General features: G+C 41.1%; 42 protein-coding genes (1 of these 42 running past the window's edge). 21 read left to right on the top strand and 21 right to left on the bottom strand.

From position 1 onward, the window contains the following. The 3 genes from JWR61_RS18120 to JWR61_RS18130 all read left to right on the top strand — a co-directional run. Positions 1-741, top strand: a 741-nt coding sequence (locus tag JWR61_RS18120; protein ID WP_301929153.1) for a HEPN domain-containing protein, incomplete at its 5' end; no start/stop codon positions are given. A 460-nt stretch (positions 742-1,201) separates the two neighbouring features. Next, on the top strand, positions 1,202-1,567 hold the full coding sequence (locus JWR61_RS18125; RefSeq protein ID WP_301929154.1) for a hypothetical protein: 366 nt from the start codon (positions 1,202-1,204) through the stop codon (positions 1,565-1,567). Positions 1,568-1,598: 31 nt separating this feature from the next. Further along, positions 1,599-2,210: a hypothetical protein gene (locus JWR61_RS18130; RefSeq protein ID WP_301929155.1), complete on the top strand. Its 612-nt coding sequence runs from the start codon at positions 1,599-1,601 to the stop codon at positions 2,208-2,210. Between the two features lie 50 nt (positions 2,211-2,260). On the opposite strand, the gene JWR61_RS18135 is transcribed toward JWR61_RS18130, so the two are convergent. After that, the gene (locus JWR61_RS18135; protein ID WP_301929156.1) at positions 2,261-2,470 is read right to left on the bottom strand and encodes a helix-turn-helix domain-containing protein; all 210 of its coding nucleotides are present in this window, start codon (positions 2,468-2,470) and stop codon (positions 2,261-2,263) included. Beyond that, complete coding sequence (locus tag JWR61_RS18140; protein ID WP_301929157.1) at positions 2,467-3,390, bottom strand: IS1595 family transposase; 924 nt, start codon at positions 3,388-3,390, stop codon at positions 2,467-2,469. Before JWR61_RS18140 ends, JWR61_RS18135 begins: the two co-directional genes overlap by 4 nt. Before the next feature lie 88 nt (positions 3,391-3,478). Between JWR61_RS18140 and JWR61_RS18145 the strand changes: the two genes are divergently transcribed. From JWR61_RS18145 to JWR61_RS18155, 3 genes are all read left to right on the top strand, one after another. Continuing rightward, positions 3,479-3,883, top strand: a complete 405-nt coding sequence (locus JWR61_RS18145; protein WP_301929158.1) for an IS1595 family transposase — start codon at positions 3,479-3,481, stop codon at positions 3,881-3,883. Then, complete coding sequence (locus JWR61_RS18150) at positions 3,876-4,874, top strand: P63C domain-containing protein (protein WP_301929159.1); 999 nt, start codon at positions 3,876-3,878, stop codon at positions 4,872-4,874. The genes JWR61_RS18145 and JWR61_RS18150 overlap by 8 nt, the downstream gene beginning before the upstream one ends. A gap of 126 nt (positions 4,875-5,000) precedes the next feature. Further along, complete coding sequence (locus JWR61_RS18155) at positions 5,001-5,144, top strand: hypothetical protein (RefSeq protein WP_301929160.1); 144 nt, start codon at positions 5,001-5,003, stop codon at positions 5,142-5,144. Positions 5,145-5,697: 553 nt separating this feature from the next. Here the strand turns inward: JWR61_RS18155 and JWR61_RS18160 are convergent. The 6 genes from JWR61_RS18160 to JWR61_RS18185 form a co-directional block, all read right to left on the bottom strand. Next, positions 5,698-7,983, bottom strand: a complete 2,286-nt coding sequence (locus tag JWR61_RS18160; RefSeq protein WP_301929161.1) for a hypothetical protein — start codon at positions 7,981-7,983, stop codon at positions 5,698-5,700. Positions 7,984-9,050: 1,067 nt separating this feature from the next. Then, a complete protein-coding gene (locus JWR61_RS18165) occupies positions 9,051-9,785 on the bottom strand; it encodes a hypothetical protein (RefSeq protein ID WP_301929162.1) in 735 nt (244 codons plus the stop codon). Between the two features lie 402 nt (positions 9,786-10,187). Continuing rightward, a complete protein-coding gene (locus JWR61_RS18170) occupies positions 10,188-13,625 on the bottom strand; it encodes a hypothetical protein (RefSeq protein WP_301929163.1) in 3,438 nt (1,145 codons plus the stop codon). A gap of 302 nt (positions 13,626-13,927) precedes the next feature. After that, on the bottom strand, positions 13,928-17,620 hold the full coding sequence (locus JWR61_RS18175; RefSeq protein WP_301929164.1) for a glycosyltransferase: 3,693 nt from the start codon (positions 17,618-17,620) through the stop codon (positions 13,928-13,930). After that, positions 17,617-18,981 (bottom strand): hypothetical protein, encoded by a 1,365-nt coding sequence (locus JWR61_RS18180; protein ID WP_301929165.1) that lies wholly within the window; start codon positions 18,979-18,981, stop codon positions 17,617-17,619. Before JWR61_RS18180 ends, JWR61_RS18175 begins: the two co-directional genes overlap by 4 nt. 338 nt (positions 18,982-19,319) lie before the next feature. Further along, on the bottom strand, positions 19,320-19,820 hold the full coding sequence (locus tag JWR61_RS18185) for a DUF6702 family protein (RefSeq protein WP_301929166.1): 501 nt from the start codon (positions 19,818-19,820) through the stop codon (positions 19,320-19,322). A gap of 174 nt (positions 19,821-19,994) precedes the next feature. Between JWR61_RS18185 and JWR61_RS18190 the strand changes: the two genes are divergently transcribed. Both JWR61_RS18190 and JWR61_RS18195 read left to right on the top strand, forming a co-directional pair. Next, positions 19,995-20,573, top strand: a complete 579-nt coding sequence (locus JWR61_RS18190) for a HupE/UreJ family protein (protein WP_301929167.1) — start codon at positions 19,995-19,997, stop codon at positions 20,571-20,573. 52 nt (positions 20,574-20,625) lie between these two features. Continuing rightward, a complete protein-coding gene (locus JWR61_RS18195) occupies positions 20,626-23,001 on the top strand; it encodes a M1 family metallopeptidase (RefSeq protein WP_301929168.1) in 2,376 nt (791 codons plus the stop codon). A 331-nt stretch (positions 23,002-23,332) separates the two neighbouring features. Here JWR61_RS18195 and JWR61_RS18200 read toward each other — a convergent pair whose 3' ends face one another. The 4 genes from JWR61_RS18200 to JWR61_RS18215 all read right to left on the bottom strand — a co-directional run bounded on the left by JWR61_RS18200 (position 23,333) and on the right by JWR61_RS18215 (position 29,881). Then, a complete protein-coding gene (locus JWR61_RS18200) occupies positions 23,333-25,219 on the bottom strand; it encodes a T9SS type A sorting domain-containing protein (protein ID WP_301929169.1) in 1,887 nt (628 codons plus the stop codon). A gap of 169 nt (positions 25,220-25,388) precedes the next feature. Further along, a complete protein-coding gene (locus JWR61_RS18205; RefSeq protein ID WP_301929170.1) occupies positions 25,389-25,847 on the bottom strand; it encodes a hypothetical protein in 459 nt (152 codons plus the stop codon). 254 nt (positions 25,848-26,101) lie between these two features. Then, entirely contained in the window at positions 26,102-28,966 is a 2,865-nt protein-coding gene (locus JWR61_RS18210; RefSeq protein WP_301929171.1) for a DEAD/DEAH box helicase, read from the bottom strand. 228 nt (positions 28,967-29,194) lie between these two features. After that, on the bottom strand, positions 29,195-29,881 hold the full coding sequence (locus JWR61_RS18215; protein WP_301929172.1) for a hypothetical protein: 687 nt from the start codon (positions 29,879-29,881) through the stop codon (positions 29,195-29,197). A 159-nt stretch (positions 29,882-30,040) separates the two neighbouring features. Here JWR61_RS18215 and JWR61_RS18220 point away from each other — a divergent pair, with 159 nt between their 5' ends. The 10 genes from JWR61_RS18220 (at position 30,041) to JWR61_RS18265 (ending at position 43,954) form a co-directional block, all read left to right on the top strand. Further along, positions 30,041-31,381: a sigma-54 dependent transcriptional regulator gene (locus tag JWR61_RS18220; protein WP_301929173.1), complete on the top strand. Its 1,341-nt coding sequence runs from the start codon at positions 30,041-30,043 to the stop codon at positions 31,379-31,381. A gap of 252 nt (positions 31,382-31,633) precedes the next feature. Continuing rightward, positions 31,634-33,601, top strand: a complete 1,968-nt coding sequence (locus tag JWR61_RS18225; protein ID WP_301929174.1) for a KUP/HAK/KT family potassium transporter — start codon at positions 31,634-31,636, stop codon at positions 33,599-33,601. 805 nt (positions 33,602-34,406) lie between these two features. Then, positions 34,407-36,107, top strand: a complete 1,701-nt coding sequence (gene kdpA, locus JWR61_RS18230; RefSeq protein WP_301929175.1) for a potassium-transporting ATPase subunit KdpA — start codon at positions 34,407-34,409, stop codon at positions 36,105-36,107. A gap of 185 nt (positions 36,108-36,292) precedes the next feature. Beyond that, on the top strand, positions 36,293-38,338 hold the full coding sequence (kdpB, locus tag JWR61_RS18235) for a potassium-transporting ATPase subunit KdpB (protein ID WP_301929176.1): 2,046 nt from the start codon (positions 36,293-36,295) through the stop codon (positions 38,336-38,338). A gap of 21 nt (positions 38,339-38,359) precedes the next feature. Beyond that, complete coding sequence (locus JWR61_RS18240) at positions 38,360-38,923, top strand: K(+)-transporting ATPase subunit C (RefSeq protein WP_301929177.1); 564 nt, start codon at positions 38,360-38,362, stop codon at positions 38,921-38,923. A 2-nt stretch (positions 38,924-38,925) separates the two neighbouring features. Then, complete coding sequence (locus tag JWR61_RS18245) at positions 38,926-40,050, top strand: sensor protein KdpD (protein ID WP_301929178.1); 1,125 nt, start codon at positions 38,926-38,928, stop codon at positions 40,048-40,050. Between the two features lies 1 nt (position 40,051). After that, complete coding sequence (locus JWR61_RS18250; protein ID WP_301929179.1) at positions 40,052-41,773, top strand: ATP-binding protein; 1,722 nt, start codon at positions 40,052-40,054, stop codon at positions 41,771-41,773. A 212-nt stretch (positions 41,774-41,985) separates the two neighbouring features. Next, the gene (locus tag JWR61_RS18255) at positions 41,986-42,921 is read left to right on the top strand and encodes a hydrogen peroxide-inducible genes activator (protein WP_290335750.1); all 936 of its coding nucleotides are present in this window, start codon (positions 41,986-41,988) and stop codon (positions 42,919-42,921) included. Positions 42,922-43,010: 89 nt separating this feature from the next. After that, complete coding sequence (locus JWR61_RS18260) at positions 43,011-43,481, top strand: redoxin domain-containing protein (RefSeq protein WP_301929180.1); 471 nt, start codon at positions 43,011-43,013, stop codon at positions 43,479-43,481. Positions 43,482-43,714: 233 nt separating this feature from the next. Then, positions 43,715-43,954, top strand: coding sequence for a T9SS type A sorting domain-containing protein (locus JWR61_RS18265; protein WP_290336009.1), 240 nt, complete (start codon positions 43,715-43,717; stop codon positions 43,952-43,954). A gap of 150 nt (positions 43,955-44,104) precedes the next feature. On the opposite strand, the gene JWR61_RS18270 is transcribed toward JWR61_RS18265, so the two are convergent. Beyond that, positions 44,105-45,286: a class I SAM-dependent rRNA methyltransferase gene (locus JWR61_RS18270; protein ID WP_301929181.1), complete on the bottom strand. Its 1,182-nt coding sequence runs from the start codon at positions 45,284-45,286 to the stop codon at positions 44,105-44,107. Positions 45,287-45,457: 171 nt separating this feature from the next. On the opposite strand from JWR61_RS18270, the gene JWR61_RS18275 reads away from it, so the two are divergent. Both JWR61_RS18275 and dnaJ read left to right on the top strand, forming a co-directional pair. Beyond that, the gene (locus JWR61_RS18275; protein WP_290335747.1) at positions 45,458-46,033 is read left to right on the top strand and encodes a nucleotide exchange factor GrpE; all 576 of its coding nucleotides are present in this window, start codon (positions 45,458-45,460) and stop codon (positions 46,031-46,033) included. Positions 46,034-46,256: 223 nt separating this feature from the next. Further along, positions 46,257-47,435 carry a molecular chaperone DnaJ gene (dnaJ, locus tag JWR61_RS18280; protein ID WP_301929182.1) on the top strand — a complete coding sequence of 393 codons (1,179 nt, stop codon included), beginning with the start codon at positions 46,257-46,259 and terminating at the stop codon, positions 47,433-47,435. Here the strand turns inward: dnaJ and JWR61_RS18285 are convergent. The 5 genes from JWR61_RS18285 to JWR61_RS18305 form a co-directional block, all read right to left on the bottom strand. Then, positions 47,432-49,186 carry a VWA domain-containing protein gene (locus tag JWR61_RS18285; protein ID WP_301929183.1) on the bottom strand — a complete coding sequence of 585 codons (1,755 nt, stop codon included), beginning with the start codon at positions 49,184-49,186 and terminating at the stop codon, positions 47,432-47,434. The two genes, dnaJ and JWR61_RS18285, sit on opposite strands and share 4 nt — an antisense overlap. A 67-nt stretch (positions 49,187-49,253) precedes the next feature. After that, positions 49,254-49,793, bottom strand: a complete 540-nt coding sequence (gene hpt, locus JWR61_RS18290) for a hypoxanthine phosphoribosyltransferase (protein ID WP_301929184.1) — start codon at positions 49,791-49,793, stop codon at positions 49,254-49,256. Between the two features lie 47 nt (positions 49,794-49,840). Continuing rightward, positions 49,841-50,944, bottom strand: coding sequence for a glucosaminidase domain-containing protein (locus tag JWR61_RS18295; protein WP_301929185.1), 1,104 nt, complete (start codon positions 50,942-50,944; stop codon positions 49,841-49,843). A 96-nt stretch (positions 50,945-51,040) separates the two neighbouring features. Further along, entirely contained in the window at positions 51,041-51,679 is a 639-nt protein-coding gene (locus tag JWR61_RS18300; RefSeq protein WP_301929186.1) for an O-methyltransferase, read from the bottom strand. A 94-nt stretch (positions 51,680-51,773) separates the two neighbouring features. Further along, positions 51,774-53,309, bottom strand: coding sequence for a sodium:solute symporter (locus JWR61_RS18305; RefSeq protein ID WP_301929187.1), 1,536 nt, complete (start codon positions 53,307-53,309; stop codon positions 51,774-51,776). An 81-nt stretch (positions 53,310-53,390) separates the two neighbouring features. Here JWR61_RS18305 and JWR61_RS18310 point away from each other — a divergent pair, with 81 nt between their 5' ends. Further along, positions 53,391-53,930, top strand: coding sequence for a TIGR00730 family Rossman fold protein (locus JWR61_RS18310; RefSeq protein WP_301929188.1), 540 nt, complete (start codon positions 53,391-53,393; stop codon positions 53,928-53,930). On the opposite strand, the gene JWR61_RS18315 is transcribed toward JWR61_RS18310, so the two are convergent. From JWR61_RS18315 to JWR61_RS18325, 3 genes are all read right to left on the bottom strand, one after another. Next, positions 53,924-54,535: a hypothetical protein gene (locus JWR61_RS18315; protein ID WP_301929189.1), complete on the bottom strand. Its 612-nt coding sequence runs from the start codon at positions 54,533-54,535 to the stop codon at positions 53,924-53,926. The genes JWR61_RS18310 and JWR61_RS18315 overlap by 7 nt on opposite strands. 187 nt (positions 54,536-54,722) lie before the next feature. Then, positions 54,723-55,754, bottom strand: coding sequence for a PorP/SprF family type IX secretion system membrane protein (locus JWR61_RS18320; RefSeq protein ID WP_301929190.1), 1,032 nt, complete (start codon positions 55,752-55,754; stop codon positions 54,723-54,725). A gap of 24 nt (positions 55,755-55,778) precedes the next feature. Continuing rightward, a protein-coding gene (locus tag JWR61_RS18325) for a PKD domain-containing protein (RefSeq protein WP_301929191.1) crosses the window boundary here: on the bottom strand, positions 55,779-57,671 show its 3' portion. It continues 1,788 nt past the right edge of the window; only the last 1,893 of its 3,681 coding nucleotides appear in the window; its start codon lies beyond the right edge, outside the window; its stop codon occupies positions 55,779-55,781.

Below are 57,671 nucleotides of genomic sequence, written 5' to 3' on the forward strand. Positions count from 1 at the left end.
GTAGCTAAAATTTACCTGCTGGGCAGTACCCTGCAACAGCAGCGCACAGAAAGTGTTTTTATGACCGATGCGCCGGGCTGCCGCCATGCCAGTCATTACTGGTTGCTGGTACTGGTTGATAAGGAATGCGGCGGTAACAATAATGCTGTGCAGGATAAAATAGAAAATACCTGCCGCCCTGTTGTACCCGTTACGGTTATTATACTTGACAGAGCACAGTTTTACAACTGGTTGAATGAAGGACACCCGTTTGCCTGCAGGGTGGCAAATATAGCCGTAGTACTGCATGACGTTACCAACACACCTGCTGTGGTAGCGGCCAGCACAAACGAAGACCGTACAAATGCCAGCCGGGCTTATTGTATGCTGGGCATTAACAGGGTAAGCGAATTTATAGCAGGAGCAGACTTGTACCGGCTAAGGCAACAACATAAAATGGCAGCCTTTATGCTGCACCAGGCTGCAGAGCAGGCATTGCTGACCATCTTTAAAAAAGGCACCGGCCTGCATCTTAGCAGTCACAATATACACAAGCTGCTCCGTTATTGCGCCCTGGTCAATTATAAAATACCGGCCATCTTTCCGGCAGGCAATGAAACCAGTGAAAGGCTGCTGCGCCTGCTGCAGAAAGCCTATATAGATGCCCGGTATAAAGAAGATTTTACCATCAGCGGTACTGACTTAATTTCAATTACAGAAAAAGTAAAAATGTTGCAGGAGATACTGCTACAAACAAAATAGTATGTTGTTTTTACAAAGTTTCCGCCTTAAGAAAACAGAGTGGCTGGCTACATTGCGCAACAGAAAGTAGTTTCATTAATACGTAGGCTGTAACAAACCTGACAGTAGCATTACTAAAGCTGAACCTACTATTTGCAACAGCTCAATAAAGCTGCCTGTCAGCAACGGGCTGTATTCGTTGCTGACTTGACTTTTTTTTGTTATCTTTCTTTGTGTCAAGAGGTAACTACATACCTGTTAGACCACGGGGGTAAATTTCGTTATTTTTGAGCGGATATCGATTGTTCCTCCGAAAAAGTAAAACTTAAGGGCCTGCCAAGTTGGATATAGTCTAAAAAAAAATGTTTAAACTTATTGTATATATTAAAATTTTAGCATTACTTTGAAGCGCATACAATATCTACTGCAAGCCATTAACATTTTATTTGCAACTAAAACCAGCAACTTGCGCTCTTAATTAATGGCTAAATCCAGCTCAGCTACTCCTGCAAAAAAAGAGAAAAATAATCCGTATAGACCTAATGTTTGGGGAATGATTCGAGACATTATGGTTCATGCCATAAATAAGGGACAATTACCTGTGACGGGTTTAATTTTACTGCTGGGTTTAGTAGTTTTTAAAATGCCTGCAGAGGATGTATCTAAGCTGATGTATGCAACAATTCGCCAGTTTAAAACGTTATATTATCTGGGTTGGACTTTAGATGGTGTGATTATTGTTACCTGGGTAATTGTACAGCGAAAATTAACGCGGGGTTACAGAAGAGAATTGGATAGAATTAACAACGAAAACCAAGAATTGCAAAAAAAGTTATTAGATTCATAACAATCGTGAATTAACTTAAACTATACATAAAATGGCTACTCTATTTTTTATTGTAATACTGCTTTCAGTTTACCATTTTGTTATGGAAACTTTGGTATTGCCAGCATTGAAAGAAGAGCTGCGCTTTAAATTATTGAAGTTGAGAAGTAAGCTATGTAATTTAAAATTACAAGCTAAAGATAAGTTAGATGGAAAAACGTTTAGCGACTTAGACGCCGCTATTGTATTTAATCATAATCATATGGATTCGCTAAATCTTGTAGATTTTATGACCACTATGAAAAGTATAAAAAATGATAGAAAGCTAATTGCTCAAGCTGATAGCGATATTAAACGAATCGAAAATATGAATCTTCCTGAAGCGAAGGCGATATTTGAAAAATTCAACAAATATTTTATTCTTACACTGGCAGTTAACTGTGGGGCTTGGGGGCTTTATTTTCTTCCTATTATCCCCTTTATCTTACTTACCAGATTGATGAAAAGATTTTGGAGGAAGAGTGATCGTCGCGCAAAAAATCTTGCTTTTGTTATTTCAGAAAAGCGTCATTTCCCTGCTGAGGAGCCACATGCTATAAGGGTAAATGTTACTAATGGCTTTGATAAGATTAGGAGTAAATGGCATGGAGAAATTGCCCTTTAAGAATGAATCAAAGAAATATTTGCAACCCAAGTATTGCTGCCTTAAATTTTTTATAAAAAGTCTTTTACATTCATTTTAAATAAATCGGCGATGCCCTTTAAAGTTAGTAAGTGCATATTGCTTTTACCATTCTCCAAAAATGAGATACTGCTATAGTGTATGCCGATATCCTTACCTACCTGCTGTAAGGTCATTTTTCTTTTTCGTCGGGCTGCTTTTACTTTTGCGCCTACCAGTTTCAGATACTCTCCGTTACTCATATTTTAGCTGTTAATTCTTTATATTTTAAAGAGCCATTACAATTGGTTAAGGCTGCAGCAAAACGTTCATCCTGCAATAACTCTCTGTTATTATGTCTGAAAGCTGATTCATTGCAATAGCGTTGTAAATGCTTTGGGCTTACTGAATGATGAATGCCGTCGATTTGTTTTTTCAAAATATTCCAGTACCCTTCAATTGTGTTAGTATGTACCAAAATATCTTCTTTACGAACATATTCTTTATTCCGGTGGTTAACCTTCTTATGGTTGTATTTTTGTCCAACCTTGTTATAAGCATGATGGTCGTCTGATACCATAGTACTATCAGGTGTTATAAACCCTTCAATTGCTTCACTGATGTTTTCAATGTTGGTTTGAGGTATAACCTTAGTCTTTACCTTTCCCTGCCGTTGTACGGCCCCGAATACCATAGTCTTATTACCAACCCCTCCCTTTACTTTTCTTTTGCTCTCATGCTTGTTAGATTCGCTGCCACCGATGTACGTTTCATCAACCTCAACAATACCGTCCAACAATTCAGGTGCGTTATCAGTCAGCATAACCCTTATACGATGGTTTAAATGCCATGCAGTTTTTTGTGTTACACCTAACCAGTTGGCAAGCTGTAAACTGCTAATACCTTTGCTATGTACTGATAAAATATAGGTAGCTAAGAACCATTTCTGTAATGGAATTTTTGTGTTTTCATAAATAGTGCCAACAGTAACACTAAACTTACTGCGGCACTGTTTTTCCCGGCATTTAAATATCCGGCCATTGCTGAACCGGCAAACATTAAGAGAGCCACAAAACGGGCATGCTGGTGTACCATTCCATCTTTGCGCTTCTAAATACTCCCTGCATTTTTCTTCGCTGCTAAATTCTTTTTGAAAGTCTAATATTGATTTGAATGTTTTCATCTTCTTAATTGTCTTAGATAAAGGTAGGGAGTTTATTTTGAATTACAAAATTTATTTTTGTATATTTGCCCTACCAATATATAAGACAATGACACTATGTCAAATTTATAAGAAATTACCAACTGAAGCAGACTGTATAGATTTGTTGGAGACTGTTATATGGGGGAATATCCCTAAATGCCCCTACTGTGGATCAACCAACTCTGTTGCATTGACGTCCGGGAATAGGTATCATTGCAATAAATGCAATACAAGTTATAGTGTTACTGTAAAAACTATTTTTCATAAAACCAAAATTCCTCTTCAAAAATGGTTTTATGTTATCCATTTAAAAGAAAAAAATGATTTATCTATTTCGGTTAGAAATTTAGGAGAGCAAATCGAAACAACAAAAGATACTGCTAATAGAATAGTTAATAAAGTGAATAATTTTTACTTACTAAACTTAGGGCTGTTTAAATCAATTAATTCAAAAATTACAAAAAATGAGTAATTTATTAAAAGCAACTCACCAGGGCGAGTTACCTATTGGTGACATTATTTTACCCTGCGCAGTATTAGAAAACGGCACAAGGCTAATAACATATAGCGCTATTTTTAAAGCTTTTGGCAGGACTAAAAGAGGTGCCCATAAAGACAGAAAAAGCGGGGTGCGCAACATGCCCGCTTTTCTTAATGCAAATAACCTACAACCCTTTGTGGGAGAGGATTTGATGGGGGTGCTCAAATTGATAGAATATACAGACATTTCGGGCAATCAAAGTACAGGCTATAACGCAACTATTTTACCCATGTTGTGTAAAGTTTATTTAGATGCAAGATCAACTATAAATTCAGATACGGGGAAGCGGTATTTGACAAAAAGTCAAGAGCCGCTGGCAAGAGCAAGTGAAATACTTTTATTAAGCCTTTCAAAGGTTGGTATCATTGCTTTAATTGATGAAGTAACCGGATACCAAGAATCTAGGGATAAAGATGCATTAACCAAATTCTTAGCTAAGTTTATTAAAGAAGAAAGAGGTGTTTATATAAAAACTTATCCAGATGAGTTTTTTGAAGCCTTATTTAAAATGAAGGGTTTAACTTGGAGCCTTGCTAATAAAGGTAAAAAGCCGCAGTATATAGGGCATTACATCAATAATTACGTATACTCACGCATTGCTCCTAACATATTAACTGAACTTAGGAGAGTAAATCCTAAAGATGAAGATGGTAAAAGAAAAGGCAAGCATACGCAACATATTGACATTGATTATGGTCATCCTAAATTAAAAGAGCATATAACTGTCTTGACAATGTTTGCTAAAGCCGCTGGATTTAATTGGGCTAATTGGGAAAGGATGGTAGAAAGAGCACTACCAAGATACTCACAGGACGGTAGCCTTGTACAAGAATTACCTTTTACGGAAGTCATAGAAGAAAACGAAAATAAAAAAGGGCAATTAAGCCCTGTTAAAAAAGTCGTTCGCGGCGACGGGAAATAACGGTAAAATAAAATCTACTGTGAACCTTGTACATTAGCCATCTCATTAGTGGTTTCCCATTAGACGTAAGTGATATACAAGGATTTCCCTTTTTCAAAGGTAACAAAAATCTATAACTTTATATCTATGGCAAAAGTTAAAAAGGCTGCACCAAAGAAAGCGGCAACTAAAACAGCAAAGGAAGCATCTAACGTATTTCATAACATCATGGCAGCATCAGTAAAAGACAATCCAAAGCCTGTCAAAAAGAAAGTAGATAAAAATAAATGATCTCTCTAAATGTTATCATTGGGATTGTAGCACTAACTGTATTAGGTTATGTTCTTTTAAATAATGGGCTACATGAAGAAACGGCGCAAGAAAAAATGATAAACCCAACCAAGCAATCTCCATTAAGAAATTTCCGTAAATGGCATATTGTGATATTAGGTATAGTGTGTTGGGGATTTGCTTTATATCTTGCCTTTATTTTTTTAACCTCCGTGGTCTAACAGGTATGTAGTTACCTGTCAAGACAAAAAAAGTAAGGCGTAAGCGACGATTAACTAAACAACCTGCGACTTAAATAACTCCCGCAGATCCAGCAGATAAACGCACATAAGAATGCGACTTTTATTAATACCTGGGCTGTAACAAGCCTGACAGCAGCATTACAAAAGCTGAAACACAACGTACAACAGCCCAACAAAGCTATATACAAGCAACAGACTTAATCGTTGACTACCCGACTTTTTTTTGTTATTTATTTTGCGTTCAGGGCAAAAAAAGTACATAAAAAAAAGCCCTCCTATTTGGAGAGCTTAAAGGGGTTGCTAACTCTTACTTAAAATAAAATTATCTTTTTAACTACCCTGTCGTTGCCCATAAAAACCTGCACCAATACAGTTTGATTGTGTAACCCGGTGCTGTAGTTTTCAATGTGGACGGTATTATTTCCCGGGCTGGATTTTTGCGTGGACGAAGCCAGCATCCTTCCATACATATCTTCCATTCTTATTGCAACATCAGTGGCTTTTTTAGTATAAAAATTTACCCGCACTTTTTCGGACGATGACTGATATATACCGGTTACATAATTGTTGTTCTCCTGTTCTTTTGATGCAACTTTTGCAATATAAGAATATTGACTTTTACCTGTAGTGAGTACTATTTTAACACGGTAATATAAAGTAGCGGACAAACCATTGCGAACATCATCACTATAATAATACGCACTATTGTTTTGTGTGTTTGCACCAACCTTATACACCTGAGTAAAATTAATGCCGTCATTACTTCTTTCAATCTCGTAATGATCAGTTCCTTCTTCGGTTTGCATAGTCCACTGAACATTTACCTGCAGGTTAGCTGCAAAAGTGGCTTTTAATGTGCCGAAAATTATTGCCAATGTTTTTTGAGCGCTGTACAGTACATACGTTTTAGCAGTATCCTTACAGCCATTGCGTTTTTCTGTAACTACCAGCTGGTGCCAGCCACTGTCGGTAGTAACAGGATTTTGTATTAATGAACTAAACCCTTTGGCATTCGTCCAGCTCCATAATAAACCCTGTGAGCCTCCAAAAGGTGTTGCGTAATTGCTCCTGGCTGTATCGCCCCCTAATAGCAGTACCGTAGTGGTAAATGACTGATCAATAATTCCAATTGAAGAAGCTGATGCAACCGGTTTGTAGTTGTCCAATCCTACCGTTACTGAGTCAGTGTTTTGCGGACAACCGGGAGCGGCTGCAGTACTAAGATAATACTTGCCGGCTTTGTTAACTGTAATACTACTGGTATCTGCTTTTCCGACAATATTGCCGGTGCTGGTGCTCCAGTTATAGTACCTGCCCTGATCGATTACGGATGGAATTAATTGTGTCTGAGATTTGGAACAAGTTAAAGGAGCTGGCGATACAATAGTAGCAGCAACAGAGGGCGCATCCAGAAATGGATAAGGGCCTGCAAAATCGGATAATGCAGCTGTAAAGCTGGCAGACGACCTTGTTTTAATTATTATCCTGGTAAAGGCAGGATTACAACTATTGCCAGCCGTGTTATTAAAGGCAGGATCAATACCTATAGAAGTCAAATCAACCGCAGTTTCAGAAAATTGACTTACAGAATTAAATTCAGTGAAGTAATTGTTGACGGAAGTGCCCAAATCTTTTGAGGCGGTTCCCCAGACCGGCCCTGCAATCATTGCGGAATTGACTGAACCCCAGAGTGGCAGCGTATAACCAGTTTTGGCTATTATTTTTGCATATCCATAGGTAGCATTGTTACCTGCGCCGTAAAACTCACCCGGCACAAAATTAAATTTTTGCTGACCATAGGTATTTGAATAAGTCGCCTCGCTCACCCAGATATAAATAGAGATATCGGTAACGTTGGTGCTGGAATAAGTTAAACTAACATCTATATCCCCAATTTTTTTAAGACTCCCATCTGTATTAAATTGAAAATCTTCATGACCTCCTTTTGCAGAAGAGCCTCCGTTTGAAAATTTACCAGTGACAGAATCGTACGCCAGCCTGTTTACAAACAATTCAAAATCTACATACCTGTTACCCGAAGTACTCAATATGGTAGAACCCATGGACAATATTACGTGGCTCGGATTGGGATTATTGATGGTTGTGCCGTCTCTTCTCATACCTGCATAGGCATCAATAAGGTCAGATTTATCCTGTACCATTCCACCACTGGGAGTAGTACTCCATACAGAAGGATCGTCGCCATTTTTACTTCCACTTGCAAAACTGGTTTTATCATTATTATTATAATCCCGGCCGTAAATAGCGTCCATATGCAAGAAGGTATCCACAACACTAAACCTGGGAATAGCGGAGCCCCTGGTAAAAGAGATATTGTTACCATTGGATAACAATGTTTTTAACATGGTGGCTCCCGTGGTGTCTATTACTCCCCTGCCGGTACCGTTATTTGTTTTAAACCAGTCGTGGGAACCTGCCGCGGTAAACGTTCCATTTTGGCGGTAATCTGAATATAAATCGCCATCAATTCCAAATTTGGCTACTAAAGCACTGTTTTGAATTTGACAAACACTTGTGAGCGAAAGCAACAACATAGTTGGTGTCAGCGTTAAAAAGATGCGGGTAAACTTTTTCATGTAGGGGGAGTTAAATTAAATTGTGTGTTTTCATCTGAATGCCATAAACCTTGCCATTGATATAACCATCTCAAAATAGATACTTATACGAGTATTAACGCTGTATTTTTCCATTTCATAGACACACATTCCATTTTACAGACAAAGCGATGGTTAAATCACTTTGCACAATGTGGCTGCTTGTTACGCGGCGGATGTCGTCCTTCCCCTGTTTTGCAAATGACTTATCATCAGCACTAGGCATGTACTCAGCCCACGGTTCTTTGGCATAAACGAGCTATGTTCAATAAAATCTGCCTTTCAATATCTCTTCTAAAAATGTTTCTTCAACCTGCCAGGCCGGGTAATAAAATCAACACCTGGCTGATCAGTGAGCTTAACGCAAGGCATCAGGAAGACGCCTGCAACAGATGGATGTAAACAACTAAACGGATTGAAAAGCAATGATAGCTTAGTCAGTAATACATACCAACCAGTTTTCAGCCTTAATATCGCTTATTGGTAAACACGAAACAGAATTTCTCGAAATGGATTTAATCAAAATAGACACTTCATCCACCCGGATTATTTTCCACAATTCACCGGTACCCGTATTGGCTATTAACATCCCTGGCAGGAGGTTGCCCGTATCTAACTGGGAAAATATTTGTGCCCACTATTTGTGTTTTGGGGGACATTAAAGATACGGTTTCATAGGCTAAGCCACAACTATATTTTTGCTTGTGCCATACTGTATAAAGTTCCAAATCACCTTAAAAAACTGTTGTTTGAAATTTTTATAGCAAAATACTTTTGCTGCTTTATTGGAAGTCTCAAACCGATAGCTTTATTTAAAAGCATAGTAAGTTGCCAAACAGCAGGTAACTCTTTAATAACATATAATTTTTTCTTTTGACGGGATAGCTAAAAAGCAGTTTGTTGAAATACTTTTTTTTTATAGTAAAATCCCTGGTTGGTACCTGCCTTATACCTTCTTCGTACCTGCTTCGGGACACCTTCGGCAATTGACGCTCCTGGTACGAAGCAATCCAAAAGGAGGCACGAATGCTCCCTTAACAGAAGCTAAACTATTTTCCAGCATTCGCTTTCAGATCGTTTATGCAATTGTCGTCGAGCGGGGGTACCGGGTTATTCATAGACCCTGCATTGGTTTCAATGCCATAATACATCAGGCAATTGGTGTTGCTGCAATGGGCGCCGTTGTCCGTGTCCCTGTGGGGCGACTGCATTGGTGATCCCTGGTTTACCAAACCGAGCAAGTGCCCCATTTCGTGCTGGAGCACGGTACTGAGCAACCTTGATTTGGTGACCCGGCGGGGGCTGCCGGAATTGTCATTGATGGCCTGCCCAAAAATACAGGTAGAGGTATTCCAGTAAGACGTGGCGAAAGTATTGGCCGAAGTGAAATAACCATCGGTGATTAAAATATGCACGGAGATGGTGTTAAGCCCGGTAAAAAACAACTGGTTAGGTTGTTCAATTTTTACAATGTCACTTTGGCCTAAAACTGCCTTACCACTTGCTGCAACTGGCCTTAACGAGACGGAGATACCACCAGACTTATTGGCGTAGGTGGATATAAAATTAGTGAGGTTGCTAATGGTTGCATCATCCGGTGCAAAGGCGGGCATGTAATCTACCTGGATTTGTAATGTTGTATAGGGTGCCGCGGTTAATAAATCGTGGGCCGAAACACCCAGCGTTCTGTATTCGTACTTGCTGGTGAGGTCCTGTTTTTGGCAGGCGGGTAAAAACACCACGCAGCAACATAAAAACCAGTACCCCTTATTTTTAACTGCCATAATTTAAATAAGCATGGTTGTATAAAAAATAGTTTATCAGACATGAAATAATTTGTCGATAAATAATATTTTAAAAAAACAAATGGTATCACGGAGGACAAATCTACGCTTATAAAAATTATTTCTCTATAGTATCAATCAATACAGGCAATTTTATTGGCAGTATTAAATAATGACAACAGGCAAATCTTTCACCGCTGTAACAAATATCGTTTGGAACAAATTTTTTTTCTGAGCACTGACCGGCTGGCGATTGCTGCAGCATGTTGTGCAGAAACATCACCTTCTTCGTGTTGAAGACCCTGTGGTAAAAATGTGCATTCAATATAGCTGCCATAGTATATAAAACAGGGGGGCTGCCCAATTGAGCAGCCCCCTTAGTATTTTACGACCAACATTCGTTTATTTGATCTGTACCAATTTTCCGTTCACTTGTTTGTCGCCTACACGCAGGGTATAGATCAACGCACCTTTGTTGGAAGAAGGTGTGTTGTAATCTACTACCTGGGTTCTGTTGGCAAACAGGTAACCGGCAAAAACAGTTTTCACTTTCTGACCCATCATATTGTACACATCCAGGGTGGCTTTACCGGATACAGGGGACACAATGGAGAATTTCACCTTGTCGGTAAATGGATTTGGCCAGGCAGTTGCTGTGAGCGCTGTAACCGCCTGTCTGTCTTCTGCCGCAATCATAACTTCCGCAGATCTTGCCAATGGCGAGCCGCAGGAGGTTGGGTTATTATAATACCCCAGGAAGAACCTACCGCCGTCAAAAGACCGGTTAATCACGTCCACCGCATTGTTGATATCAGATAGTGTTACTCCGGAAGGAAGTGCTGCACCACCCAGGGCATTGCTGGCAAGGTTGAGCAGATCACCTACAGTTTTTGTACCACTGTTTATCCAGGCTGTAAACCCTGCACTGCTGCTAAGCTGCAAGCTGCTGATGGATGTCGCATCAGCTGAACAGGCTATAACTTTGACCGTTGGGCACTTAGAGAAATCTGCCTTTTGTGTAGTTAGATACCCTGGTTTAAGAATAAGCCCAAGTAATGGATCATTCAGGATAAAATTAGTATTTAAAGTAAGGGTGATGGTTTGTCCCAGCAAAACACTTGAAATCTTTTTATTAAACAGCTTGGGAAGGTTGGTAGTAATATTAGTATTGTTATTACTGCCGCTATTTGCTGTTATCACCGCAGCGGCCTGTCCGGCAGGCATGTCAGATACAAGGTTATTGATTTCCGGTTGTGATGGGCCAACATTAAGGGTACCTACTGTAAAGGTTCTGTTGTTTGCGGCAACACCTAATTTTAATTGCTTGCCTGGCATATTGTTAATACTGAGCGCTATCAGGCTGGCGGTATTTCCTTTTCCGCCTGAAGTATAGACTGAACAAGACGGCAGCGTTACTTTACCACCCAAATTGCCATAAAATCCTTGGGTTACGGTGTAGTAACCGTTGGCTGCATTTATGCTAACAGAATAACTACAGGTTGCATTGCAGTTAGTGGTGTAAGTATTATCTATAACTTTCAACGACACCATGTAAGAACCCGTTGTTGTTGTGGTAACAGTAACAGTCTGCGTAGCGGCTGTAGTTAGACCGCCTGCGAAACTAGCGCCCGCCGTATTGCTCGTAAAGCTCCACAGGTATGCAAAATTTGCTCCGGATGGACCACTCAATTTGACTGCTTGTCCTACGCCCGCAGAAGAAGACCCTGGACTCGTAATATTGCTAATAGTACAAGATGGCACCGGATTTACGGTAACTGTTGTTTCATCTGATGTAGCAGAACAACCTGCATCATTGGTAACGGTTACTGTATAAACACCACTGGTAGTTGCGGTATATTTTTGACCGGTTGCACCATCTATCTTAACTCCATCTTTATACCACTGGTTACCTGTTGCAGAGGAAGAACTCAATATTACACTGCCACCTGCACAGAAGGTAGTGGCACCACTGCTAATGGTAGGTTTGGCCGGTGTGTCATTCACTTTTACAGTTATTCCGTCTGATGTAGCAGAACAACCTGCATCATTAGTAACGGTTACTGTATAAACACCACTGGTAGTTGCGGTATATTTTTGACCGGTTGCACCGTCAATCTTAATACCATCTTTATACCATTGATTACCCGTTGCGGATGAAGAACTCAGTTCTACACTGCCCCCGGTACAGAAAGTAGTTGGCCCTCCGGTAATGTTTGGTTTAGTAGGTTTGTCGTTTACTGTTACTGTTCCTTTGGTATCAGTTACAGTACAGGTACCGTCTTTTACGGTGACTGTATAGTCCGTAGTGGATGTTGGAGAAACAGTGATTGATTTGGTTGTTTCGCCGTTACTCCATAAATAAGAAGAATTCGCTCCATTATTGGTTGCTGTTAATGTTGCCGATTCACCATTGCAGATAACGGGGCTATTCACAGATACCGTAAGCGTACATGGATCTACACCGAGATGCTTTGAGCAAGTGCTTTTGCAACCATTGGCATTGGTAATGGTCACATAATAATCACCTTCATCACTTACATTCACACATTGATCAGCAGATGTAAACCCATTAGGCCCGGTCCATGAATAACTGCTCATACCATCAGCAGCACACCACTGGACAGAACCGCCTGAAGTGATCGATCCCTCACCTGTAATAGTGCAGGTAGGCAATTCGTAAACGGTTGTGGAAGCGTTGGCACTATTATTAGTGAGATCGGGGTCATCTGTTATTTCGGTAACACTAACTGCGTTACTTACAGAACCACTTACTGTTGGGGTAGCCACCACAGTAAGTGTAACAGATTGCTGTGGAGAGAGTGCACCAACGTTAAATACGGTTGTTTGGCCCGTTTGACTGGTGGGCGCCCCGGAAGCTGAAACAAAGGTTTGATTTGCACCTAACACGTCTGTTGCTACAATTCCATTAGCAACAGTGCTGGTTTCATTGTTTTTTATGGAGATGGTGTAAGAAACATTGTCTCCAAGACAAACGGGCTTGGCTGTTTTAGTAACTGATATGTCAGCCTGAGCGGTGAAAAAACTTTGAACCTTTAATAGGGGTACTGTTTGGTTTCCGGTATTGATACCATCACCTCCATCCCCTACTGCACCGGTGTGTGCATCTATCAGTGCTGTTTGCACATTACCGGACGAACCAACAGGAATTGAGCATTTCAACACAACCCAAATCTCAACAATTACCTTGTCCCCTTGTTCCAGTCCTGAAACCTGGATAGTACCGTGAATGCGTTCGTTACTACCCCCCGCATCCAAAGTAGTAGCAGAATATGAATCTACTTTGGCATTGGCACCCGGGTCATTGGTGCCCGGATCACCATAATCTACAAATGCACAATACACCCCATAAGCAGGGTCAAATCCAAAATCATCGCCACTGGTGGTTTTTGCAAGCCATTCAGGATTAATATTAATAACACCCAAAGATGTTGGTCCAGTTACATCTACCTCAATAAAAAACGGTACCACCTGGCATAAGGCCATGTCCTTTGGAGCAAGTGATGGAACGGCGTCAAAGTTGGATGAAAGGGGTGGTGCTGCATACGCAACCGCATCAGGCAGGGGGTTGTTAGCTCTTCCAATTCCCCCACTTGGAGTGGAACAGGATAACAATGCTGGCGCCAGCTTTTGATAAGTTGGCTGGTATGGCCCAGTGTTCATTGCGGGATCGGCGGCAACCCATTTTAGCGAATAACTACCGCCTGCATCACTTTGTGCCTGAACAGTAGTTAGAGGAAAGAAACTGTTAATGAATAACAGCGTCATTAAAGAAAAAAGCAATTGCTTTTTTCTTTTTTCAAAAGGTTTAATTTTTTTCATTTTAGTTTGTTTACTTGAGTAAATGTGTTGGATAAGAATGCTGGATTTAACTGGTATAGTTGAAACGGGCGGATATAGTTTTCCCTGGACTTTACAATTGTAAAATCTTAATTATCTAAAATTCACCAAAGTAAAAACGATGGAATTGTAACTTAGGGAACGGGTAATAAATTTAAGTGAAATAAGAGATGCTGGTGGCTCAATAGAATTGGATATACGTGCGGGAAAATCTAAGGTAAATTAAAATAAATTGTAATCCTATTAAATAAGGAAAATTATTTTTTAAAAATGATTTTAACGGATCACTCGTAATACAACGGCGTATTTAAAGTAGTGGAAAGCACTTTAACCTGGTCGCCCAGGATGGCTTCCAGTGTGAGTTTGTAATATTGAGGTTCGCGGGGAATGAAAAAATCAAGGGACGGCCCCTCCCCCGCTTTTTTTATAAAAAGGGTATTGCCATACTGATCGGTGCGCACCAGGTTCCATTCAAAACTAAGTCCCGGTACATTGTTGTGGTACAGCTTCCATTGGTTATTGTATTTTACAATTACCTGGTAAATCAATTCGTTCCCTTCAAAGGCCAGTTTGGCGGGTTTTAAAATGCGTATTTCGGGTATGGGTGAGGGTCTGTCTGGCGTGTTGTTCCAGGTGCTGGCTACTGTATTGTACCATTGCTTTTTCCTGCCTTCCATATCCAGTAAACCATCCAGGCTGATGTACCTGGTATTCTCCAAATCCTGCCAGGCAGGTAACGTTCCGGATTGCCGGATTGCCGGCAGCAAGGGCCATAATTCAGGAGCTACCTTACCCCAGGTCATGCCAGGTTCCAGGGGTTCAGCTAAGCCAGCCGGGTATTTCGCAACAGCGGTAAGCATATAAGTATTTATTTCCGGCACCTGCCCTTCGTAATAGTGAAACCGCTCACGGCCATTTTCATCCCAGTTTAAATTCATTACAATCGGGCGGGCACTGTCTGTCAACCGGATCTGGCGGCAGAGTTCACTCAGCCATTCAGTATAGCGCTGCCGGTAAAAAAAATAATCCGGTAAATAGGTTTGGCTGGCGAGACTGCTTAATACATCATCACCTACATTCCATGCAATAATATTTTTATTATGCAGGTTACTTTTTATTACATTCAGTATGTTATTTTTTTCCTTTTGCAGCAGCTTTTTATCATTCATTACAGCCACGGTGGCAGGTATCCTGAAACAGGGAATTAAACGGATATTGTTTTCTGCCAGTACTTTGCCCAGGTTATTATCATAAAAGCCCGGCATCATTCGTTGAACGGTATTTATGCCCACTTTTTTCATTGCGGCCACATCAGCCTGCAATGTGCGCAGGTTAAGCGTATGCCTGTTTCTGAACCAGTAGTATCCTTTGTTGTACTCAACACATTTAATACCGCCAGGCAGCTGGTGATTTTTTGTAACGCCGGTTGTTATGGTACTTTTTGAATATGCGGCGTCCGGCGGCATACTGGCGGCCGGCGCATTTTGCCAGAGGGTATTTTGCATTACAACGTCACCGGCATTGTGCACGGCTCCTTCCTTATGTGACGGGTAATCTGCCAACACACTTTTTATTTCTTTGAAAGCAGTATCTATATTCTGCCAGGCTGCATTCCACCACTGCAGGTTGTAACGATTGCTTACGTTTGCCCCGGTAATCATTACCGGCAAACCGCTGTTAAAAACTGGCTGTTGGTGGTAGGGCCGGTACAGCTGATCAAAACTTGGTACAGGCCTGCCGGTGCTGTCGGTCATGTGTATATTAATCCAGTCTGTAAATCCCTTTCCGGGGAAATAAGCTGTTGCAGACAGCACATCTTTAGGTCTCCAAACCCACACAACTTTATCCGCACCGGCTTTACTGACCAGCTGGTGCACATATTGCCAGGCTGCTATATACAGTTGCGGATTATTGCCTGTGGCGGAAAACAGCGGGTATTTATCCCGCGCCGCCTCATCTCCAAAAGTTAAAAAAACCGGCTTGTTCAGTGTTGCCAGCTGCTTCGCGAAAGCGGTTATTGTCTCATCGTACTCCCCATCTGTAATTTGCTGCAACACCATGGAATCTTTTGCAATTGTGCTGCCACTGTCTTTTTGCCAAAGCTGCCACACCAGCAAGGGTAAGGCGTGATGGTGATACACCCGGTTAAGGTAACTGGTATCCAGTATATTTTTTTCACCTGCTCCCCATGGAACGTTGGCAGCGATGATGGCCGTTTGCTGTTTCGGCAGCAGCGAAGCAAAGAAATTGCCCGACGCAACATTATTTTCCGCATTGCTTTGCAGGCTGAAGCCCTTATAGAATATTTGTAAACCTGGCGGAGGCGGGGGTAAAAAATCCGGTAACTTTTGCTGCTGCCGGTAGGCAAATACAAATGCTACGATTAATACCATGGCAAGCGGCAGCGAATAGGTGCGTAAAAATCCATGTGCTTTTTTAATTAACCAGGTATGTTGCCGCAGCTTCATGGCAAAACCACTTGCCACGCTTGTTTCGCTGGTATACCCGGAAATAAAAAAAATAAAAAACATAAATATTACCTGCATAGACGCCAGCACTACCATGAATATGGTATAAGGATTATAGTCAAACCGTATCCCGTATGCAATAGCCGCCAGGGACACTATTGCAATGACGATATTGGGTAAGCTAAACAAAAACGGCAGCGGGTCATGGTCATTTTTGGGCGTAGGTATATAAGGTACTTTTTTTCTGAAGATGGTATATATAAACCCAATGCTGTATACCCACCAGGCACCGATCTGTAATATTCCCCCTATAAAATGAAAACCCCTGTCACTGTCTTCTGCCACCCATTTTTGTACATAGTGCCTGATAAGAATACTCATGGTGAACAGCGGAGCGGAAGCCAGTAAAAAATTCAGCACATCCATTTGCAACGGAATATAGCCGGTAAATAGAGAGATAACAGGAATTAAAAAATTAATAAAGAAAATAAAGCCCAGCAAATAATGAAATGGCAGCGTGAAGTAATGTATTTTTTGCCGCCAGGTAAAATGTTTAAAGAGAGCCGGATAAGTTACCAGCAACAATTCCCATGTACCCCTGCTCCATTTTAATTGTTGTTTATAATACGACGACATGGTTGCGGGAACAAGGCCACGGGTAATAATGGCAGGTACGTACACCGATTGCCAGCCCTTGGCATGCAACTGCATAGCAGTGTGCATATCTTCTGCCAGGCCATTGGCGTGGCCGCCAATTGAATCCAGCGCAGCCCGTCGAAAAGTACAATTGGCACCAATGGCCTGTACCGTTCCATAACTCTGCATAGCCATCATCATTGGGCCGTAAAACTGGTAGGTTTGCTGCGCAGCGCCTTTTGCCACCAGGCTTTGCTGCTGATTATAGTATGCCTGTACTACCTGTACAAAACCAATTGAAGTATTATCGAAATAAGCCACTACCTGGTCTAAAAATTCGGGTGCCGGAATATGATCCGGATCCAGTACCACACACAATTCGCCTGTTGCATATTGCAGGGCATTGTTGATGTTGCCGGCTTTGGCATCTCTTTTATCAGTTCTTGTAACATGTTGTATGCCCAGCCGGAAACACAATTGCTTTACATTGGGATCGTCCGCTTCATCGCAGCACCATGCAGTATGCGGGTAGGTTATATTTTGAATGGCGGTCAACGTGCGTTCCAGCATATCAAATGGCTCTCCCGGGCAATAAGTAGTTAAAATATCTACTGTATACACCTTTGCTGCAGCTGGCTTAACCGGACTTGTAATAGAAAAATAGTGATACCATTCGTGCAGGTACTTAAAGCAATAATACACCATGGTAATCATCAGCAAAACATACAATGGATAGTAGCTGATATTGCCCGGCTGCAGTAAGTTGTATAGAAAAAATATAACGGACACCACTCCAATAAGGATCATCAGCCGCAGCGCCATCTTTTCTTTTACAGAAGGAGATTGTATGGGGGTTAATTTATAATTTATCATTGTACTACGTAAAACGGGATATTGGCTGTAGCACAAAAGCCAGCCGGATTTTTGACTGTTACAAATATCCTGTAGGGCCCTTTACCGGCAGGTGCTTTAAAATTGATTTCACTGTGTAAGCTATCTGTCATCAATCCCATTTGTACAGCTGGTTTTTTAAAATTGTCCCAGGTAAGTCCCCAATGTTGCCAGTCTTCTTTTAGAATCTGCCATTGATATACCAAGGTATCTGCAGCGCCCGGCTTCTCCAAATAAACAGCAGCCTGGTGAGTTGAACCAGCCTCAAAAATAAGATTGCTGTCCCCGCTCGATTTATCTATCAGCATATATTGCAGGCGGGGCGATTGGTGTTTGGTAACTGTATCTTTCCAGCAGTCGTTTAAAACCTCCAGTGCTTCAGTAGGAGTATCATCTTCATTAAAAATACTGTACCAGGTATGCGTATATTCCTGGCGGTTACCCCAGAAAAAAACCAAAGAACCCAAAAACCGGGGATCATTGCGGGGCATGTACTTTGTATAAAATTCGGCGTATTGCTGCGCTTTTTTTGTACTGGTATTTTCTATTGGAGCCTGCCAGGTAGTTAAGGATGCTTCCCAGCCGCCGTTGGGCGACCACTCCCCAACCAGGTAAGGTCCGTTCCAAAACCATTTTATCAAACTAAGATCGGTTTCAATTGATTTAATCCTGTTATAAGTATTAATACAAATGAAATCCAGCGCGGGTATCCGCCACCGGATATTAAAAATAAACCGCTTCGCCACATTGATTGTAGAAGTCGAAACAGGGTGATCGGGATCTGTCTGGTGAATGGTCTCAAGCAGGCGATTGTAGCTTTTGTAAAAAGGAACTGTTGTAAAAGTAAGGGGCATATCCAGCTCATTGCCCAGGCACCACGCCAGCAACGCCGGCTCATCCTTATAACGGGATACAATTTGTTTATAATGATTGTACAATTTGTTGGTATTGCTGTCCTGGTTATAAAAGTCTGTATTGTCTCCGCCAGGGATATCAATCCCTACTATTACTGCTACACCATTCTTTGCTGCTTCTTTAAATGTATTTTCCAGCCTGGATGTATCCCAGCAAATAATGGTATTACCACCGGCATTAACTAATTCTTTAATGTGGGTAAATCCTGCCCCACCTTTTACAATAAACGGTTGGCCATTTTTATAAAAATTAAACCGGCCATTTTGCTGCCGGATACTTACCAGTTTACCAGGCTTCGTATATTGATTTCTGGGGCCTTTGGTCAGGACGTAAAACAACCATACTAAACATACCAACAACAGGGAAGCTGCCATGAGCCTTAATAGCCATCGTTTAATTTTACCGGCACCTTGGTAGTACTTCTTCAATGATTGGATTGGTTAATACTGGATTATTATTATTTTTTAAGCGTAAAGGATTCAGGGTAAATACAAAACGCTTCAACAAAATACATACAATCCTTAAAAATAAAATTAAATTCAAACAATGCAGGGATAAAGTTCCCTGATGCAAAATAATCTGCCTGCAATAAAGCGATCATTCGAAATAGTCCTGACAATTTTTATGCCTGTACTACCAACAACCGGTTTAAGTGGCAATTTATTAAACGAAGTAACTTACAGGAGAAGTATTTTTATAGCAGCGGAAACAATAATAAAATGAACAACAAGGCTCTTGCTAATAGCCAACGGCATCTTCTCCATTGTTAAAACTCAAAGTCAGCTGCTTCATCCGGGTTATTTAAGCGGGTACTTTTTCTTTCACCATGTACCATCACATGGATGATTTGCATTTGCTGCGGCTTGGCGTCGTATAAAATGTTATTGGTTACTGTAATTTTTTTTACTGCGGCAATATTATCTACCTGGAAATAACTGATAATCCCTTCTTCCTGTTGTTCGAAACCGAGAAATTGCAGCACCAGTTTTTTATTATCGGCCGATACTTTTAAATGTTGCTGAACATACTTATTCACCAAAGGATTCATCTGATTTTTTAAAGCCGGATTCAGCAGATCGATTGTCGTTTTATTTTGCTGGCGTAGGGTCTGTTCAAAATCATCAGTAAAAATCTTGCAACTTATTTCCAGCGTTTTGGCAGCCGCATTGTGATTGATTTCTGTAACACTCACAAAAATGGGATGATGTTTGCCAGTGAAAGTGCTGATTGAAAAAAGAAGTAACCATTTATACAGTATAGATGCCATTTAAACAAAGAATTAGCTGTTTACAATTCAATTGAAGATATTTGAACACCAAAATTAGCGACTATTACACTATTAAATTGGAATGGCTCAATTATCTGTTCGTATACAAAGTATTTAGCCCAGACTGTTTAATTAATTTGTACACCAGCTATCGCAAACTACCAACTAATGTAAATGAATGATGTTGTTTTTTATTTAGAAACAGGCTGGCACCATATTATTAGTTGGAATGCGTTGGATCACATATTGTTTATCATTGCGTTGGCGGCGATTTACCTGGTCCAGGACTGGCGGCAGGTATTGGTCTTAATAACTGCCTTTACCATCGGCCATTCGCTTACCCTGGCACTGAGTGTAAATGATGTGATCCGCTTTAACGAAAAATGGGTGGAATTTTTAATTCCCTGCACCATTCTTGCTACTGCCATATTTAATTTTTTTGTAAAAGGGTATCGGCCCAAATCATTAAGGGTAAACTATTTTTTAGCCTTGTTTTTTGGATTGATCCATGGAATGGGTTTTGCCAATGCCATCCGTTTTATGCTGGCTTCCAACCAATCTATTGGCTGGCCATTGCTAGGTTTCAACATAGGGCTTGAGGTTGGACAAATAACTGTAGTTAGTGTGATACTATTGATCAGTTATATCCTGGTGACCAGATTGAAACTGGAAAGAAAATGGTGGGTATGGGGCTTATCCATCCTGGCCATCATCATATCTGCCAATATGTTGATTGAGCGGTGGCCTGAATAAATATGCGCAACAATTGAATTGATTTAACAGCTATAAAAAAAACAATCACACTATGATGAGACACCTGCTTACTCTCCCGCTTTTAATTGCGGTTACAATTAGTGGTTATGCCCAGGACATTAAGAACAATCCCGGCAGCAACCATGGCAATCGTTTTGAACAATTAGGCACTATTCTGCCAACACCCAACGAATACCGTACTGCAAGTGGTGCTCCAGGACCTAAATACTGGCAGCAGCGCTGCGATTACGACATCGTTTGCCAACTGGATGAGCCCAACCGAAAATTGAACGGAAAGGAAACGCTTACCTATTTTAACAACTCTCCTGACCCGCTTAGCTATTTGTGGATACAGCTGGATGAAAACCAGCACAGCACAAAAAATAACTCCGGTTACCAAACGAGCAATACCATGCCCAAAAGTGTAACCGAAAACGACCTGGCACGGCTTGGCGGAAAGACAGATAAGGAATATGGAGACAATATTTTAAAGGTAACCGATGCCTCAGGCAAACCGATCGGTTATACCATCAACAAAACAATGATGCGTATTGAACTGCCACAGGTTTTAAAACCCGGCCAGGAGTTTATTTTTAAGATAGAGTGGAATTATTTTATCAGCGACCGCATGAAAAATTTCGGGCGTGGCGGGTATGAATATTTTCCTGAAGATGGCAATGATTTGTATACAATGACGCAGTGGTATCCACGCCTCTGTGTGTACAGCGATTTCCAGGGATGGCAGAACCACCAGTTTGTTGGCAGTGGTGAATTTGCATTAACCTTTGGCAACTTTAAAGTGGCGATGACAGTGCCGGCAGACCATGTAGTGATGGCCACCGGCGAGGGGCAAAACTATCAGCAGGTGCTATCACCGGCCCAGTTTGCCCGCTGGCAAAAAGCGCAGACAGCAACAGAACCAACAGAAATTGTTACGCTGGAGGAAGCCAAAGCAAGAGAGAAACAAAAGCTGACACAAACAAAAACATGGATATTTAAAGCCAGTATGGTACGTGACTTTGCCTGGGGCAGCAGCCGTAAATTTATATGGGATGCCATGGCAACAAAAGTGGAGGGCAAAAAAGTAATGTGCATGAGCGCTTACGGAAAAGAAGCATATAACCTGTACCGCAAGTATAGCACCAAAGCAGTGGCGCACACCATTAAAAGTTATTCAAAATTCACCATCCCTTACCCCTACCCTGTTGCCCAGAGTTTAGAAGCCGCCAATGGTATGGAGTACCCGATGATCTGTTTTAATTTTGGCCGTTGCGAAAAAGACGGCACCTACAGCGAGGGCACCAAAAACGGTATGCTGGGCGTAGTCATTCATGAGGTAGGACATAACTTTTTTCCAATGATCATTAACAGCGATGAAAGGCAATGGACATGGATGGATGAAGGCCTGAATTCTTTCTGCGAATATTTAACAGAAGAATTATGGGATAATAAGTTTCCTGTAAGCAAAGGCGCGGCTTATAAAATTGTTGATTACATGAAACTGCCCAAAGATCAGCTGGAACCTATTATGACCAACAGTGAAAACATTATACAATTTGGCCCCAATGCGTATACCAAGCCTTCTACCGGGTTAAATATTTTACGCGAAACCATCATGGGGCGGGATTTATTTGATTATGCCTTCAGGGAATATGCAAGGCGCTGGGCATTTAAACATCCTACACCTGCAGACCTTTTCAGAACCATGGAAGACGCGAGCGGCGAAGACCTGGACTGGTTTTGGCGTGGCTGGTTTTATGGTACTGATCCCTGCGACATTTCCCTGGACAGTGTGAAATGGGCTAAACTAACGCTAGATGGAGGTAACCCAACCACCGGTGGTAATACGATTAAACAAAACATTGCCAGGCCACTTTTAAATTCGTTTGAAGATATTTCTAAAGTAAGAAACCGGGAAGACAAAAAGATCAATTTTGCTACGGACGCAGATACCAGCCTGCGGGATTTTTACTGGCGTTACGATCGCGGCTTTGCGAAAGTTGACACTACGCCGGTTGAAATTACTATCCCCGTTGCAGTGGCAGATACTTTTACCAACCAGCAAAAAACTGATTTGGCCGGTGGTAAAAACATGTACGAGCTAACCTTTAGCAACAAGGGCGGTTTGGTAATGCCCATCATCATTGAATGGACGTTTAAAGACAGCACAAAACAAATTGACCGCATACCTGCACAGGTATGGCGCAAGAATGAAAACAAAGTGGTAAAAACATTTGTAAAAGATAAAGAAGTGGCCTCTATTAAGCTAGACCCAATGAGGGAAACAGCCGACATCAATACCAGCAACAATACCTGGCCGGCTGTTGAAACGCCCACCAGCTTTCAATTGTTTAAAGCCCGCAGCGGAGCAGGCCGTGGCGGGGCATCGGGTAATATCAATCCCATGCAAAAAGAAATAAAAAAATAATTACATTTTAGATTACAGTAAAGCCGCTCCGTTGCAGGAGCGGCTTTTTTATGGTATCATCTGCCTCTGTTAAAATATGTATACCGGTGTTTTTTTATAGGAGATATAACAAAAAACTGTCACACCTGTACCTGCGGTAGTTATTATGGAGTCTGTTTGATTTACCAGGAACCTTTTTCATCATCCAATTGCGCAGGAAGTTTTTTTGCTCAGTCCATTACTCCCCCAGCATCCTTTTACAGTCTGCTGGCCGGTAAGTAATAAACCTGTTGCCTTTTAGAGGGCTTATTAACTATGTGAAATGGCATTCGTAGTTGTAATTGAACGGCCTTTATTTATGCTTAATAAGTACCTGCGTACTAAATACCGATCCTTTATCCGAAACATTTACTACGTAATAACCGTTCGGGAAATTAACTGTATTAATATCGATCGACTTTTCAGTAAATGCCCTGTCCAGTATTTTTTTACCGCTGATATCAATCAATACAATTCGTCTTTGGTCAGAAAAATATTCTTCAGTGGAATACACTTTTATTAACTCATCAGCGGGGTTAGGTGTAACTTTTATTTTTTGAAAATCTGCTGTCTTTCTTACCACCAATACCTGGCTCAGATAACTTTCGCCGGTAGCGTCGTAAGCCCTTATCCTGTAATAGGCGTCACTGTTTCCGTTCACGCGGTTATTAAAATAATAGCTCTCTTTACCTGCTTCTCCGTTTACTGTACCGGCAAGTGCCCAGTTTTTCGAATCCTCGCTATACTCTACTTCAAATTTGCCAACCAGTGTTGATGCCAGGGCAATTGACCACTTTATACTGTGCAGGGTGGTGTTGATGGCATCTGCCTTGGCGTCAATAAATTTTACAGGTAAAATGGTTCCAAAGAAAAACGGTGTAGGCCTGTTTTCGGGATAGTCGCCAGGGTCGCCATCTGCATTCAAATCTATTACATTCACTCCACCATTATTGGATGAATCAATTACCGGAAGCCGGTTGCCCGCATTGCCTATTTCACCCTTTGAAAAGGCTGTATTATAATAGATTTGATTATTGACAAGGTTAGTTGCCCTTAGATGTACCTGTAATATTACGTAGCCGTTCTGAAGATTGCTCATCAACTGGTTGTCCAGAAACATTTTATTATTGGTAACGCCATCAAATAACGGATCCAGTATTAAATTATTAGGATTTGATGACACGGTAACACTAACATTAGAAACATTGGCAGCCCCGAATATTGCTCCAAAATCTTCAGTTACATTAAAGTTGGTAAGCTTAACATTGCCCATATTTCTTGCCACAATTTCATACACAATATCTTGCGTTACACTGTCAATTTTTGTATTGGCCACCAACCGGTTTGACAAACCTGTTGCAGGCGTAATACTGGAATTATCAATCGGGGTTTGGCTTAATTGAAATGTTTGTTGATTCGTCATTACTTTCGTTACCAAATCATACACATAACGGAAACAACTGCCGTTGAAATTAGTGCCGGCCAATTGTATGGCTCCATTTACATAAGCCAGGGCATAACAAGGTTTGGCCATATCCTGTATAAAATTGGCAATGGCGTTTCCTGATCCGCCGTTGTAATTGGTGATCTCATAAAACTTGCCAGGGTTGTCGCCCATTACAATAAACATTCTGCCGTTGGGCATTAAGCAAATATCGCCTGTATTCAGGGTATTGGGGATGTGGTTGGATGGAAACCGGATTGTTTTACTTGCAAGAATAGTACCCGTTGCTTCGTCAAACCGCTCAATGATGGCTGAACTGTCCACGAGGTTGCGTATAGACCACAGATCGCCGTTAATGTCAAATTCAAAATTATTGGGTGTATAGTTATACAGATAGGTCGGTACCAGTGGCATGGTTGCCGGACATGTATACGCCGTAGGTAAACTCATATCGTATATATAAATCCGACTGTCACCCTGGTTTATGTCATTGATATAAATCTTATTATCCTTTGGATTGTAAGAAATAAATTTATTAAAAACGTCTGAAAAGGGAGGATTAACCGTACAACTTGCCATCAGGTATGCACCTGTGATGGGTTTGTTTCCAATGGAAGAAAAAGTAACGGCTGTTTTATTACCACACGCATTAGAACCAAAATTTAAAATAGCCGTATTGATAGCCTTGCTTTGGCCGTAGCCTTTACCACAAATCAATACAATCGCTGTAACGAGGTACTTAATTTTTTTTCTCATAAATCGGCATAATAGTGGGTTGAATAGTTACTATAACGGACTCAGTATAAAAAAATTGTTGTTTTTATTTGTGCAGTTGTGTGGTAAGGCCCAAAGCCGTCAGTCTTTTCACCAGAAGAAGCGGGAATAAATGATCCGATTATTTATAAAACATACATTTCAAAGCAGACTAATGGATACTGGCGTAGCTTGTTTCGTTACCGATTGTTAAGGAAAAAGTTGTTGAAGATGTATACATTTCGTCCCCATTGTTAAACACGGTTTTTATGCGATAGTATACCTTTTCTTCAGACAGGTAAGTTTTTCTGAATTTCACTTCGTAGTTGGTAGACCAGGCAGTAACATCGCTGGCTGCTATTAATTTCGAGGTTTCAAAAGTATGGTTATCGTAACTTAATTGTAATTCAAAATGACTGGTATTACTTTCGTTTACAGCCTGCCATTTAATGGAAGCTCCGTTGGCATCTCTTTCAAATTTTAATTCGTTTCCCTCTGCACCCATAGGTTTGAATGATACATCATTGGTAACGGTTTCCGCGTTGTTGTTAATCGTAAATTTTACCTGTGCATTCACAGACGTAACAAGAAACGTGCAAGTAACTGCGAGAATGATTGAGATAGCTTTCATAAAATCAGTTTTTAATTATGAGGTACTGATAGTATGTTTACAGCAATGATGCCAACAGCTAAAACCGTTACTGGTAAAGGGTTTCAGAATTTACTTGTTATAGATTTTTCTTTTTCAGGGAAACAAATTCCATTTTATGGAAAAAATCGGTAGTTAGTATTCTACCAGTTTACAAGCAATAACGGATACTTGCTTATTTATTAATAAACGACCCGGATAGCACTTATGGACAATCATTAATTATGCGTAGTTGATTAACTAAATAAAAATTCTACGTCTTCTTTACTCAATTGTTTTACAAAGCCTTCGTTATCGCCGATTAAATTATCGCTGAGTTCTTTTTTTCTTTGCTGCAGCTGAATGATTTTTTCCTCTATCGTATCCTTACAAATCATCTTGTAAGCAAATACGTTTTTGGTTTGCCCAATGCGGTGAGTCCGGTCGATGGCCTGTTGCTGCACTGCATTGTTCCACCAGGGATCAAACAGAAATACATAATCTGCCGCAGTTAAGGTGAGACCCGTATTACCCGCCATCAGGCTGATTAAAAAAACACTGGTAGTATTGGATGGCTCCTGGAAATCAGCCACCATTGCAGCTCTCTGCCTGGGTGGTGTACTGCCATCCAGCTGATAAAATGAAATGCCCTTTTTTGTAAAGCTTTCTGCCAGCAGGTTCAGCATTTTTGTAAACTGAGAAAACACCAGCACTTTATGATTGCCGAGGTTAGCCAGCTCTTCCAGCAACATTTCTGTTTTTACTGAATGACCGGTTGTTTGTTCTTCAGCAGGTAACAATAAAGGCGAACTGCACACCTGTTTCAATTTCATGATACCCTGCAGCACGGCTAGTTTGCTTTTGCCGAGGCCTTCAGTTTTTATATTTAAAAACAGGTTGCTTTTAATATTTTCTTTGATGCCTTCGTACATTTCTTTTTGCGAAGCATTCATGTTACACCATAACACAGTCTCTGTTTTTTCCGGCAGGTCTTTAGCCACTTGTTCTTTGGTTCGGCGGAGAATAAATGGGGCGGTTAGTTTTTGGAGTGCAGCAATTTTTTCTTCATTCCGGTCACGGTCTATGGCATCAGCATATTCCCGTTTAAAAAATTCTTTTGTACCGAACATGCCGGGCAACAGAAATTCAAGTTGCGAATACAAATCAAAAGTATTGTTCATTACTGGCGTACCGCTCAGGGCAATACGGCTGCGAACCTGCAACTGGTAAATAGCACGGGTACTTTGCGCTGAAGGATTTTTTATATTATGGCTTTCATCCACTACAGCCACATCAAAAACAATGGCTGACAGTTGTTCAATATCCGACCGCATGGTGCCATAACTGGTGATGCAAACATCCATTGTTTCAGCATTAATGGAACTGATATTTCTTGCTGCGCCATGATGAATATAACTGCGCAAATGAGGGGCGAATTTCGTAATCTCCTGCTGCCAGTTGTAAATAAGGGAAGATGGGCAAACTATCAATGCCATTCCGCCTTTTACCTGCTCCATCCGGTCAGTTATAAAACAAATCGTCTGCAGGGTTTTACCCAATCCCATGTCATCCGCCAGGCAAGCACCTGCATTGATAGCCGATAACATTTTTAGCCATTCAAACCCTTTTTGCTGGTAAGGACGCAGCGTAGCCTGTATGCTGGCCGGCGCTTTATATACCACTTCACCCGGCTGCTGCCAGCGTTCCCAGTTTTGCCACCAGTCATCACTTACCGTAATTTTCAGCGGCTGATTTTCTGTCGGATTTTTTTGTTCGCTGATCGCCAGCCATTGCGGTACGTTCAATTGCTTTTTTTCTATCTTACTATGTTTGATGATGGTGGCATATTCAGCTATCCAGCTTTCGGTTAAAACACCGAAGGATCCATCCTTCAGCATGAGGGCACGTTGGCCGGCAATGAGCATTTTCTGCAGTTCCGGCAACGCTATTTTTTCCTCTCCAAACTGCAGGGAAAAATCAGCCAGCAAAACCTGCGCATCTTTTTTTATAATCGTCATTTTGGTAACCGGCTTATGTGCCGAATACCTGAAGTGGGTAAGCATGTCCATACCAGCCAGTTCGATATCCATATCCAGCAGCTGGTGGTATACTTTTAAAAACCATTGCTTTTTCTGCGCTTCGGCAAACGATAAATAATACCAGCCATTTAACTGCTTGATAAAATTGGGGTGTAAGGCAACGAGCTCCTTTTTAAAAGCAGCCTCCATTTCTTTATCGCGTTTTACAACTATGGTTTCACCGCGGTTGGTGGTTTCAAAATACTCCTTCCACTCACCCTCTGCAATATATCCATCGTATACCCATTGTGGGGTAAGTACTAAAAAAGAATTGCTTATCTCGCTAAGTAACACCCTTCGTACTGGTGGAACCTCTATCGTGGTTACAGAGAACAAATTATTTCGCTCTACGGTGTAGCTTTCTTCGAGCCTGCTCAAAATATTTTCTGCAAGGGATGGCGCATCAGCACTGTATTGCGACGGATTTTTTTGCACCAGCCATTCCAGCGTTTGATAATCTTTTGATGCCAGTAAAAAATACTCGTTTTTACTTTCGAGCAGGAAGTGGAAACGGTTAAAATTTTCCAGGGGATAATTGGTTCCGTTAATGGTTATGATGGTTTGCAATACCAATTCGTCTTTCTCCTTCAGCACTTCAAACTTCAAAAATGGTTTGTAGTTGCTGAAACTGCACGGGGCAGTTATCATGTTGCCTGTACTTGCATTGGGTAACTGATGATACCATTTTACAAGGTGTGCAAATGGTTTAAAAAATTCAAAATGCTCCTGCAGTTTTCGTGCATAGGCTGCCTTTAAAAACTGGCTCAGCTGAACGCCTGATTTTTGCTGCTTATGGCGTTTGATAATATCATCTTCCATGCGATAAAGACCTTCCGGTGTTAACCCGTATAAACCCTGCTTGGCCTGGCCTGGAAGATCGCTGTACAGCCGCAGCATTTCCCGGCTGTCGAGCTCTGCTATATCATACTTTACACCTAAAACATTTTTTGTAATGTGAAGCGAACGGAGGATGCTTTTTTGCTGGGTTAACTGCCGGGGCAGCAGCAGCAAAGCGGTTTTTTTTTCTGTTTTTCTATCGGCCATAATCAGACCGCAAATGTAGTAGATTTATCAGCGAATGATGCCCAAATATTGACTATCATGCTTAAATTAAAAAGGCAAAGGTTAGAAAAATAATCCAAGCAGATTTATGAATGCCGTCAATAAACAGCTGCTTATAACGCTGCGGTACAAGAGGGCGATGCAACGATTTTCATTATAGCTTCCTGGCCCGGAACAACTTGTTTTCTTATAAAGATTATTGTTGCATCATTACAACGAAGTCTTTCCTTCCCGCTCCATTTGTTTTCTTTTCTTTTTGCTGTATTTTTTTTCGTACTCCAGTATCTCTTTCGTCTTCCCCACTTCACCCGTTACATCTGCAGGTTTTTTAGCCACGATTGCTGTGTTATTATCTGCTTTTATCAGGCGTCCATGATCGTAGGTTTCAGCCTTAATAAATTTCTCACCCGGAGCGTAATACTTCCATACACCGTTGGGAACACTATACTGTTCTGCCTTTACAATTTTGTAACTGCTTACCTCATTGTTACCCTGCCCGTATACGGCAATGGTATCGTACGGTCTTTCAGGATCGTACCCTTTCCATTCTTCATGGCGGATAAGGTCGCCCAAAAATGTGAAGTATTCCTGCACACCTTCTTTGCCACCAGCTTTATAATTTTCCACAGCCAAAATATCTCCGGTGCTGTTGTATTTGCGCCAGGGACCTGTCTTTTTATCATCTTTAAAATATCCTTCTTCGTCATACCCGGGTTCGCCTCTTAATTCCACCACACTAATCACCCACCTGCCCTGCTTTAAATTATTTTTATCCACTACGTTCAGTGTATCTCCCTTTGGCGACAGTATAAATGACTTGTACTGGGCGCCGGCACAGAAAGAAAAAAGCAACAGGGTCATTATGCAAGCGGCGATTTTAAAATTGATGTTTTTCATACTGCGATTTTTGTAGATTTTAAACAACGCAAATTTACCTTTTTGTTGAGTAACCAGGCATGTTAACGATTTTTTTTAACATCTGTTGTATATCTGCCCGAGCGGTTATTTTTACAGGTATACAATACTGTATTTCAGTACATTTGAGAAAAATAGGTTGTGCATACAATATTAATCATCGATGATGAAGAAAAATTAAGAACACTGATGGCCCGTATCATCCGGCTGGAAGGTTACGAAGTGCTGGAAGCGGCTACCTGTAAAGCCGCATTAAAAAAACTGGAACAGACAGAAGCCGATGTAATTTTATGTGATGTTAAACTGCCAGACGGTAACGGAGTTGAACTGATTAAAGAAATAAAGACCCTTTATCCGCGGGTGGAAATTATTTTGCTTACTGCGTATGGTAATATTCCGGATGGTGTACAGGCCATGAAAAATGGCGCTTTTGATTATCTTACCAAAGGCAATGACAATGAAAAAATTGTTCCACTCATCAACCGGGCGCTGGAAAAAGTACAGCTGGAAAAACGTATCGAAAAACTGGAGCAGCAGGTAGGCAAACGTTACGGGTTCGACAGTATTTTAGGCAGTTCGCCGCTGATACAGGAAGCCATTGCATTTGCAAAAAAAGTAGCACCAACCAACGCATCGGTTTTATTGCTGGGCGAGACTGGTACAGGCAAAGAGGTATTTGCACAGGCCATTCACAATGGCAGCCTGCGGGCGGGCAAACCTTTTATGGCGCTGAATTGCAGTGCATTTGGAAAGGAGTTGCTGGAAAGTGAAATATTCGGGCATAAGTCGGGTGCCTTTACCGGCGCATTGAAAGATAAAAAGGGCTTGATAGAAGAAGCCAATACGGGTACCTTATTTTTAGATGAGATCGGTGAAATGCATATTGACCTGCAGGCGAAATTATTGCGGGTGCTGGAAACAGGTGAGTTTATCAAAGTGGGTGACACAAAACCCACCAAAGTGGACGTAAGAATTATTGCAGCAACCAACCGCGACCTGCAGGATGAAGTAAAAACCGGCAGGTTCAGGGAAGACCTTTTTTACAGGATCAATGTGTTTACTATCCTGTTGCCTTCGTTACGTGACCGGAAAAAAGACATACCGGACCTGGCAAATAGTTTTATAAAACTATTTGCTCAGAAAAGCAATAAGCGGATCGATGGTATGAGTAAAGACTTTAGCAGTCATTTGCAAAACCATGTGTGGAAAGGAAATATCAGGGAACTAAAAAATGTAATCGAACGGGCCGTCATCCTGGCCGAAGGGTCGCAATTGACATCAGACAGTTTGCCGGTAGAACTGCAGATCAATGACACACAACAGCAAAGCGGCATGTCGGCCTTCGAATTGTCGGGTGTTGAAAAATTGCATATTCAGCGGGTATTAAATCATACCAAAGGAAATAAAACAGAGGCAGCAAGATTGCTGAATATTGGCTTAACCACATTGTACCGGAAAATAGAAGAGTATAAAATTTTTTAAAAAACCATTTCAAAATGAAAATCACCCTCCCAAAACGGAGGGTTTTTTGTATTTTTTTTTGAGGTGAATTAAGCGATGAAATTTATTAAATAATATTGCTGAAAGTTACTGCTATCAACAGGTTTATTGATTTTGTCCAATTCACATTTACCGTACAAATAAAATGATCTTCCTTTAGCAAAGTGCTGTTATATCGGTTACACCAATAGTTGTTTTTACGCTGTTGTTGTACATTTTTTATAAAAAAATATTATGCATCCCAACTTAAAAAAAGTTACCGGCGCAGGCCTGTTAATTACCCTAGGAATTATTTTTGGTGACATTGGCACTTCGCCTTTGTACGTTTTTTCAGCCATCATCGGCAAACGCGTTATAACAGATCAGCTGGTATACGGCGGTATCTCCTGTGTGTTTTGGACACTGACGCTGCAAACCACTTTTAAATATATATTGCTCACCCTGCAGGCAGATAACAAAGGTGAAGGAGGAATATTTTCACTGTATGCCATTGTTTGGAGATACCGGCACTGGCTGTATTTTCCGGCCGCACTGGGTGCCGCCACTTTATTGGCGGATGGCATTATTACACCCCCTATTTCTGTCTCCTCTGCTATTGAAGGTTTAAATGGCTTGCATGGTCTGGAGAATATTATTGTTCCGGGTAATACGCTAACCATCGGGATAATCGTTGGTATTATTTCCCTTTTATTTTTCTTTCAGCAATTTGGTACCAAGGTAATCGGAAGTTCCTTTGGCCCCATTATGTTTGTCTGGTTTTCAATGATCATGTTTTTTGGTATTGTACAGGTTACATATTATCCCCACATATTATCGGCTTTCAATCCATATTACGCATACGACCTTTTGAGCCACTATCCTAAAGGATTTTGGTTACTTGGCTCTGTGTTTTTATGCACAACAGGCGCCGAAGCATTGTACAGCGACCTTGGGCACTGCGGCAGAAAAAATATACAGGTAAGCTGGATCTTTGTGAAGATTGCGTTGGTAGCCAATTATTTTGGGCAGGCTGCCTGGTTACTAAAAAGTGGAAAATCAACGCTGAATGGGATCAACCCTTTTTATGCGATTATACCCCATAGCTTTTTGCTGCCTGCAATCATCATTGCAACGCTGGCTACCATCATCGCCAGCCAGGCACTTATCAGCGGATCATTCACATTGATCAGTGAGGCAGTAAATATGAATTTCTGGCCACGCATTACCATTAAATTCCCCACTAATGTCAGGGGCCAGATTTATATCCCCAGTATCAACTGGATACTATGGATTGGCTGCGTAGTAATGATGTTATATTTTAAAGAATCAAGCGCCATGGAGGCTGCGTATGGCTTTTCCATAACAATTGCCATGCTGATGACAACCATGCTGATGTTCTACTACATGAAGTTTATAAAAAAATGGAGCACCCCTGTTTTGTTGCTGATATTGGCCATTTTTCTGTCCGTAGAACTTTCCTTTTTTGTAGCTAATGTTGCCAAAATAAAACAACGCTGGATGTTTTTAATCTTTGAGATCCTGCTTGTGTTCATTATGTACATCTGGTACAAAGCAAGAAAAATTACCAACAGATTTTTACACTTTGAGTCTATCGCCCCATTTGTGCCGGCTTTGCATAATTTGAGCATTAATTTAAAGGAACCCAAATATGCTACACACCTGATCTATCTTACCAAAGCTAACAGCAATAAAAGTGTTGAAAAAAGAATTTTAGAATCCATTTTTAGTAAAAGGCCCAAGCGTGCCGATGTGTATTGGTTTGTTCACATCGACAGAACAGATGAACCTTATACCATGGAGTATTCAGTAGAAGAAATTGTGCATGATAAAATCATCCGGGTAGAGTTTCGTTTAGGCTTTCGCATCCAACCCAGGATAAATTTGTTTATGAAAAAGGTTATGCAGGAAATGGTGGAACACCATGACCTGGAGATTGGCATCAATGATGAAGCGCCGCTGTTGAATAAGCACAATATTTCTGCAGATATCAGGTATGTGTTAATTCAAAAATTTCTGTCGATAGAAAACGAATTTTCATTTAAAGACAGTTTCATTCTCAACTCCTATTTTGCTATTCTCAATCTTGGTCAGTCAGATAAAAAGGCCTTTGGCCTTGAAATGGGCGATACGGCCATTGAAAGGATTCCACTGGTTGTTTCCCCGGTTGTAAGCATTCCGCTTAAACGCATTGTACACGCATAAAAGCACTTCCTTTTGAAAAGCGACCCTTCCATTCTGGAAGGGTTTTTTATTGATTCGAAATGATGCTCTGTTATCCATATTACATACAACACAATACAGTACTGCATTACAGGTTTCACTAAACTATTTTAACAAGAAAGGCATATGGTTTGGCATCATGTAATGAAATGGGAAAAATGAAATTGCCTTTTCAACAATTCAGGCAAATGATAAAACTAGTACATGTGTTTATTAGAAGTTACTGATTTTGTGATATTGGCGGATCCTGTTTAAACCCATTGCCTAATCAATTCAAAGCATGTGAAAATCAATATTTCCGATGATAATTATCATGGCTACAAGATTCTTCAGGCTTTCGTTTTACTACATTTTTTAAAAAAATGAAAAAATTTATAAACCGAATAATGGCTTTGCATCCAATACCTCAAAAAGTAAAAGAAGTTGTTATTATACTGTTGGCCTGGTTAGCAGCAGTTGCGCTCGTTTACATTACCTATCAAAAGTTTAAAATATTATTTCATAAATAAAAACTAAAAAATGCTGACCATTCTTCTAATTCTTGCAGGGCTTTTATGCTTTGTGCTATTTTTTAAAGCCATTGATTTTTTTGACAAAATCTGATCACCGCATCAGGTATAAAAATTCTAAACCATGTTATTACTTTTTATTTTATCCATCCTGGTTTTTTGTTACATCTGTTATGTACTTGTAAAGCCAGAAAAATTTTAACCCTGAATGGTAAGTGATCAATGAGAATATTCATTATCAACGAACATTTACAATTCACCATTCACAATTCACTTTTATGAACACAGAAATTTTTGGCGTTGTTGCCACGTTTATCATCACCGTACTGCTGGCCATTCCATTAGGCCGGTATATTGGTAAAGTTTATAGCGGGGATAAAACCTGGCTCGATCCCATTATCAATCCTATAGACAAATTGTTTTACAAAGCCGGCGGTATCAACCCCACAAAAGAAATGACCTGGCAACAAAACCTTGTGGCATTATTAGTTATCAATCTCGTGTGGTTTTTACTCTCCATGCTGGTATTAATGAACATGAGCTGGCTGCCGCTCAACCCCGATAGTAATCCATCCATGAGTGCCGACCTGGCCTTTAACACTACCATCAGTTTTGTATCCAATACCAACCTGCAACACTATTCCGGTGAAAGCGGTGTATCGTACCTGGGGCAATTGCTGTTGATGTTTTTTCAGTTCGTAAGTGCAGGTGCAGGGATGGCAGCATGTGCTGTAGTATTTAAAGCAATGAAAGAAAAGAACAGCGATAAGCTGGGAAACTTTTATGTGTACTTTATAAAATCCTGCACCAGGGTTTTATTGCCCATCTCAGCTGTGATAGCAATCGTTTTGTTGTTCAATGGCACACCCATGACATTTCAGGGTAAAGACCAATTTATTTCCCTGCAGGGTGATACAGTGAATGTCTCAAGAGGACCTGCGGCAGCTATGGTAGCCATCAAGCAAATCGGTACCAACGGAGGTGGATACTTTGGTGTTAACAGCGCCCACCCGCTGGAAAATCCCAATTACGTTACGAACATGATGGAGAACATCTGCATCATCCTGATACCCATCGCCATGATATTTGCGCTGGGTTATATCATCAAAAGAAAACGTTTTGCCTGGATGATTTTTGGAGTGATGACAATCGGCTTTTTATTACTGGTGATCCCTTCCATCTACCAGGAAATGAAAGGCAGCAATGCCATTCATAAAATGGGCCTGGTTCAAAAACTGGGAAGCATGGAAGGCAAGGAAGTACGTTTTGGCCCGGCTGCATCCGCCTACTGGGGTATCACTACCACCGTAACTTCCAACGGTTCGGTCAACGCCATGCATGACAGCTTTACACCGCTTACCGGCATGTTTGCCATGCTGGGCATGATGATCAATTCATTCTATGGCGGTGTAGGTGTGGGCTTTTTAAACTTCTATATTTTCATCATCATCGCCGTTTTCATCAGCGGCTTAATGGTAGGCCGCACACCGGAATTTTTAGGCAAAAAGATCGAAGCAAAGGAAATGAAGATTGCAGCCATCATTGCATTGCTGCACCCCTTCCTGATATTGGTTGGTACTGCCATCGCATCGCACTTGTATGCGCAAAACCCAACGGCTTATGCAGCCTGGTTAAACAACCCCGGCAGCCACGGCTTTGGCGAAATGTTATACGAGTTTACCTCTTCATCAGCCAACAACGGGAGCGGCTTCGAAGGACTGGGCGATAACACGCCATTCTGGAACATCGCCTGCGGACTGGTAATGGTGATGGGAAGATTTTTACCAATCATTGGCCCGGTGGCCATCGCAGGTATTCTGGCCAAAAAGAAATATGTGCCCGAAAGTGCCGGTACTTTAAAAACAGACACGTCCACTTTCGCCATTATGATTTTCGCAGTCATTTTTATCATCGCAGCATTATCCTTTTTTCCCGCCCTTGCGCTTGGTCCGCTGGCAGAATACTTTGGTATGCGTTAAAAAATTATAAGCCCAGCCGTTGAATATAAATGAAGCTTCACTGGCGTCGCACTCTTGTACAACAAAACAATATTGAACAAGGCAATGCATGCTCTGCGGCTCAGGTAAAAGCAATTGGCTTTAAAATTTGTATAATTAGTGCATTAAAACTTGTGTCAAAAAATAGTGCATCAAAAAATAAAATCATGGCAAAGAACCAATCTAATAAACTGTTTGAACCAGCGCTCATCAACACCGCTTTAAAACAGTCTTTTATAAAATTAAATCCCCGTATCATGTTCCGCAACCCGGTAATGTTTACGGTGGAAATATGTACAGCCGTAATGCTGGCCGTTTGCATCTGGATCGCTACCGGCGAAAAAACACAGGGCAGCCTGTTGTATAATCTCATTGTGTTTGGGGTACTTTTTTTAACCCTGCTGTTTGCCAATTTTGCCGAAGCCATTGCAGAAGCAAGGGGGAAGGCGCAGGCAGATTCTCTCAGAAAAACAAGGGAGGAAACACCGGCGAAATGGATACAAACTGTGGGAGAAATGTATGTGAACGAAGTAAAAATTGTTCCTTCTTCCCAGTTAAAAAAAGGAGATGTATTTCTTTGTGAAGCAGGCGACATGATACCCATGGACGGCGAAATAATCTGGGGAATTGCAACCATCGATGAAAGCGCCATCACTGGTGAGAGTGCACCGGTGATAAGGGAAAGCGGCGGTGATAAAAGTTCTGTTACAGGCGGCACAAAAGTATTGTCCGACAAAATAAAAGTAAGGGTAACCACAGAACCGGGCGAATCTTTCCTGGATAAAATGATTGCGCTGGTAGAAGGTGCCAGCCGCCAGAAAACACCCAATGAAATTGCGTTGACTATTTTATTAGCTGGCTTTACACTGGTGTTCATCATTGTGTGTATCACGCTAAAACCATTTGGCGACTATGCCAATACACCGATCACCATTGCGGCGTTTATCTCCTTGTTTGTGTGTTTGATACCAACTACTATTGGTGGCCTGTTAAGCGCCATTGGCATTGCCGGCATGGACAGGGCCCTCCGGGCGAACGTAATTACAAAAAGTGGTAAAGCGGTAGAAACTGCCGGGGACCTGGATACACTATTACTTGATAAAACAGGTACCATCACCATTGGTAACAGAAAGGCTACCAACTTTTATCCTGCCAATGGTATTGATGCAGCCGCTTTTACAGAAGCTTGTACGTTATCCTCTCTGGCAGATGAAACGCCTGAGGGAAAATCAATCATTGAACTGGCTAACATCAATGTAAATACCTTTAAAACCGACGGCGCTAAATTTATTATGTTTACAGCGGAAACCAGAAGCAGCGGCATCGATTTACATGGCGGCATAAAAATTCGTAAAGGTGCTTATGATGCTATAAAAAATATAGTGACGAAGGCAGGCAATGGCTTTCCGGAAGAAACTGCAGAAAGAGTGCGGTTGATTTCAAGCAACGGCGGTACACCACTGGTTGTAAGTGAGAACAATAGGGTATTGGGTGTTATTGAATTACAGGACATCATAAAACCCGGTATCCAGGAAAGGTTTGCACGTCTGCGTAAAATGGGTGTAAAAACAGTGATGGTAACAGGTGATAATCCTTTAACAGCAAAGTTCATTGCAGAAAAAGCCGGCGTAGATGATTTCATCGCCGAAGCAAAACCTGAAGACAAAATGAACTACATCAAACAGGAACAGCAAGGCGGAAAGTTAGTCGCCATGATGGGCGATGGCACAAATGATGCACCTGCACTTGCACAGGCTGATGTAGGCGTGGCAATGAATAGTGGTACTGCCGCAGCTAAGGAAGCAGGTAATATGGTAGACCTGGATAATGACCCCACCAAACTGATAGAAATTGTAGAGATCGGAAAACAATTATTGATGACCAGGGGAACTTTAACCACCTTCTCAATCGCCAATGACGTAGCAAAGTATTTTGCAATTGTACCGGCATTATTTATCACTTCGATACCGGCATTACAAGGTTTAAACATCATGCACCTGCATAGTCCTGAAAGTGCTATCTTATCAGCAGTAATATTTAATGCCCTCATCATCCCGATGCTGATTCCCCTGGCCTTAAAAGGGGCGGCATACAAGCCCATTGGTGCCAGCGCCTTGCTGAGAAGAAACTTATTGATCTTTGGACTGGGTGGAGTAATAGAACCCTTTATCGGAATTAAATTATTGGATTTACTGGTATCGGTTTGGTTTTAATAAACAAATAAATTTAAAAAAATGAAACAGCATATTCTTCCCGCATTAAAGTTAACCTTCATTTCCATCATAGTGCTTGCAGGTATCTACACAATTGCAATCTGGGTAGTTGCCCAGGTGGGTCCTAACCATGGCATCGGTGAAACCGTGAGTGTTAATAACAAAGTGGTTGGTTACAAATTAGAAGGTCAGAATTTTACCGCAGATAATTATTTTAACAGCAGGCCATCTGCCGCCGGCTACAATGCAGCTGGCAGTAGTGGAAGCAATAAAGGACCCAGCAATCCTGAGTACTTAAAACAGGTGCAAGACAGGGTAGATACTTTTTTAGTACACAATCCTTCTATAAAAAAAGAAGCCATCCCTGCAGAATTAGTAACCGCTTCTGGTAGCGGATTAGATCCTGATCTTTCTGCAGAGGCTGCAATGGTGCAGGTTGCACGAATATCAAAAGCAAGAAACATTTCCGAAGACAAATTAAATACACTGGTAGTGCAGCAAACACAAAAGCCGTTACTGGGTTTATTTGGCACAGAAAAAATAAATATTTTACAGTTGAACATCGCCCTGGATAAATTAAAATAATTATGCCCGAAATAACATCCAATGCCGAACACTTTTTGAACCTCATCCGCAAAAGCAGGAGGGGCAAGTTTAAAATATACATTGGTATGAGTGCCGGTGTAGGTAAAACTTTCCGGATGTTACAGGAGGCACAAACCCTGTTGCGCAATGGCGTGGACGTTATGATCGGTTATATTGAAACACATAATCGTAAAGAGACACACGAACTGCTGGAGGGGCTGCCCGTACTACCGAGGCGTAAATTATTTTACAAGGGAAAAGAGCTGGAGGAGTTTGATGTGCAGGCGGTAATCAACCTGCATCCTGAAGTGGTGATTGTAGATGAACTGGCCCACAGCAATATTGAAGGCAGTAAAAATGAAAAACGCTGGCAGGATGTAATAGAAATTTTAGATGCCGGTATCAATGTGATCAGTGCTGTAAATATACAGCATATAGAAAGCCTTAACAGCGCCGTAAAAGAAATTACAGGTGTAGATGTAGCAGAGCGTATACCAGACAGTGTTTTACAGCAGGCAGATGAAGTAGTGAACATCGACCTTACGGCAGACGAACTGATCACCAGGCTAAAGGAAGGCAAAATTTATTCACCTGATAAGATTGAAGTCTCGTTGAAAAACTTCTTTCAAAGCGAGCGCATACTCCAGTTAAGAGAACTGGCGCTAAAAGAAGTAGCCGGACAGGTAGAGCGCAAGATTGAAACCGAGTTGCCCCGTAATACGCATTTAAAAACGGAACGTTTTATGGCCTGCATCAGCAGCAATCATGAAATTGCAAAAAAAGTGATTCGCAAAACGGCCAGGCTGGCTTCTTACTATAACAGCAAATGGTATGTGCTATATGTTCAAACACCAAACGAAAGCGGAGATAAAATTGGACTTGCGTTACAAAGACACCTGATCAATAATTTTAAACTGTCTGCAGAACTGGGAGCAGAGATCATTAAAATAAAAAATAAAAATATCGCCAAAGGAATCCTGGAAGCCAGCGTAGATCAGCACATCACTACAATTTGCATTGGCAAACCCCATCTTACCCTTTGGAATATCATTGTCAGTACACCCGTATTTAACCAGCTGCTGAATAAATTGTCAGAATCAGATATCGACATTGTAATTTTAGCATAGCATGAAACTTAAAACAAAATTATCCCTCGGCCTTTCCTTCCTGTTTGCGGTGATAGTGGCCTTTGGCATTCTTGGTTTTTTTTATATTAACCGCCTTAGTAATGATTCAGACAGGGTATTAAAAAATAACCACGAATCGCTTGTGTACGCGAATAATATGCTGAAGGCGCTGGAAGAAATCCCTTCTAAAAAAGCAGCCTTTCAGTTATTTGAATATAACCTGGAGAGGCAGGAAAAAAATATTACAGAACCGGGCGAAAAAGAGAGTACGGAAGCACTTAGGAAAGATTTTACAGAATTGAAAGCCAATCCTGCAGATTCATCCAATTACACGCAATTGCGCAAGTCCATACAAATAATCAATGATTTGAACCAGGATGCTATTTTAAGAAAAAACGAAATTGCGCAAAAAACGGCGGAGGATGCACGCTTCTGGCTCACACTAATCTTCACCATATTGATCATCGTTAGCATCACTTTCATTTATAATTTTCCGGCTGTGATTTCTGAACCAGTAACAAGGCTCGCAGAAGGCATCAGGGAAATTGCCAACAAAAATTACAAGCAACGGATTTACCTGGAACAAAAAGATGAGTTCGGTGATCTTGCCAATTCTTTCAACAGCATGGCCGAAAAACTGGATGAATACGAAAGCAGTAACCTCGCAAAAATAAAGTTTGAAAAAAGCAGGATAGAAACCATTATCAACCAGATGAAAGATGGCATTATCGGTTTGGATGACAAGAAACATATTTTGTTTGTTAACGCGGTTTCTGAAAAAATACTGGGTCTTAAAGAAAGTGATATCATTGGTAAATATGCAGCAGATATAGCCATTCAAAACGACCTGATGAGAACCTTGCTGCAGGATGAAACCCGGAAGGAATTAAAAATTTATGCGGATGAAAAAGAGAGTTTTTTTAATAAAGATTTTATCAACGTAAAAGCAAATGATGCAGTAATTGGCCAGGTGATTGTGCTGCGCAATATCACGCCCTACCATGAACTGAATGAAGCCAAAACAAACTTCATCGCCACCGTTTCGCACGAATTAAAAACTCCTATAGCCTCTATCAGAATGAGTCTGCAGTTGCTGGATAATAAGCAAACCGGCAATGTAAATACCGAACAGCAATTGCTGCTGGACAGTATAAAAGATGACACCAACCGCCTGTTAAAAATTACCGGGGAGCTACTGAACATGACACAGGTAGATAGCGGTAAAATACAGTTAAGCGTTGTATCCAGTGATGCCAAAGAAATTCTGGAGTATGCAGTTAACGCCAACAAATCCGCGGCCGAACAAAAAAATATTCAGCTGGATGTTGACATAGCACCCAACCTGCCGCAGGTAGCGGCTGACAATGAAAAAACTGCCTGGGTACTTACCAATTTATTATCGAATGCTATCCGCTACTCCTATGATAATTCAACCGTCTTTGCAAGCATACATGCAACTGACAGTAAAATAATTTTCACTGTAAAAGACACCGGACAAGGCATTGCACCGGAATACAAGTCCAAAATTTTCGATCGTTATTTCCGTGTTCCCGGCACACACAAAGAAGGTACGGGTCTCGGACTTTCTATCTGCAAAGAATTTATTGAAGCCCAGGGTGGACAGATAAACGTAGAAAGCGATTATGGCACCGGCAGCAGTTTTATGGTAGTTTTAAATGCTTTCCCTCATACCCTGAAGGGGAGTTCTGCGACGACCTCATAACGTAGCGGATTGAAGTAGTGTTACACAAAGCTAAAACAGTACAAGAGGGTGACACAAGAATGATCCACAAAGCTGTGTATTTGCCCCCGGGAAAAAAATATTGCCAAAAAATATTGCTGTAAAGTCCAAAAAAATGGTTCTTCGACAAATTTTATCATATAATCTTTTTCGATATTTCTGTTAATAATATAACGATTGTCTATTTTTACAGTATGACAATTACGCAACTGGAATACATTATTTCGCTGGATACTTACCGGCATTTTTCTACTGCGGCCGAAAGGTGTTTTGTAACCCAGCCAACACTCAGTATGCAGGTGCAAAAACTGGAAGACGAACTCGGCACCAAATTGTTTGACCGCAGCAAACAACCAGTCATACCAACAGAAACCGGCGAAGAAGTCATCCGCCAGGCAAGGATGATTGTACATGAAGTAAAGATGATGCACCAGCTGATAAAAGATAAACAGGGTGTGTTACAGGGCGAACTTAGAATCGGGATCATACCAACATTGGCACCTTACCTGCTGCCCATGTTTCTGCAACCTTTTCTTACAAAATACCCGGATATTAAAATAAGGGTAAAAGAAATGACTACCGACATTTTGGTAGAGAAACTAAAAGCCGGAAAGATAGATGCGGGTTTGCTGGTAACGCCTTTACAGGAAAGCGCCATCAAGGAATATCCCTTATTTTACGAAGAGCTGGTGGCCTACGTTTCCAAATCAAACGCGGCTTTTAAAAAGACGTATGTACTCGCTGATGATATTGATTTAAAGGAATTATGGCTGCTGGAAGAAGGCCATTGTTTCCGCTCGCAGATCGTTAATTTATGTGAGCTAAAAAAACAAAGTACCGAACAAAGCCATTTTGAATACGAAGCCGGCAGCGTGGAAACCTTACGCAAAATGGTGGAAAAAAATAATGGTGTGACCATCTTACCTGAAATGGCTACACTGGATTTTACGCTGAAGCAACTCAACATGGTGCGGCATTTTAAAGCGCCGGTGCCGGTGAGGGAAGTGAGCCTTGTTACGCACCGCGACTATGTAAAGAAAAAACTGGTGGATGTGTTGAAAGCGGCCATTATAGAATCTATCCCCGCTAAAATAATGCTGAACAAAAATAAAAACCTGGTCAAAATTTAGGGTGCGCTAAAAAAATAATCTAAAAAATGTACGGCAGGCTGCTGGTATGTTTGAAGCCGACCTATATTTACAATCTAAAAATAAAAAATATGGCAATCGAAATTGGGCAGCAAGCCCCCGAATTTACTTTATACGACAGTGAAAAAAACAAAGTGAGCCTGGCAGATTACAAAGGCAAAAATGTATTGCTGTTATTTTTTCCGCAGTCGTTTACCGGCGTTTGCACCGCGGAATTGTGCAGCACAAGAGATAATATAGCCACTTATAATGCCGCCAATGCGCAGGTATTTGGCATTTCTGTTGATTCTGTTTTTACGCTGGGTAAATTTAAAGCAGAGCAAAATTTAAATTTTCCCTTGTTAAGCGATTTTAATAAAGAGGTATCCACAGCCTACGAAAGCATTTATACCGACTGGATCCTGGAAATGAAAGGTGTGAGCAAACGCTCCGCTTTTGTGATAGACAAAGAAGGTATTGTACGTTATGCCGAAGTGCTGGAAAGCGCGGGAGATCAGCCCAATTTTACCGCAATACAGGAAATACTGGCCGGGTTAAATTAATATTTTTATACCAATAAGAGCCGATAAGTTTTAACATCTTATTGGCTCTTTCACAATAATTTGCATTATAATTTGTTTAAGAAAACAGGTGGCATTTTTAAAGAATTTACCTACTTTTACATAAACTGAAACGTTTAACAATTATATCAATCGTATTATTTGGATTAATTTTTACTTCTTTTGCTCAAAATAAAATCGCCGCTTCCAATGGTGGTGATCCTGCTGCAAAACTGATTAAATATTATCCAAATCCAGCTACTACCGCTATTAGCTTCGAGTTCGTGCGTGGTTACGACAAATCTTTTACGCTTCAGTTATACAATTTCATGGGCAAAAAAGTGCTGGATGTAAACACACTTTCACAGCTCACCAATCTTTCCCTCAACGGCTTTTACCGCGGCGTTTATATTTTTCGCCTCAGCGATAAAAATGGCAACGTGATTGATTCCGGCAAATTCCAGGTGGTACGTTAAGTTTTATTTCCTTCTATTTTTATTGGCCCAGCTACATATTTTCAAATAAGCTTCATTGGCGTCGCACTCTTGTACTTTAAAGCTTTATTGAACTTTTACCGAAGCGTATCATGCGATCACTGATTTTTGATTTGCATGAAACCAGGTAGTTTATAAAACCTGTGCAATCAAAAACTTTAAATAGTGCGTATTTTCCTGTCCGCGGATAATCGGGTGGTCGGCTGATTGCGCATTAAAAACCACCTGCCTTATTTTTCGTTTGGCATCTTTGGCGGCCATTTGTATAATGTCTAAAAACAACTCCGGCTTCACCAGGTTGGTACAACTGGAGGTCACCAAAAACCCGCCGGGTTTCACCAGTTTCATTCCACGTAAATTAATTTCCTTATAGCCTGCCACGGCTTTGTCAATGGTACTCCTGCTCTTTGTAAACGAAGGCGGGTCCAGCATTACAACGTCCCATTGCTTGCCATCTTTCGTCCATTCCTTTAACACATCAAATGCATTTACGCATTCAAAGCGGCAAATACTTTCCAGTCCGTTCAGGGCCGCATTTTTGTTGCACATATCAATGGCGCTTGGGGAAATATCTAATCCCAAAACACTTTTGGCGCCATAGTGGGCAGCCGTAACTTCAAATGAGCCGGTGTAGCAAAACGCACCCAATACATCCGCACCTTTTACGATATGCTGAATGGCGCGGCGGTTATCCTGCTGGTCTAAAAAATACCCCGTTTTTTGCCCGTTTGCAATATCCACATTCATTTTTATCCCGTTCTCCTCAATAATAATATTGGTATCAAATTCAGCTGATAAAAATCCTTTGTGCTGTTCCATACCTTCCAGCTCCCTTACCGGTACATCGTTGCGTTCATAAATGCCTTTGGGCGAAAATAATTGTTCCAGGGCTTTTACAATGGCAGGCTTCCAGATGTCGATGCCCAGCGCCAAAGTTTGTATCACAAAATAATCGTTGAATTTATCGATGATCAGTTGGGGCAGGTCATCCGCTTCGCCAAAAATGAGACGGCAGTTTTTAGTATAACCCAGCGTTTGCCGGTAGGCCCAGGCCTGCTTGATTTTATTATAAAAAAAAGCCTCATCAATTGCGACATCTTTATCCCGGGTAAGCAGCCGCACCATTATCTGCGATTGTGGATTTACATAGCCTTTACCAATAAATTTTTTGTCGTGCGTAAAAACATTTACTATTTCGCCGGCTTTGGCAGCTGCATCTAAAGCTTTACCGCGGTTTATTTCGTTCGCAAAAATCCAGGGATGGCCGGTTTCCACACGATTTCCTACATTTTTATTCAGGAAGAGACTTTTCATGCCGCAAAGGTAACTTTTAACCGCTCAGCCAGTTCAAATTTGCAGTTAAACTCACTTCATTTGCCAATTTGGCTGTTAATGAAGGTTGGCAAAATGTTTGACTATCGTACATTTGCACCTCATTTACAATTTTGATTGTATAACAAAAAAAGAAGGCTTAACACTATAATTATGGAACAAAAAATAAAAGAAACAGAGGAGGAAACAACCATGGCGGAGCAAACGCAGGGCTTTGAGGACATCAATTCTGATTCGGATATTCCGGGAAATACCCACTTAAGCAATGAAGCGGGGGAAAACGCGTTTGAAAAACTGCAGTCTGAACTGGAAGAACAAAAAGATAAATACATCCGTTTATTCGCCGAGTTTGATAACTATAAACGCCGCAGCGCCAAAGAAAGAATTGAACTGATTCAAACTGCGGGCAGGGAAGTAATTACCTCTTTACTGGATGTATTGGATGACAGCGAACGTGCTGAAAAACAGCTGCAGACAAGTACTGACCTGGAACAAATAAGAAAAGGTATCGAACTGGTGTTTGGCAAGCTGAGAAGCACATTACAGGCAAAAGGATTGAAAGCCATGGACAGTATCAACACAGAGTTTGATGTGGAAAAACATGAAGCGATTACCGAAATACCGGCTCCTTCTGAAAACCTGAAAGATAAAGTAGTGGACGAGGTTCAAAAAGGGTATTACCTGAATGATAAGATTATCAGGTTTGCCAAAGTAGTGGTTGGTAAATAGATCGGTATCTACTGCCTGCAAATTGCAAAGCAGGAATTAACCTAAGCTGACCATAGCCAATCTTGTTACGCTTCGGTAAAAGTTCGTTACAGATATTAAAGTACAAGTGAGTGACACAACAATGCTGACCAATGAAAAAATGCTGGTAAAATAATAATAACAATTGTCTTTACCCTTTTTAAAGGTTAGGCATAAAACAAATTACCCTTTGGGAAACCGGTTTATGAAGAAAGATTTTTATGAAATTTTGGGGATTAGTAAAACTGCATCGCAGGATGAGATAAAAAAAGCGTACCGTAAAGTGGCTATGCAGTTTCACCCTGACCGCAATCCCGGCGATAAAGCATCTGAAGAAAAATTTAAGGAAGCAGCTGAGGCTTACGAAATATTAAGCGATCCGGACAAGCGGGCCCAGTATGACCGTTTTGGTCACCAGGCTTTCAGTGGCGGTCGTGGTAACAGCGGTGGCGGATTTAGTGGCGGTGGTATGAATATGGATGATATCTTCAGCCAGTTTGGAGATATTTTTGGCGATGAAAGTCCGTTTGGCAGTTTCTTTGGTGGCGGAGGTGGCGGTGGACGGCGATCTTCCGGCGGAAGAAGCCATGGTGTGCGGGGCAGTAACCTGCGCATAAAAATAAAACTGAACTACGAAGAGATGGCCAAGGGCGCTTCGAAGACAGTTAAGGTAAAAAAATATGTTCCCTGCGCTACCTGTAGCGGCAGCGGAGCTAAAGATAAAAACAGTGTACAAACCTGTGGCACCTGCGGTGGCAGCGGCCAGGTAAGAAAAGTGCAGAATACCTTCCTGGGCCAGATGCAGACCGTAACTACCTGCCCTACCTGTAATGGCGAAGGAAGTACCATCGCCAATAAATGTACAAGCTGCAAGGGTGAGGGACGTGTATACGGTGAGGAAACCGTTACCATCGAAATACCGGCAGGTGTACAGGAAGGCATGCAACTGAGCATGAATGGTAAAGGCAACGCAGGCGAACGCGGCGGAGCCAACGGCGACTTAATCATCCTGATTGAAGAGGAAGCTCATGCACAACTACAAAGAGACGGCCTGAATGTGGCGTTCGATTTACATATTTCTTTTCCTGAAGCGGTATTTGGAACCAACATAGAGGTACCTACGATTGATGGAAAGGCTAAAATAAAAATTCCGCCGGGAACCCAGAGTGGTAAAATTTTCCGGTTGAAAGGAAAAGGCTTTCCTTCAGTAAATTCTTACGAAAAAGGTGATCAGTTGATACATGTAAATGTGTGGACGCCGCAACATGTGAGTTCTGAAGAAAAAGCCATGCTGGAAAAAATGCAGGACAGCAAAAACTTTGAACCAAAGCCGGAAAAAGGCGACAAGTCTTTTTTTGATAAGGTGAGAGAGATGTTTGCCTAATCCTTATATTTCATTTTCTTTTTTACGTAGATTTTTTTGGCCATCCCAATCAACTGTACAAATTGCTTTTGCAGGTAGCTGTCAGGGTTATAGGCATTGGTGGCGATTCTTTCTGTCTCCGTCCAGTCTGTTATGGGAAAATACTTTGACTGGCGCAGTTTCATACCAAACATGGCTATAGAAGCGCCAAGTTGATACTCCTTATCGATGTTATTAAAAGACTGGTAATTTGCAGGGCAATCAAATTTAATTTCCCTGCGGTTTTTTGTAGCCGGCAGGGTATATTTTAGTGAAACCGATGCCGGTGAAATCATTGTCCCTGAATCAACCGCAAAATCATTTTTTGGTGTTACCTCAAAAATCGCCAGCACACTGTTTCCACTGCCGATATCTCCTCCTTCCAGTTCGCCCGAACTGTCCGCAATGGCATCCCGCTTATTATCAAAACCAATCAGGCGATAATCTTTTATTACGGCGGGGTTAAAATGTACATTTAAAAAAACATCGTCCGCCACTGAAAAAAATGTCTGGGTTACTTCTTTTACCAGTACTTTTTCCGCCTCGGTAATATTGTCGAGGTAGGCGTAATTTCCGTTCCCTCTTTTTGCCAGCGTTTCCAGTTTGGAATCTTTAAAATTTCCCATACCTACACCCAGGCAGGTTAAGTATACACCACTCTTTTTTTCTTTAGTGATCAGCTCATCAAGGGCCTTTTCTGTCACTTCTCCCACATTAAAATCGCCATCTGTTGCCAGTATCACCCTGTTATTTCCACCTTTTATGAAAGATCTTTCTGCCAGACCGTATGCCATCCTGATAGCCGATTCTCCCGGTGTATCTCCACTGGCCGTCAGCTCTTCTATAGAGGCAGTAATCTTCTGTTTTTCTGCTCCGCTGGTAGGTGGAAGCCATACAGATACGCTGCCACCATAAGCCACAATGGATACCGTGTCGATTGCCCTTAAATTTTTTATCAGCATTTGAAAAGCGGCTTTTACCAGCGGCAGCCTGTTGGGTAAATCCATACTTCCGGAAGCGTCAATCAAAAAAACCAGGTTAGATGGAGGTACTTTATCCATATCCAGTTTGCGTGCGTTAACGTTCAGGAATAACAATTTGCTTTCAGCATTCCACGGGCAATCTGACAACTGTGATTCTAAACTAAATACTTCATTTTTGGAGGGCTCGCGGTAGTGCAGGTTAAAGTAATTCAGTAATTCTTCTATTCGCACCGCATCCGGTGGCACCAAACTTTTAGTGGTAAGAAACCTGCGGATATTACTGTAGGATGCTTTATTGATGTTAAGGGAAAAAGCTGAATTGGGAAATTTGTTTACATCGACCGTTTCATTTTCTACCAGCGAAAAATAAGATTCATCGCTGACATACCAGGTATAGGTGGAAGAAAAATCCCGGTCTTTAGTAACGGAAATCAGCTTAGGTCTGTTTTTAGTTACATTGGCAGACAATGATTTTAAAATGAGTTGCTGAAATATATCTGTTTTAACGCCAAATGATTTTGTTTCGTAACCATCCGCAATGAGTGTAACAGAATCGTAAGATGAATGGCAGGAAATACCAAACCCCCCTGATGTACCCGAATAGTAAACATTTTTATCTGAGTGAAGTAAGATTTTTACATTCTGCAACAACTCACTTTTTTCGTTTTTTATTTCGCCACGTAAATAGTATTGAGCATTGGCAAATGGCACAAATAGCAGGAAGGATATGTAGACGGCTAATTTTTTCAACAGTTCAAAAGTTGCAGTAAGTTATAAAAATTATCCCAAACAGAAACTGATTACTGCCGCATAACCGTTATTCCGCTGTTAATTGATAAATTTCCGGGATATTTCTTCCCAACCCGTCGTAATCAAGACCGAAGCCCAGTAAAAAGATATTTGGTACACTAAAGCCCAGGAAATCGATTGCTACAGGATGCAATAAAGCTTCAGGCTTGTGCAGTAAGGCTGCGATTTTTAGAGAAGCTGGCTGTTGTGCATACAGTTGTGGTAAAAACTTGTGCATCGTGGTGCCGGTATCAACAATGTCTTCAATAATAATGACATGCCTGCCTTGTAATGGCTCATCCAGCCCGATGGAAGTAATGACATTGCCGGTTGAGCTGGTCCCCTTGTAAGAAGCCAGCTTTATAAAACATATCTCTGCATCTATTGATATTTCTTTAAAAAGATCAGCCGCAAACATAAATGAGCCGTTTAAAATGGCAATGAATAAAGGGCGTTTGCCGGCATACTCTGTATTAATTTCAGCTGCCAGTTCTTTTATCCGTCCGTTAATCTTTGCCGCGGAAATATACGGCTTGAATTTTTTATCATTTACCTGTAATATTGGCATATGGTTGTTGGCTGTTTTATTGTTCGTGTGTGTACGTGCATAAAGGACTATTCAGAAACCACCAACTCCTGTCCTATCCGTAAATTGTCGGTAGTTAAATTATTCCATTGCCTTAATTGCTGAATGGTTACCTGGTATTTTTTTGCTATACTGTACAATCCTTCTTTAGGTTGCACAATATGCATTTTGTGCGATGCTCGTACTTCTTTTTTAGATACTGTTAAAGCCACTGCATCCTTTATTGCTGCTGCCTGTTGCGTTTGTGCTACCGGACTTAAATACAATTTTGTCCCCGCAGCAACCGGTGTATCTTCTTTCATGTCGTTATACAATAAAAGATATTTAAGCTGTATGCCATTTTTTTGTGCGATGTCATGCAACGGCTCCTGTTGTTGTGCAATGTAAAAATCACTGGCACCTGTTTTTGACTTTTTTTGCAAAAAGATAATCTGGTCGTCTTTAAGAATGCCGTCTTCTTCCAGGTCATTATAGGAAAGTAATTTGCTAAGATCAATATCATTTTCGGTGGCTATGGCGAGCAGCGAAGTTCCCTTTTTTGCATTGATATATTTGTGCCCGTTAATGTAGTTTACAGGCTCGCCTTCAGACGAATTACCAGATTCTGTATTATCAGTAGAAGTGGATTTTTCCGGCGTTGGTTCCTTATCGTCCTGGTATTTGCTTTTGTCAACTTGTGGCATATCCTGGGCTCCTATTAAAGAATATTGCTGCAGGTTATATTGTTCAATATTTTTAATCAGGATGTCAGGATATTTTGGGTTAGTGGCATACCCCGCTTTTCTTAAACCTTTTGCCCATGCCTTGTAGTCCAATGGATCTAACTGAAAAAGAAAAGCATACCACTCCATTCCACGCAAATAATTACTATGATCCCTGTAAGATGCTTCTGCATCTTTATAGCTGCGAAAACATTCGCCCTTTTCATCATCATCGTGGGTCACCGCGTCCGACGTCCAGCTGCTTTTACATTTAATGCCAAAATGATTATTCGATTTTTTTACAAGATCGCTGTTGCCGTTTTCTGTTTCCAGAAGTCCCTGTGCCAGCGTTATGGCGGCAGGCACGCCCATTCTTTTCATTTCTTTTATTGCGAGGTCTTTGTATTTTTCTACGTATTGCTCAGGCGTCATTTTTTGCGCATTTGCACTAATGCAAAAAACGGCAACCGTACATATTAAATTCACCAATTTTTTTATCATAATTATTAGCCTTTGGGGAGCCTGATTTTATAATTTTCTTATCAGCATTAATCCGTCCCTTACTGTTAGCAATACCTGTTGTACTCCCGGATCATTTTTTACATGCTCATTAAAAGCATGTACGGCTTTCGCATTTTTGCCGCTGATATTTTCTTCCAGTACCTGTCCATGAAACAGTGTGTTATCTGCGATGATAACGCCGTTCTGCTTCACCGCAGGCAAAATTAAATCGTAATAACTGATATAACCCGTTTTATCCGCGTCGATAAAAACAATATCCCACTGTTCATTTAACGTGGGAATAATTTCATTCGCGTCACCAAGGTGTAACCGGATGTTATTTTTATATACAGATCTCTCAAAATACGATTTTGCCGTTGCAGCATCCGGCTCTCTTAATTCGATGGTGTGAAGCATTCCTCCGGGCTTTAAACCTTTGGCAAGGCACAGCGCACTGTATCCTGTAAACGTACCTATTTCCAAAATGCGGGATGGTTGCAACAAAGTACTCAACAGGCTTAAAAAACTCCCCTGCACATGCCCGCTAAGCATATGTGCATTGTCATGTGTTGCGGTTGTATATTGATTTATTTCGTGCAGCAAATCATCTTCTTCAAAAGAAAAATTAGATGCGTATGCTTCTGCTGCAATATTTACAATATCCATGAATTGAATTTAATAACAATGGTGTCACCCTTAATTCACCGATTAAAAATGACACCCTGCAGGTACAAAAATAAAATTTATACCCCGTAACCAATTATTTTTTTGAAATGATTAACAAGCCTGTAAAGGTTAATAGTCCGTTGATGATGAGTATTTCAATACCAATTACATATCCATTCAATAAATGCGGCGCATTGGTTTGAAGCAGGTAACATAGTACGGGACTTATAATTGCTATAATGGCGATAATAAAATTATCCGGCAAACTGCGGCGGGTTAAAATGCCAAAAGTAAATAAGCCAAGCAAGGGGCCATAGGTATAGCCGGCAAGGTCTAAAATTTTATCAATAATGGAACGGCTGTTAATTTCCCTGAACACCAGGATACATACAAAAAACAGCGTGGTCATTGTTAAATGTACTGACAATCGAAGGCGTCTTTTTTGTTGCTCATTTAAATCCGTTCTTTCCTTTATGCCCAAAATATCAATGCAAAAAGAAGACGTAAGCGCTGTTAAGGCACCATCTGCACTGGGAAACAAAGCCGATATCAACGCGATAATAAAAATAACAGAAATATAGGACGGCATGGATTGCAATAAGCCAAGTGCTACCGAAGGAAAAAGATTATCACCGGTTAAACTCAGGTTATTATATACAAACCCCCATACAGGCACACCATCTACCATTGTTGTGGTGAAACTGGCTCCCTGTGTATAAGCATACAGGTACAAAAGGCCGCCAAGCAGCAGGAACAACAAATTTACAAACACTAAAATCACGCTAAACGTCAGCATATTTTTTTGCGAATCCTTCAGGTTTTTTACGCTGATATTTTTTTGCATCATCTCCTGGTCAAGGCCTGTCATAGCAATGGTTATAAATGCGCCACCGACAATCTGTTTTATAAAATATCCCTTGCTGTTGATGTCAGTATTAAATATCCGGGTAAGGTTTTTTGCTTCCATGGCATTTACCGCTTCGCCTACTGAAAGATGCAGGTGAGATAAAATGTAACCAATGCATACAACCAAACCCAGTATCATCATGGTTGTTTGCAATGTATCTGTATACACAATTGTTTTTACGCCGCCTTCAAATGTGTACAGCAGTATCATAATCAATACAACGGCAGCAGATACATAAAACGGGATGTGCATCCTGGATAAAATAAAAACATGCAACACATTAATAACAAGATACAGTCTTGCTGTGGCGCCTACCGTTCTTGATAAGATAAAAAAAGATGCACCGGTTTTATAAGCCCAGGTACCAAAGCGCTGCTTGAGATAATTATAAATTGAAGTTAAGTTCAGTTTATAATAAAGCGGTAACAATACATAGGCAACAACAAGGTATCCCAAAAAATAACCAATCACTACCTGGAAATATCCAAGTGCATTGGGAACAAGCCCCTCTTTGCCAATATTGCCAACACTACCCGGAACGCTCACAAATGTTACTCCGCTTAAGGACGTGCCAATCATGCCGAAAGCCACCAGCATCCAGTTACTATTGCGGTTGCCGATAAAAAAAGAATCATTATTTGAATTTCTGCTGGTATACCACGCCACGATGAATAACAATAAAAAATAACCGATAACAAAATACAAAAGCGTTGAAGGAGCCATGTTGAAAAATAATTAAAATATAATCCCGCTAAATTAGCAGAAGTAAAAGTATTTGTTGAATTTTAAACAATATACATCATTATGACTTTTGAATCCATTGCGGTTTTTTGTGGAAGTAAGACAGGAAACAACCGCTTATTTGCAGCGCATGCCACCAGCCTTGGATACCTGCTGGCTGAAAAAAATATTACCTTAATTTATGGTGGTGGCAATAAGGGTTTAATGGCCTCTGTGGCCAATGCTGTGATGGAAAAAAGCGGCAAAGTAATTGGCATTATCCCGCAGGTATTAACAGAATGGGAACACCAACATGAAGGAATAACCGAACTGATTGTGGTAGAAACAATGCATGTACGCAAACGCATGCTTTATGAGAAATGTGATGCGGCCATTGTACTGCCCGGTGGCTATGGAACATTGGATGAAGTTTTTGAAATGCTTACCTGGAACCAGTTGAGTATACACGACAAACCGATTTTTATTTTAAACAGCGGTGGTTTTTATGATGGCTTGTTACTGCATGTTGATAAAATGATGGGAGAGGGATTTCTATACGATCAGCCTGCAAAAAGCTTCACTGTTATAAGTACACCTGAAGAAATATTTCACTACAATCAATAACGTTCTCTTCTTTGTCTTCCCTGGAAAAGCCCAATGTTAAATCCTGCCCTTACAACAGGAATCATTCTGCGGCCGGCATCTACATAAGGTGAATTGGGTTGTTGTGCCACATCAAACAGAACCGAAAAATAATAATAGGTGTTATTTCCTTCACTTCTTCCGCTGCTATAGCCTGCACCCAGTAATACGCTGTTTACATCTGTTGTACCTTTTGCAACAGTACCCACACCTGGCTCTATCACTCTCAGATTTATAAAATTATGTTCGTACTGCCCCTGCAGGTAAAGGAAATTTACCGGAAAAATTCGCACGAATGCCCCCGGACCGATATTGGTTTGCCGGTATTTAATTCCGCTATAATCTTTTTGGCCCTGATAAATGACATTTACGCTTAAGGCAGCGTCCAGCCACTTTGTGAGACTATAACCAAGGTAAGGACTAACTCCCAGGGTAGTACCGCCAGTATAAAATGCAAGGGTAAGATCACCTCCGGTAAATAATTTTTCTTTTTGAAAACCGGTTACCGGTTCTTCCTGTTCACTTTGCTGGGCAAAAACGGCCATTGAAAAAATGGTTACGCTGAATAATAAAACTATCTTTTTCATTTGTTGCTTGTTTATTCTTAAGTCCTTCTATACCAGAAAAAAGCTGCTGTAAAAATCGCACAAAATATTGATTAATAATTTGACAGGTATTAAATGAGCAGTTAAATATTGTTAATTTTTAGTCAATCAGCGATTACATCAAAGGGTGAAATATAAGAAGAGGGTATCCTCATTTTTGTGAGCGAAACTAAAACCTGGGGCAGATAACCTGGCGGGTATCACCGGAAGCTTCTCCGTAAAACCCTTTCTTCATTATGTTGAACTCGGAAGCGCCCTGCATGTTATTGTAATTTCTTAAAGCTGAGGTAGTAGCATCATAACTGAAAGTAAAACGCACATGTTTTAATTCAAAACCAACCATGGGAACAATGGCATCACCTGCCCTGTAATACAAGCCTGCCAATAACTGCATATCGCCGCCTGCGCCGGAAAGATTGTAATTGGCATTTAACCCAAGGACCAATTCGCTTGACTTAGCCTGCATCGTATAATAGGCATTGGGGTTAAGTATAACCCGCTCATCAACTTTCAGCAGTGCATTTAAGAAGCCGATATGACGCACGGGTATTTTGGTAGAATCTCCTCCCGGATTAAAAAAAGTTTCCTGCGGCCTGTTGACGTGGTGAATAGAATATCCGCCATTGAAATATACATTTTCGTTGGGAAAATAAGCATAGTTCATACCCACCTGCATATCAAAATAACTCACGTTGTTATTCACGAGCACTACATCTGTCGGGGTATTGGAATCAAAAAACTTTCCGTCAAACTGGTCAGGAAATTTTAATTTAGTTTGATCAATTCTTTTATTTGCCCAGCCAAGGTTAAAACCAGCAGTAAGCAAACTGCTGCTTCCAAGCATTTGGTGATAGGCCAGCGAACCGTACACTTTGGTAGAACGGAGGCCGCCGCTGCCGGCAACATCACTTAAAATAAAACCACCTATTCCCAACCACCCATATTCAATCTGGTTACGCAAAACCTGGGCATCGCCAAAAACACTTACCGTTTGATACGGTGTAGCCATGACAGAAGAATACTGGTTGCGGTAACTGGCGCCCAGCCTGTAATCTGCGTCGGGAATAAATCCTGTATTGGCAGGGTTGGTTGTAAGCGGGTTATTGAAAAATTGTGAAAAATGAAGATCCTGGGCCTGAACAAATGTGGTGATTTGCAGGCCAACAGCTATTATCAATAATATGTTGATTCTTCCTTTCATGCTTACTGTAACAGTAAATAAATTTTACCTTAATAACGTGATATCTCCCGTTTTTCGATATTTAGTACCGTTTGTAAATTCAACATCCAATGTATAGGTATATACTTCCAGGGGCTGTAGTTTTCCTTTATATGTTCCATCCCAACCCTGGCTAATACTGTTACTTACAAACATTACCTGTCCCCAGCGATTGTATATTTTCCAGTTCATCTTTCCTATTCCAAAACCCTTTACGCCGATCACTGCGTTTTTCCCAAATTTGCCTGGTGTAAACGCATTTGGAACATCCACCAGTGGCAAAATTTTTGCCGAAACATTCATACAAAAAGTATCTATACAACCCGCAGGATTAATGGCTTGCAGACATACGCTGAAAGTTCCCGTAGAAGTAAACTGGTATAATGGATTCACTTCTTCAGATGTCTGTCCATCTCCAAAATCCCAGATATAACTGGTGGCACCCAGGGACAGATTCCTAAACTGGACTGGTATATTTTCCGGAGCGGGGTTGGGTGCTGCCGCGAAATTTGCAGTAGGAATTTCATACACTGTAATGGTGTAACTGGTTGAATCTATCTTATTACAGGTTGAAGTATCATTGGCAATCAATTTAACCGTATAAGTTCCCGCACTTGTATAAAGGTGAACCGGATCCACATCTGGTGATGTAGCACCATCGCCGAAAGACCATTTAAAATCTGTACCACCCAGCGAAGTATTTTTGAATACCGCATTATATGTTTTACACCCTTTTGCAGGCGTTTCAAACTGCGCCTTGACGGTAACGGCTAAACGCACCTGCTTAACTGCTGAATCCGGCGAATTACAAAAAACACTGTCATCAACCACCAGCCTTACGATGTATGTACCTACCGCTGCATAAGTATGCTGCTGATTTCCCAAACCGGCCCGCACCTGGGGTGTTCCATCTCCAAAATCCCACAGAAAACTATTTGGCTTGAAGGTGGGTATGGTGGCTGTAGTTGTGTTGGTAAATGTATACGTAAGGTTGGTACAGGGAGGAATTTTTACCGCAATGAAATCAGGATGTACTTCGTTGTTACCCACCCTGACATGGGTATACGCGGTATCTGAAATATTGCAGGTAGTGGAATCTATAGAAACCAGCCTCAGGGTATACACCCCTACTTTTGTATAGGTATGTGTGGTGGAATTGTTGGGTGCATAAGTGGTATCATTTTTTGGACTATTAATATCTCCATAATCCCAGATATACATTTTTCCTTTGGCCAGGGTATCCGTAAATTTAATGGTAAGCGGAACACAGCCCACTGTATCAAACACGCCGTTAATGGTAGCTTTTACACTGGCACCGATGCCACCAAAATTCATTTCTATTTTAACAGCGGCTTCGTTGCAGTTAGATGAGCCATTTGTTGGAGCCCATACGCCGGGTGTAGTAGGAAAAAATCCCGGAGTTCTTGGGCCGCCACAATTAGCGCAAATAGCCTGGTATATAATCCCGTTGGCATCAAATCGGCTGGTGCCCCCGTCAACGTGGTCATCAAATCCACCGGTTTGCCCGTAAAAACTACCAAATAGCTGGCTTTTTGCATCCTTCTCCAGAACAAAGAAATAGAAATCGCCCCCATCACTGGTAGATTTAAGCGCATTGGATGTTACCGGCATGCCCCTTGTTCCTGCACAGGGATATTGCCGTTCATTATTGAATTTTCCACCCCAGCCGGAAACATACACATTCTGACAACGATCAACCAAGAAAGCGACCGGCGAAATATTGGGGATCGATGAATTGGTGCCAAAAATGGTTGAAAACAAATAGGTAGATAAATCTGGCTTTAATTTAGCGATAAACTGTTTGGCACCAGCATTACTGTAAGCGGCATTTTTTACCGGCCAGTTGCCGGTTGTAGCACCCATGATATAAGGAAATCC

Origin of the sequence: Ferruginibacter sp., from assembly GCF_028288465.1 — a bacterium.
In the GTDB taxonomy this organism is placed as follows: Bacteria; Bacteroidota; Bacteroidia; order Chitinophagales; family Chitinophagaceae; genus Ferruginibacter.

Excerpts from the sequence above, each read along its gene's own strand:
- JWR61_RS18125 (WP_301929154.1), top strand. The coding sequence starts at position 1,202 with ATGGCTAAATCCAGCTCAGCTACTCCTGCAAAAAAAGAGAAAAATAAT.
- JWR61_RS18130 (WP_301929155.1), top strand. The coding sequence starts at position 1,599 with ATGGCTACTCTATTTTTTATTGTAATACTGCTTTCAGTTTACCATTTT.
- JWR61_RS18135 (WP_301929156.1), bottom strand. The coding sequence starts at position 2,470 with ATGAGTAACGGAGAGTATCTGAAACTGGTAGGCGCAAAAGTAAAAGCA.
- JWR61_RS18140 (WP_301929157.1), bottom strand. The coding sequence starts at position 3,390 with ATGAAAACATTCAAATCAATATTAGACTTTCAAAAAGAATTTAGCAGC.
- JWR61_RS18145 (WP_301929158.1), top strand. The coding sequence starts at position 3,479 with ATGACACTATGTCAAATTTATAAGAAATTACCAACTGAAGCAGACTGT.
- JWR61_RS18150 (WP_301929159.1), top strand. The coding sequence starts at position 3,876 with ATGAGTAATTTATTAAAAGCAACTCACCAGGGCGAGTTACCTATTGGT.
- JWR61_RS18155 (WP_301929160.1), top strand. The coding sequence starts at position 5,001 with ATGGCAAAAGTTAAAAAGGCTGCACCAAAGAAAGCGGCAACTAAAACA.
- JWR61_RS18160 (WP_301929161.1), bottom strand. The coding sequence starts at position 7,983 with ATGAAAAAGTTTACCCGCATCTTTTTAACGCTGACACCAACTATGTTG.
- JWR61_RS18165 (WP_301929162.1), bottom strand. The coding sequence starts at position 9,785 with ATGGCAGTTAAAAATAAGGGGTACTGGTTTTTATGTTGCTGCGTGGTG.
- JWR61_RS18170 (WP_301929163.1), bottom strand. The coding sequence starts at position 13,625 with ATGAAAAAAATTAAACCTTTTGAAAAAAGAAAAAAGCAATTGCTTTTT.
- JWR61_RS18175 (WP_301929164.1), bottom strand. The coding sequence starts at position 17,620 with ATGATAAATTATAAATTAACCCCCATACAATCTCCTTCTGTAAAAGAA.
- JWR61_RS18185 (WP_301929166.1), bottom strand. The coding sequence starts at position 19,820 with ATGGCATCTATACTGTATAAATGGTTACTTCTTTTTTCAATCAGCACT.
- JWR61_RS18190 (WP_301929167.1), top strand. The coding sequence starts at position 19,995 with ATGAATGATGTTGTTTTTTATTTAGAAACAGGCTGGCACCATATTATT.
- JWR61_RS18195 (WP_301929168.1), top strand. The coding sequence starts at position 20,626 with ATGATGAGACACCTGCTTACTCTCCCGCTTTTAATTGCGGTTACAATT.
- JWR61_RS18200 (WP_301929169.1), bottom strand. The coding sequence starts at position 25,219 with ATGAGAAAAAAAATTAAGTACCTCGTTACAGCGATTGTATTGATTTGT.
- JWR61_RS18205 (WP_301929170.1), bottom strand. The coding sequence starts at position 25,847 with ATGAAAGCTATCTCAATCATTCTCGCAGTTACTTGCACGTTTCTTGTT.
- JWR61_RS18210 (WP_301929171.1), bottom strand. The coding sequence starts at position 28,966 with ATGGCCGATAGAAAAACAGAAAAAAAAACCGCTTTGCTGCTGCTGCCC.
- JWR61_RS18215 (WP_301929172.1), bottom strand. The coding sequence starts at position 29,881 with ATGAAAAACATCAATTTTAAAATCGCCGCTTGCATAATGACCCTGTTG.
- JWR61_RS18225 (WP_301929174.1), top strand. The coding sequence starts at position 31,634 with ATGCATCCCAACTTAAAAAAAGTTACCGGCGCAGGCCTGTTAATTACC.
- kdpA (WP_301929175.1), top strand. The coding sequence starts at position 34,407 with ATGAACACAGAAATTTTTGGCGTTGTTGCCACGTTTATCATCACCGTA.
- kdpB (WP_301929176.1), top strand. The coding sequence starts at position 36,293 with ATGGCAAAGAACCAATCTAATAAACTGTTTGAACCAGCGCTCATCAAC.
- JWR61_RS18240 (WP_301929177.1), top strand. The coding sequence starts at position 38,360 with ATGAAACAGCATATTCTTCCCGCATTAAAGTTAACCTTCATTTCCATC.
- JWR61_RS18245 (WP_301929178.1), top strand. The coding sequence starts at position 38,926 with ATGCCCGAAATAACATCCAATGCCGAACACTTTTTGAACCTCATCCGC.
- JWR61_RS18250 (WP_301929179.1), top strand. The coding sequence starts at position 40,052 with ATGAAACTTAAAACAAAATTATCCCTCGGCCTTTCCTTCCTGTTTGCG.
- JWR61_RS18255 (WP_290335750.1), top strand. The coding sequence starts at position 41,986 with ATGACAATTACGCAACTGGAATACATTATTTCGCTGGATACTTACCGG.
- JWR61_RS18260 (WP_301929180.1), top strand. The coding sequence starts at position 43,011 with ATGGCAATCGAAATTGGGCAGCAAGCCCCCGAATTTACTTTATACGAC.
- JWR61_RS18270 (WP_301929181.1), bottom strand. The coding sequence starts at position 45,286 with ATGAAAAGTCTCTTCCTGAATAAAAATGTAGGAAATCGTGTGGAAACC.
- JWR61_RS18275 (WP_290335747.1), top strand. The coding sequence starts at position 45,458 with ATGGAACAAAAAATAAAAGAAACAGAGGAGGAAACAACCATGGCGGAG.
- dnaJ (WP_301929182.1), top strand. The coding sequence starts at position 46,257 with ATGAAGAAAGATTTTTATGAAATTTTGGGGATTAGTAAAACTGCATCG.
- hpt (WP_301929184.1), bottom strand. The coding sequence starts at position 49,793 with ATGCCAATATTACAGGTAAATGATAAAAAATTCAAGCCGTATATTTCC.
- JWR61_RS18295 (WP_301929185.1), bottom strand. The coding sequence starts at position 50,944 with ATGACGCCTGAGCAATACGTAGAAAAATACAAAGACCTCGCAATAAAA.
- JWR61_RS18300 (WP_301929186.1), bottom strand. The coding sequence starts at position 51,679 with ATGGATATTGTAAATATTGCAGCAGAAGCATACGCATCTAATTTTTCT.
- JWR61_RS18305 (WP_301929187.1), bottom strand. The coding sequence starts at position 53,309 with ATGGCTCCTTCAACGCTTTTGTATTTTGTTATCGGTTATTTTTTATTG.
- JWR61_RS18310 (WP_301929188.1), top strand. The coding sequence starts at position 53,391 with ATGACTTTTGAATCCATTGCGGTTTTTTGTGGAAGTAAGACAGGAAAC.
- JWR61_RS18315 (WP_301929189.1), bottom strand. The coding sequence starts at position 54,535 with ATGAAAAAGATAGTTTTATTATTCAGCGTAACCATTTTTTCAATGGCC.
- JWR61_RS18320 (WP_301929190.1), bottom strand. The coding sequence starts at position 55,754 with ATGAAAGGAAGAATCAACATATTATTGATAATAGCTGTTGGCCTGCAA.